The sequence below is a fragment of the Bacillus sp. Au-Bac7 genome (genome assembly GCF_021341655.1).
Classification (GTDB): Bacteria; Bacillota; Bacilli; order Bacillales; family Cytobacillaceae; genus Niallia.
In genome coordinates this window covers 55,254-112,924 of record NZ_JAJTTG010000005.1, presented here as the reverse complement: position 1 = coordinate 112,924, position 57,671 = coordinate 55,254, and the positions used below count along the sequence as shown (strand labels likewise).

58 protein-coding genes, 1 pseudogene and 1 riboswitch (2 of these 60 cut by a window edge) are annotated in these 57,671 nt (G+C 39.0%); of the genes and pseudogenes, 47 read left to right on the top strand and 12 right to left on the bottom strand.

Translation table 11 applies throughout. The features are described 5' to 3' along the window. Positions 1-335, bottom strand: the 5' portion of a protein-coding gene (hxlB, locus tag LXM54_RS17480) for a 6-phospho-3-hexuloisomerase (protein ID WP_233316537.1). Its footprint begins 223 nt before the window's first position; 335 of the gene's 558 nt are visible here — the first part of the coding sequence; the start codon lies at positions 333-335; its stop codon lies beyond the left edge, outside the window. A 6-nt stretch (positions 336-341) separates the two neighbouring features. Next, the gene (gene hxlA / locus LXM54_RS17475) at positions 342-974 is read right to left on the bottom strand and encodes a 3-hexulose-6-phosphate synthase (protein ID WP_233316536.1); all 633 of its coding nucleotides are present in this window, start codon (positions 972-974) and stop codon (positions 342-344) included. Between the two features lie 180 nt (positions 975-1,154). On the opposite strand from hxlA, the gene LXM54_RS17470 reads away from it, so the two are divergent. Then, complete coding sequence (locus tag LXM54_RS17470; RefSeq protein WP_233316535.1) at positions 1,155-1,523, top strand: winged helix-turn-helix transcriptional regulator; 369 nt, start codon at positions 1,155-1,157, stop codon at positions 1,521-1,523. Between the two features lie 39 nt (positions 1,524-1,562). Here the strand turns inward: LXM54_RS17470 and LXM54_RS17465 are convergent, their stop codons facing one another. Next, the gene (locus tag LXM54_RS17465; protein ID WP_396953776.1) at positions 1,563-1,958 is read right to left on the bottom strand and encodes a hotdog fold thioesterase; all 396 of its coding nucleotides are present in this window, start codon (positions 1,956-1,958) and stop codon (positions 1,563-1,565) included. Positions 1,959-2,087: 129 nt separating this feature from the next. Here LXM54_RS17465 and LXM54_RS17460 point away from each other — a divergent pair, with 129 nt between their 5' ends. Beyond that, positions 2,088-2,582 carry a MarR family winged helix-turn-helix transcriptional regulator gene (locus LXM54_RS17460; protein ID WP_233316533.1) on the top strand — a complete coding sequence of 165 codons (495 nt, stop codon included), beginning with the start codon at positions 2,088-2,090 and terminating at the stop codon, positions 2,580-2,582. Then, positions 2,579-5,707 carry an MMPL family transporter gene (locus LXM54_RS17455; RefSeq protein WP_233316532.1) on the top strand — a complete coding sequence of 1,043 codons (3,129 nt, stop codon included), beginning with the start codon at positions 2,579-2,581 and terminating at the stop codon, positions 5,705-5,707. The genes LXM54_RS17460 and LXM54_RS17455 overlap by 4 nt, the downstream gene beginning before the upstream one ends. Before the next feature lie 36 nt (positions 5,708-5,743). On the opposite strand, the gene LXM54_RS17450 is transcribed toward LXM54_RS17455, so the two are convergent. Beyond that, entirely contained in the window at positions 5,744-7,129 is a 1,386-nt protein-coding gene (locus tag LXM54_RS17450; protein WP_233316531.1) for an amino acid permease, read from the bottom strand. A gap of 397 nt (positions 7,130-7,526) precedes the next feature. Between LXM54_RS17450 and LXM54_RS17445 the strand changes: the two genes are divergently transcribed. Then, positions 7,527-8,534 carry an AI-2E family transporter gene (locus LXM54_RS17445; RefSeq protein WP_233316530.1) on the top strand — a complete coding sequence of 336 codons (1,008 nt, stop codon included), beginning with the start codon at positions 7,527-7,529 and terminating at the stop codon, positions 8,532-8,534. 41 nt (positions 8,535-8,575) lie between these two features. Here LXM54_RS17445 and LXM54_RS17440 read toward each other — a convergent pair whose 3' ends face one another. Further along, entirely contained in the window at positions 8,576-8,764 is a 189-nt protein-coding gene (locus LXM54_RS17440) for an aspartyl-phosphate phosphatase Spo0E family protein (protein ID WP_233316529.1), read from the bottom strand. A gap of 164 nt (positions 8,765-8,928) precedes the next feature. Then, positions 8,929-9,765 (bottom strand): undecaprenyl-diphosphate phosphatase, encoded by an 837-nt coding sequence (locus LXM54_RS17435; protein WP_233316528.1) that lies wholly within the window; start codon positions 9,763-9,765, stop codon positions 8,929-8,931. Positions 9,766-10,016: 251 nt separating this feature from the next. Here LXM54_RS17435 and LXM54_RS17430 point away from each other — a divergent pair, with 251 nt between their 5' ends. The 9 genes from LXM54_RS17430 to LXM54_RS17390 all read left to right on the top strand — a co-directional run bounded on the left by LXM54_RS17430 (position 10,017) and on the right by LXM54_RS17390 (position 21,438). Beyond that, positions 10,017-10,988, top strand: coding sequence for a carbohydrate kinase family protein (locus LXM54_RS17430; RefSeq protein ID WP_233316527.1), 972 nt, complete (start codon positions 10,017-10,019; stop codon positions 10,986-10,988). A gap of 111 nt (positions 10,989-11,099) precedes the next feature. Continuing rightward, on the top strand, positions 11,100-12,047 hold the full coding sequence (locus LXM54_RS17425) for a phosphoglycerate dehydrogenase (protein WP_233316526.1): 948 nt from the start codon (positions 11,100-11,102) through the stop codon (positions 12,045-12,047). Positions 12,048-12,161: 114 nt separating this feature from the next. Then, positions 12,162-14,249 (top strand): methyl-accepting chemotaxis protein, encoded by a 2,088-nt coding sequence (locus tag LXM54_RS17420; protein WP_233316525.1) that lies wholly within the window; start codon positions 12,162-12,164, stop codon positions 14,247-14,249. Between the two features lie 318 nt (positions 14,250-14,567). Continuing rightward, complete coding sequence (locus tag LXM54_RS17415) at positions 14,568-16,292, top strand: ABC transporter ATP-binding protein (RefSeq protein ID WP_233316524.1); 1,725 nt, start codon at positions 14,568-14,570, stop codon at positions 16,290-16,292. After that, on the top strand, positions 16,289-18,151 hold the full coding sequence (locus tag LXM54_RS17410) for an ABC transporter ATP-binding protein (RefSeq protein ID WP_442780503.1): 1,863 nt from the start codon (positions 16,289-16,291) through the stop codon (positions 18,149-18,151). The genes LXM54_RS17415 and LXM54_RS17410 overlap by 4 nt, the downstream gene beginning before the upstream one ends. Before the next feature lie 255 nt (positions 18,152-18,406). Beyond that, complete coding sequence (locus tag LXM54_RS17405) at positions 18,407-18,952, top strand: hypothetical protein (protein ID WP_233316523.1); 546 nt, start codon at positions 18,407-18,409, stop codon at positions 18,950-18,952. 208 nt (positions 18,953-19,160) lie between these two features. Beyond that, entirely contained in the window at positions 19,161-19,973 is an 813-nt protein-coding gene (locus LXM54_RS17400) for an amino acid ABC transporter substrate-binding protein (RefSeq protein WP_233316522.1), read from the top strand. Beyond that, on the top strand, positions 19,960-20,670 hold the full coding sequence (locus LXM54_RS17395) for an amino acid ABC transporter permease (RefSeq protein WP_233316521.1): 711 nt from the start codon (positions 19,960-19,962) through the stop codon (positions 20,668-20,670). Before LXM54_RS17400 ends, LXM54_RS17395 begins: the two co-directional genes overlap by 14 nt. A 33-nt stretch (positions 20,671-20,703) precedes the next feature. After that, positions 20,704-21,438 carry an amino acid ABC transporter ATP-binding protein gene (locus tag LXM54_RS17390; protein WP_233316520.1) on the top strand — a complete coding sequence of 245 codons (735 nt, stop codon included), beginning with the start codon at positions 20,704-20,706 and terminating at the stop codon, positions 21,436-21,438. A gap of 134 nt (positions 21,439-21,572) precedes the next feature. On the opposite strand, the gene LXM54_RS17385 is transcribed toward LXM54_RS17390, so the two are convergent. Then, positions 21,573-21,761 carry a hypothetical protein gene (locus tag LXM54_RS17385; protein ID WP_233316519.1) on the bottom strand — a complete coding sequence of 63 codons (189 nt, stop codon included), beginning with the start codon at positions 21,759-21,761 and terminating at the stop codon, positions 21,573-21,575. Between the two features lie 443 nt (positions 21,762-22,204). Here LXM54_RS17385 and LXM54_RS28550 point away from each other — a divergent pair. The 4 genes and pseudogenes from LXM54_RS28550 to LXM54_RS17370 all read left to right on the top strand — a co-directional run. After that, positions 22,205-22,543 (top strand): annotated as a pseudogene (locus LXM54_RS28550) (HAMP domain-containing protein); the annotation flags it as partial. Next, positions 22,538-23,485, top strand: coding sequence for a methyl-accepting chemotaxis protein (locus LXM54_RS17380; RefSeq protein WP_442780505.1), 948 nt, complete (start codon positions 22,538-22,540; stop codon positions 23,483-23,485). The pseudogene LXM54_RS28550 and the gene LXM54_RS17380, both read left to right, overlap by 6 nt. A 358-nt stretch (positions 23,486-23,843) precedes the next feature. After that, positions 23,844-24,992, top strand: coding sequence for an FtsW/RodA/SpoVE family cell cycle protein (locus LXM54_RS17375; RefSeq protein ID WP_233316517.1), 1,149 nt, complete (start codon positions 23,844-23,846; stop codon positions 24,990-24,992). Positions 24,993-25,236: 244 nt separating this feature from the next. Continuing rightward, entirely contained in the window at positions 25,237-25,485 is a 249-nt protein-coding gene (locus LXM54_RS17370; RefSeq protein WP_233316516.1) for a DUF2573 family protein, read from the top strand. 61 nt (positions 25,486-25,546) lie between these two features. On the opposite strand, the gene LXM54_RS17365 is transcribed toward LXM54_RS17370, so the two are convergent. The 3 genes from LXM54_RS17365 to LXM54_RS17355 are packed head-to-tail and all read right to left on the bottom strand — an operon-like array spanning position 25,547 to position 26,359. After that, complete coding sequence (locus LXM54_RS17365; RefSeq protein ID WP_233316515.1) at positions 25,547-25,879, bottom strand: spore coat protein; 333 nt, start codon at positions 25,877-25,879, stop codon at positions 25,547-25,549. 13 nt (positions 25,880-25,892) lie between these two features. Then, on the bottom strand, positions 25,893-26,174 hold the full coding sequence (locus tag LXM54_RS17360; protein WP_233316514.1) for a hypothetical protein: 282 nt from the start codon (positions 26,172-26,174) through the stop codon (positions 25,893-25,895). 53 nt (positions 26,175-26,227) lie between these two features. After that, positions 26,228-26,359, bottom strand: coding sequence for a YuzL family protein (locus tag LXM54_RS17355; protein WP_233316513.1), 132 nt, complete (start codon positions 26,357-26,359; stop codon positions 26,228-26,230). Between the two features lie 183 nt (positions 26,360-26,542). On the opposite strand from LXM54_RS17355, the gene LXM54_RS17350 reads away from it, so the two are divergent. From LXM54_RS17350 to yunB, 21 genes are all read left to right on the top strand, one after another. After that, positions 26,543-28,906: a 3-hydroxyacyl-CoA dehydrogenase/enoyl-CoA hydratase family protein gene (locus LXM54_RS17350; RefSeq protein ID WP_233316512.1), complete on the top strand. Its 2,364-nt coding sequence runs from the start codon at positions 26,543-26,545 to the stop codon at positions 28,904-28,906. Between the two features lie 25 nt (positions 28,907-28,931). Beyond that, complete coding sequence (locus tag LXM54_RS17345) at positions 28,932-30,686, top strand: acyl-CoA dehydrogenase family protein (RefSeq protein ID WP_396953780.1); 1,755 nt, start codon at positions 28,932-28,934, stop codon at positions 30,684-30,686. A gap of 158 nt (positions 30,687-30,844) precedes the next feature. Beyond that, positions 30,845-31,201 carry an arsenate reductase family protein gene (locus LXM54_RS17340; RefSeq protein ID WP_233316510.1) on the top strand — a complete coding sequence of 119 codons (357 nt, stop codon included), beginning with the start codon at positions 30,845-30,847 and terminating at the stop codon, positions 31,199-31,201. A gap of 43 nt (positions 31,202-31,244) precedes the next feature. Beyond that, complete coding sequence (gene gcvH / locus LXM54_RS17335; protein ID WP_233316509.1) at positions 31,245-31,628, top strand: glycine cleavage system protein GcvH; 384 nt, start codon at positions 31,245-31,247, stop codon at positions 31,626-31,628. 146 nt (positions 31,629-31,774) lie between these two features. Then, positions 31,775-32,122, top strand: coding sequence for a toprim domain-containing protein (locus tag LXM54_RS17330; RefSeq protein WP_233316508.1), 348 nt, complete (start codon positions 31,775-31,777; stop codon positions 32,120-32,122). Positions 32,123-32,124: 2 nt separating this feature from the next. After that, complete coding sequence (locus LXM54_RS17325) at positions 32,125-32,433, top strand: thioredoxin family protein (protein WP_233316507.1); 309 nt, start codon at positions 32,125-32,127, stop codon at positions 32,431-32,433. A 139-nt stretch (positions 32,434-32,572) separates the two neighbouring features. Then, the gene (locus LXM54_RS17320) at positions 32,573-32,926 is read left to right on the top strand and encodes a hypothetical protein (RefSeq protein WP_233316506.1); all 354 of its coding nucleotides are present in this window, start codon (positions 32,573-32,575) and stop codon (positions 32,924-32,926) included. A 292-nt stretch (positions 32,927-33,218) separates the two neighbouring features. Beyond that, positions 33,219-33,322: riboswitch (SAM riboswitch) on the top strand. A gap of 153 nt (positions 33,323-33,475) precedes the next feature. Then, positions 33,476-34,498: a methionine ABC transporter ATP-binding protein gene (locus LXM54_RS17315; RefSeq protein WP_233316505.1), complete on the top strand. Its 1,023-nt coding sequence runs from the start codon at positions 33,476-33,478 to the stop codon at positions 34,496-34,498. Next, complete coding sequence (locus LXM54_RS17310) at positions 34,495-35,160, top strand: methionine ABC transporter permease (RefSeq protein ID WP_233316504.1); 666 nt, start codon at positions 34,495-34,497, stop codon at positions 35,158-35,160. The genes LXM54_RS17315 and LXM54_RS17310 overlap by 4 nt, the downstream gene beginning before the upstream one ends. Before the next feature lie 87 nt (positions 35,161-35,247). After that, entirely contained in the window at positions 35,248-36,084 is an 837-nt protein-coding gene (metQ, locus tag LXM54_RS17305) for a methionine ABC transporter substrate-binding lipoprotein MetQ (RefSeq protein ID WP_233316503.1), read from the top strand. A 134-nt stretch (positions 36,085-36,218) separates the two neighbouring features. After that, on the top strand, positions 36,219-36,584 hold the full coding sequence (locus LXM54_RS17300; RefSeq protein WP_233316625.1) for a carboxymuconolactone decarboxylase family protein: 366 nt from the start codon (positions 36,219-36,221) through the stop codon (positions 36,582-36,584). 360 nt (positions 36,585-36,944) lie between these two features. Then, entirely contained in the window at positions 36,945-37,730 is a 786-nt protein-coding gene (gene sufC / locus LXM54_RS17295) for a Fe-S cluster assembly ATPase SufC (RefSeq protein WP_233316502.1), read from the top strand. Between the two features lie 19 nt (positions 37,731-37,749). Further along, positions 37,750-39,057 carry a Fe-S cluster assembly protein SufD gene (sufD, locus tag LXM54_RS17290; RefSeq protein WP_233316501.1) on the top strand — a complete coding sequence of 436 codons (1,308 nt, stop codon included), beginning with the start codon at positions 37,750-37,752 and terminating at the stop codon, positions 39,055-39,057. Continuing rightward, positions 39,057-40,286 (top strand): cysteine desulfurase, encoded by a 1,230-nt coding sequence (locus tag LXM54_RS17285; RefSeq protein WP_233316500.1) that lies wholly within the window; start codon positions 39,057-39,059, stop codon positions 40,284-40,286. Before sufD ends, LXM54_RS17285 begins: the two co-directional genes overlap by 1 nt. Continuing rightward, complete coding sequence (sufU, locus tag LXM54_RS17280) at positions 40,276-40,710, top strand: Fe-S cluster assembly sulfur transfer protein SufU (protein ID WP_233316499.1); 435 nt, start codon at positions 40,276-40,278, stop codon at positions 40,708-40,710. Before LXM54_RS17285 ends, sufU begins: the two co-directional genes overlap by 11 nt. Positions 40,711-40,764: 54 nt before the next feature. Then, on the top strand, positions 40,765-42,162 hold the full coding sequence (gene sufB, locus LXM54_RS17275) for a Fe-S cluster assembly protein SufB (RefSeq protein WP_233316498.1): 1,398 nt from the start codon (positions 40,765-40,767) through the stop codon (positions 42,160-42,162). 182 nt (positions 42,163-42,344) lie between these two features. Next, positions 42,345-43,190: a DUF72 domain-containing protein gene (locus LXM54_RS17270; RefSeq protein WP_233316497.1), complete on the top strand. Its 846-nt coding sequence runs from the start codon at positions 42,345-42,347 to the stop codon at positions 43,188-43,190. A 44-nt stretch (positions 43,191-43,234) separates the two neighbouring features. Continuing rightward, positions 43,235-44,593, top strand: coding sequence for a bifunctional metallophosphatase/5'-nucleotidase (locus LXM54_RS17265; RefSeq protein ID WP_233316496.1), 1,359 nt, complete (start codon positions 43,235-43,237; stop codon positions 44,591-44,593). An 82-nt stretch (positions 44,594-44,675) separates the two neighbouring features. Continuing rightward, the gene (locus LXM54_RS17260) at positions 44,676-44,978 is read left to right on the top strand and encodes a YunC family protein (protein WP_233316495.1); all 303 of its coding nucleotides are present in this window, start codon (positions 44,676-44,678) and stop codon (positions 44,976-44,978) included. 124 nt (positions 44,979-45,102) lie between these two features. Next, on the top strand, positions 45,103-46,188 hold the full coding sequence (locus LXM54_RS17255) for an HD-GYP domain-containing protein (RefSeq protein ID WP_233316494.1): 1,086 nt from the start codon (positions 45,103-45,105) through the stop codon (positions 46,186-46,188). Positions 46,189-46,276: 88 nt separating this feature from the next. After that, positions 46,277-47,023: a sporulation protein YunB gene (yunB, locus tag LXM54_RS17250; protein ID WP_233316493.1), complete on the top strand. Its 747-nt coding sequence runs from the start codon at positions 46,277-46,279 to the stop codon at positions 47,021-47,023. A 50-nt stretch (positions 47,024-47,073) separates the two neighbouring features. Here the strand turns inward: yunB and LXM54_RS17245 are convergent, their stop codons facing one another. Beyond that, positions 47,074-48,075 (bottom strand): M23 family metallopeptidase, encoded by a 1,002-nt coding sequence (locus tag LXM54_RS17245; RefSeq protein ID WP_233316492.1) that lies wholly within the window; start codon positions 48,073-48,075, stop codon positions 47,074-47,076. A gap of 323 nt (positions 48,076-48,398) precedes the next feature. On the opposite strand from LXM54_RS17245, the gene lipA reads away from it, so the two are divergent. From lipA to LXM54_RS17220, 5 genes are all read left to right on the top strand, one after another. After that, positions 48,399-49,313 carry a lipoyl synthase gene (lipA, locus tag LXM54_RS17240; protein ID WP_233316491.1) on the top strand — a complete coding sequence of 305 codons (915 nt, stop codon included), beginning with the start codon at positions 48,399-48,401 and terminating at the stop codon, positions 49,311-49,313. Positions 49,314-49,613: 300 nt separating this feature from the next. Continuing rightward, the gene (locus LXM54_RS17235; RefSeq protein ID WP_233316490.1) at positions 49,614-49,892 is read left to right on the top strand and encodes a YutD family protein; all 279 of its coding nucleotides are present in this window, start codon (positions 49,614-49,616) and stop codon (positions 49,890-49,892) included. A 117-nt stretch (positions 49,893-50,009) separates the two neighbouring features. Further along, positions 50,010-51,338: an EAL domain-containing protein gene (locus LXM54_RS17230; RefSeq protein WP_233316489.1), complete on the top strand. Its 1,329-nt coding sequence runs from the start codon at positions 50,010-50,012 to the stop codon at positions 51,336-51,338. Positions 51,339-51,378: 40 nt separating this feature from the next. Next, entirely contained in the window at positions 51,379-51,816 is a 438-nt protein-coding gene (gene hepT / locus LXM54_RS17225; protein ID WP_233316488.1) for a type VII toxin-antitoxin system HepT family RNase toxin, read from the top strand. Positions 51,817-51,850: 34 nt separating this feature from the next. Beyond that, a complete protein-coding gene (locus LXM54_RS17220) occupies positions 51,851-52,618 on the top strand; it encodes a TIGR01457 family HAD-type hydrolase (RefSeq protein ID WP_233316487.1) in 768 nt (255 codons plus the stop codon). Between the two features lie 47 nt (positions 52,619-52,665). Here the strand turns inward: LXM54_RS17220 and LXM54_RS17215 are convergent, their stop codons facing one another. After that, a complete protein-coding gene (locus LXM54_RS17215; RefSeq protein WP_233316486.1) occupies positions 52,666-53,151 on the bottom strand; it encodes a phosphatidylglycerophosphatase A family protein in 486 nt (161 codons plus the stop codon). Between the two features lie 284 nt (positions 53,152-53,435). Between LXM54_RS17215 and yutH the strand changes: the two genes are divergently transcribed. The 4 genes from yutH to thrB all read left to right on the top strand — a co-directional run. Then, positions 53,436-54,443, top strand: coding sequence for a spore coat putative kinase YutH (yutH, locus tag LXM54_RS17210; protein WP_311315875.1), 1,008 nt, complete (start codon positions 53,436-53,438; stop codon positions 54,441-54,443). 251 nt (positions 54,444-54,694) lie between these two features. Next, positions 54,695-55,990 carry a homoserine dehydrogenase gene (locus LXM54_RS17205; protein WP_233316485.1) on the top strand — a complete coding sequence of 432 codons (1,296 nt, stop codon included), beginning with the start codon at positions 54,695-54,697 and terminating at the stop codon, positions 55,988-55,990. Then, a complete protein-coding gene (gene thrC / locus LXM54_RS17200; protein WP_233316484.1) occupies positions 55,990-57,051 on the top strand; it encodes a threonine synthase in 1,062 nt (353 codons plus the stop codon). Before LXM54_RS17205 ends, thrC begins: the two co-directional genes overlap by 1 nt. Beyond that, positions 57,048-57,671, top strand: the 5' portion of a protein-coding gene (thrB, locus tag LXM54_RS17195; protein WP_233316483.1) for a homoserine kinase. 294 nt of this gene lie beyond the right edge of the window; only the first 624 of its 918 coding nucleotides appear in the window; it begins with the start codon at positions 57,048-57,050; its stop codon lies off the right edge, out of view. Before thrC ends, thrB begins: the two co-directional genes overlap by 4 nt.

The window sequence follows — 57,671 nt, the reverse complement described above, 5'->3', positions numbered from 1 at the left end:
GTCACAGCGATGACATTGCCGCCAATACTTTTCGCTTTTTCAGCAATCGAAATAAGGCCCTTCGTTTCACCTGATCCAGTGCCGATAATCAACAAGTCTTCCTTTTCGAAGTTGGCAGTTACAGTTTCACCGACTACATATGCATCAATGCCCATATGCATCATTCGCATTGCAAAGGATTTAAGCATAAAACCAGAGCGGCCTGCTCCTGCAACAAATACCTTTTTGGCTGACAAAATTGCCTCAACTAGAGAGTCAGTCTGCTCAGTGGAAACATGTGTGGAGGCTTCTTTCAGCTCAGCTAAAACAGCCTCCAAGTATCCGCTTGTGTTCATAGTCTGTTACCCTTGAAGGATCAATTCTTTAAACTTAGCAGCAGTCTCTTGTAAGTTATCTTGGCCTGTGATGCCGCCGCCGACAATAATTAAATCAGGCTGTGCTGCAATAACCTCAGGAAGAGTATCTAACTTAATTCCGCCTGCAACAGCTGTTTTTGCATTTTTTACGACACTTTTAATTGCTTTCAAGTCTTCAAAAGAGTTTTTGCCGACTGCTTGCAAATCATAGCCAGTGTGTACACAAATATAGTCTACACCGAGCTCATCTAGTTCTTTAGCACGTGCTTTAATATCTTTTACAGCAATCATATCAACGAGGATTTGTTTGTTTTGCTTTTTCGCTTCAGCTACAGCACCCTTGATGGATTCATCTTCTGCAACGGCAAGAATTGTTACGATGTCAGCTCCTGCAGCAGCAGCTTGACTTACTTCATAACCAGCAGCGTCCATGATTTTTAAATCAGCAAGAACTGTCACGTTTGGGAATGCATCTTTCAGTTCTTTAACAGCGCGAAGACCTTCGTTTATAACAACCGGTGTTCCGATTTCAACAACGTCAACATGATCTGCTACTTGAGATACTACTTCAATTGCTTGCGGGATATTTACTAAATCTAATGCTAATTGTAATTTCATTTTAAACACTCCTTTTTTGATTGGGGCTTTTTATTATTTGCCTAACAAAGCCGCCTTGATTCCTATTTCTTGTACAATGTCGATTATACGGCTTATAATTTTAATACGTAAGTACGCACTTTATTTATATATAGTGTCTAAAAGTATACTAAGTATGGGAAAAGGAATGGAGGAGTGTCTATGAGCCGCATGGAAGATAAGGTCTTCAATTGTGAGAAAGAGCTGACTTTAGGTATTATCGGCGGAAAGTGGAAAATGCTGATTTTATGGCATCTCGGCAAAGAGGGGACGAAAAGATTTGGTGAGTTAAAGGCATTAATGCCAGGTATTACACAAAGAATGCTTGTAAACCAGCTTCGTGAACTAGAGGAAGATCTTATTGTAAAAAGAGTCGTTTATCCAGTCGTTCCGCCGAAGGTTGAATATTCCCTTACGAAAGAAGGGGAAAGCTTAATGCCTATCCTCGACAGCATGTACAATTGGGGTAAAAATTATATAGAAACTGTTCTGGACAGTCCGCCTGAAATCAGGGATATAAGTACAAACTAATTCATATAAAGAAAGGGTGCATCTTATGGATGCACCCTTTTATTTACGCTTATTCACGACTGCAATCGTGCAGCGGGAAATCGATATGAGTTTGCCTTCTTCATCCTGAATTTTTATTTCATATACCATGCTGCTTTTTCCTTGATGGATGACAGATGCGATTGCTGTAACGATTCCGTCTTTTTTGGAGCGGATATGATTAGCATTAATTTCCTGGCCAAAGACAGCTGTGCTTTCTAAATCGACAAGACTTGCAGCACCTAAGCTTGCAACCGTTTCTGCTAAGGCAACAGAAGCGCCGCCGTGCAAGTAGCCAAAAGGCTGTCTTGTTCTTTCATCAACAGGCATTGTGGCAATGCATGTTCCATCTTCTTTTACTTCTGTTATTTCAATTCCCAGTCTTTCCATAAGTGTGTTTTCATTAGTGAATTTCATATGCATTAGCCCCTTCATTTTGAGGTCATTATAGCATAGTCTCTATGCAATGAGAAAAAATAAAAGAATAAAAAGAAACTGATTGACATAAAAACAAGGAGAAAGTTAAAATGTTTAATAGTTAAGTAGTTGAACTATTATTTGGGGGTGAAAGCAATCAGCAGCAAAAAAATTAAAGATGTCGTCGATAGGTATGTGGACATCAATTTCTCTGTAAACCGGAAATTGGATAATCTCATTAGAATGGAAATCGGAGATGTTCTCACTTGTGAACAGCACTACACAATGCGCCACATTAACCAAGTGAAGGTTTGTACATCTTCTGAACTGGCTGCAGTGTTCGGTGTTAATAAAAGTGCGATTACATCTATTATTAATAGACTTTTTGAAAAAGAATGGATCGAACGCACAAGGGATGAAAAAGATCGAAGAGTCATTTATTTGACATTAACAGAAAAAGGCAATGCGATTTTTACGAAAATGGAAGAAAGAATACATCGCTTAGTGGAGAGTCTTATCAATAAATTTGATGATCAGGAAATTTCAGGCTTTTTAGCAACGTTTGAAAAGCTGGACAAATTAATAGAAGAAAATAAAGATACGAAGACGGAGGTCAAAGAGTGAATAGCATTCTCAAAGGAAAATGGATTGTTCTTGTTCTGTGGATAGCAGCTATTGTCGGGCTGTTTATGATTGCTCCGAATATGGGGGATCTTGTCAGAGAGAAAGGGCAGGTAAGTGTGCCAGATACTTTTTCCTCTGCAAAAGCAACAGAAATCATGGATGAGATTCAAAGCCAAGAGAACCAAGGTGATCAGTCGTCAGTTGCACTTGTTTTTCATAGCAGCAAGAAATTGACTGCAGAGGAAAAGGCAGAAACTGAGAAGGCTGTTAAAAAGCTAGAAGCAGACAAGGAAAAGCTTGGCATCACAGAAATTCTCTCCTCTTTCACAGATGAAAGTCTTAAAGACCAGCTCGTCTCTGACGATGGCAAAACCATTCTTGTATCACTAAAGGTCAGCTGGAATGACAGAGAAGCAGAAGAAGTCAGTAAGGCATTATATGACGAATTAGAAGAGTTTAAAGTAGATCATTATTATACAAGTAATTGGATGATTGACCAAGACTTAACAACAAGCTCAGAAGAAGGCTTAAAAAAGACAGAAGGTATAACGGTCGTATTTATACTTGCTGTACTTTTAATAGTATTCCGTTCGGTTATAGCGCCGTTCATACCGCTTATAACAGTCGGATTGAGCTATTTGGCTTCCCAGTCAATCGTATCTATCCTTGTTGATAAATTCGATTTCCCTATCTCTAATTACACACAAATCTTCCTTGTTGCCGTTCTATTTGGTATCGGTACAGATTACTGCATTCTTTTATTAAGCAGATTTAAGGAAGAGATGATGCATAGCGAAAGTATTGCAGAAGCTATTGTTGAGACATATCGAAATGCAGGAAGAACAGTGCTGTTCAGCGGAATAGCAGTTATGATCGGGTTTGCTGCTATCGGTTTCTCTCAGTTTAAGCTGTATCAATCAGCATCAGCAGTTGCTGTTGGTGTAGCATTATTATTAGTAGCGTTATTTACAGTCGTACCTGCCATTATGGTGCTGCTCGGGAAGAAGATCTTTTGGCCTTCAAAAGGCAGTGCAGAGCATGGTGACAGTAAAATCTGGGAGATTGCCGGCCGCTTCTCCATCAAGCGCCCTATTATTGCACTTGCCATTGTTGCTGCAATCACTGTTCCATTCCTTGTTACATATGATGGAACACTTTCCTTTAACTCATTGGATGAAATCGGCGACGATGCACCGTCCATCAAAGCTTTCAACGCAATTGCTGACAGCTTTGGTCCAGGTGAATCGATGACAACAACCATTACCATTAAAAATGATGAAGAAATGGATTCTATTGAATATCTAGGCTTGGCAGAAAACATCAGCAAGGAATTAGAGAAAGTAGACCTTGTTAAAGATGTCCGCTCTGTCACAAGACCTACAGGAGAACCAATCGAAGATTTGTATATTTCCAAGCAGGCTGAAACATTAGAAGAAGGCCTTGGCGAAGGAAAGGACGGCATTGATCAAATCAGCGATGGCTTGCATGAAGCAGGCGATCAGCTGTCAAAATCAGGACCGCAGCTAAGCACTGCTACAAGCGGCATTAATGATTTGATTAAAGGTACTGATGAAATTAAAACCAACTTAGGTACCATACAGACCAACCTAGCTAAAATTGAGGATGGCATTCGTCAAGGTACTGCTGGGTCTGATGATATTAAGGCAGGTCTGGAGGCAGCGAAGTCTGGAGCGGAACAGCTGCTGGCTGGACAAAAGAGCCTTCTGAATGGATATAAGGATGTTGGTACGAACCTTGGAAATATCCTTACAGGTTATGGTGAAATCGGAGATAATCTAGAAGTGTTTTCAAGTGACTTAGGTAAGGTAAATGACACAACATTTACAGAACTAGAAAAAGAATACCAAGGTATTAACTCAAATACTAACTATACTAGTATTAAAACTGAATTGTTAAAGGCACAGCAGACAGCTCCAGCTTTATTAAGTGGAATAACTGAAATAAATGGTCATTTATCAGACCTGCAAAAAGGAGTAAATGATGCTTACAGTGAGGTTGAAAATGCCATCAATGGTCAGCCGAGTTTAACCACAGGACTAGAACAGCTCATCGCAGCCATCGAACAACAACAAGCCGGCTTAAACCAATTAGCTGACGGGCAAGGCCAAATCGTCGACAATATGCCGAAGCTGACAGGCGGGTTAACAAGCATTAATGACGGACAGAAGCAGCTGCTTGATGGATTTGGTGACATTAACGGACAGCTTGGCGATTTGACTGAGGGCTTGAATCAAAGTGCTGACGGGCTTGATCAAGTGTCAGACGGCTTGAACTCAGCAACAGATTATTTATCTGGTTTATCCAAAAATGACCAAAATCAATTTTATTTGCCTGAGGAGGTGCTAGAAAGTGATGACTTCCAAGGGGCTTTAGATGCTTACTTATCTAAAAATAATAAAATTATGACAATGGATGTAGTCTTTTCAGCGAACCCTTATTCTAATGAAGCAATCAACCAAATTGACGACATAAAGGATACGGTGGAAAGAGCAACTACGGGAACGAAATTAGAAAATGCGGAAGTGGCAGTTGGCGGAATTACCAGCACCAATGCGGATTTGCGCACAATGTCTAATCAGGATTACTCGAAAACGGTGCTGTGGATGCTTGTAGGAATTGGAATCGTCCTCATTTTCTTATTCCGTTCCATCATCATGCCGGCATATATTATCGGTTCACTTATTTTGACATTCTATACAGCGATGGGAATCAATGAAGCGATTTACGTCAATCTGTTAGGATACACGGGAATAAGCTGGGCTGTTCCGTTCTTCGGATTTGTTATTCTTGTCGCACTTGGAGTGGACTATAGTATCTTCTTAATGGATCGCTTCAATGAATACAGAGATTTATCGATTGGAGAAGCAATGCTTGAAGCAATGAAGAAAATGGGGACTGTCATTATCTCAGCAGCAGTCATTTTAGGTGGGACGTTTGCAGCGATGATGCCATCTGGCATGCTGTCACTGCTGCAAATAGCAAGCATTGTATTAGTTGGCTTGTTCCTGTATGCATTGATTATCCTGCCGCTATTTATCCCTGTTATGGTCAAGAATTTCGGTGAAGCAAACTGGTGGCCATTTAAACGGCCAAATAATGAGTAAAAAAAACGGGAATCATCTGATTCCCGTTTTTTTTTATTAGGATGATGCTTTATTTGCGTTAAGCTTGCTGTTTCTGTAGCCGTATCCGATATAGATAACTAGTCCGATTGTCAGCCATACAGCAAATCCTTTCCATGTAAATGAGCTTAGTTGAAGCATAAGGTATACACAGAAAACAATGGCCAAGCCTGGGATAAGCGGAACAAACGGTGTTCTAAAGCCTCTCTTTAAATCAGGCTGTTTGACTCTCAATACGATGACTCCTAGTGAAACTGCTGAAAATGCGAATAATGTACCGATATTTGTAAGCTCTGCTAGCTGGTTAAGTGGGACAAGCCCTGCGAAAATAGCAACTAAAGCAGAAGTGACCCATGTGCTGACAATTGGCACTTGGCTCTTTGGGCTGACTTTTTGCAAAGGTTTCGGTAATAGACCGTCTTTGCTGATTGCATAGAACAAACGAGTTTGCCCAAACATCATAACCATTAAAACGGTTGTAATACCAATGATGGCACCTAGTGAAATGAGACCGGCAGCCCAGTTTTGATTTATAAAAGCCAATGCGAATGCTACTGGATCTTTAACGTCAAGCTGTGCGAAAGGCACAATTCCAGTCAAAATAAGGGATACAATAATATATAGAACTGTACAGATAGCCAATGCAGATATGATTCCGATCGGCAAGTTCCGCTGCGGATTCTTTACTTCTTCAGCTGCTGTGGAAACTGCGTCAAAACCGAAGTATGCAAACACAACAACTGCTGCACCTGTGGCGACACCTTGGAAACCGAATGGCATAAACGGTGCCCAGTTATCTGGTTTTACGTACCAAACCCCAACTGCGATAAATAATAGAACAACAGCAATCTTGATGACAACCATCACGATGTTCAGCTTCGATGATTCTTTAATCCCTCTCGTTAATACGAGTGTAATAATAAATACGATTACTATGGCAGGGATATCAATATACGTGCCTGCTGCAGGATTATAAGCACTTGTCATGAAGGTCGGCAAATGGATGCCAAATCCTGCAAGCAAGCCTTGGAAATATCCGGACCATCCGCTTGCAACCGCAGCCGATGCGAGTCCGTATTCTAGCACTAAGTCCCAGCCGAGTATCCATGCGATAACCTCTCCAAAAGCTACATAACTATATGTGTATGCACTGCCTGATTCTGGTATCATCGATGCAAACTCAGAGTAGCACAAAGCTGCGAATGTACATGCAAGCCCAGCGATAATAAATGAAAGTATAAGTGCAGGTCCGGCATACTTTGCTGCTGCTACACCTGTCAGAACAAATATCCCTGTTCCAACAATTGCGCCGACACCTAGCATGGTTAAGTCAAATGCGCCAAGTATACGATTTAACGAAGTAGCTGAGCTAGTGGAAACAGCTTTTTTACGAAAAATGTTCATAAGAACCTCCTGATGTCGAAATAGATCGAAAATTATCTAAAGTTGAAACTTTTGTCCAGTTTACTAGGATTTTAATAAACTGTAAAGAAGAAATTTTCAAAAAAATATAAACATTATTGCTTGAAAATGCTGAGTTTGACAGCTTTGTGAAAAAACAACCACTATTTACCAAACAGTAGGAGAAAAGGACAAGTGTTGAAAGAGGGTTGTCCTGATGAATGATTCGAATTTCCTCCCATCCTTAATAAATTACACTTGTTATTTTGTGCAACTAAATTGATAATAAGATATAGGAAAGTTTTTAAAGTTAAAAAATTTTCGGATAACGCTGGAAGAAATTTCATGTTTGAAGTGATTAACTTGAATCGCTTATTTTATTGGTGTCAGGAGTCTTTTTATGGGTGAGTACAAAAATATCTTTGCTAACAAGGATATAAAGAGATTCTTTATTCTTGTTTTGTTTGCTGTCATCCTCTATGCAGTGAGCAGTATGATTAACTTAATATTATTTACGTTCATCTTTGCTTTTTTGATGGATCGATTTGTCGAGTTATTTTCCAAAAGACTTCCTATAAAGCGGAGCATTATTGCCATCGCATTATATATCATTGTCATAGGTGCGCTAGTGTACGGAATTTCCGCCTATTTGCCAGTCTTTATTGAAGAAATTAAACAATTGGTGCGCAATATAATCCGTTTTTACATGAGACCGAATGATAATCCGGTTATCAACTACATGATAGAGACAATTAGCCGTTATCAGGTCCTTAATTATTTAGAGCAGGGCTTTTCCTTCGTTCTCGGTTATTTTACGAATATCGGTAAACTTGGTCTGCAGCTGTTTTTGGCTATTATTTTAAGCTTGTTTTACTTATTGGAGAAAGACCGGCTCAAGCAGTTTTCTCATAAGTTCAATGAAAGCAAGATTGCTCCGATTTATCGTGAATTGAGTTATTTTGGGAGTAAATTTGCTGGAACCTTTGGCAAGGTAATTGAGGCACAATTCATTATTGCTTTAGTAAACTGTGGCTTGACGACGATTTCCTTATACTTTCTAGGTTTCCCGCAGCTGTTTGGCATTGCCATGATGATCTTCATATTAGGGCTTATTCCTGTTGCGGGCGTCATTATTTCGTTGATTCCATTATGTATCATTGCGTTTTCGATAGGCGGTATTGCGAAGGTAGTAACAGTCATTATTATTGTAATGGTAGTGCATGCAATTGAAGCATATATACTTAATCCGAAGCTTATGTCCTCAAAAACAGACTTACCTGTATTTTTTACCTTTATTGTCCTGATTTTTTCAGAGCATTTCTTTGGGGTATGGGGACTGATTGTAGGTATCCCAATTTTTATTTTCTTATTGGATATTTTAGAGGTTAAGGATAAAAATAGGATTTAATATAAGGACAGGTGCATTTATTGCACTTGTTTTTTTGTAGTTTAATCTTTCTTTTTTTTGCACATTCGTTGGTACTTAACTAGATAGGAATCAAGCAGCTGGCTTGTCCTGATTGTATTTGGACTTGAAAAGCCTTCGCTTGAAGCAATTTGGACCAACTCATCCCTTAAATGGTCTATCATTCGCAGCAATTCCTTGATGTCTTCCGTTTCCTTCGAAATGTTTGGCATTTTTGGCAGGCTCCTTGGATTTGAACTTACTTTTTGCATGTTAACAAAATAAGGGAGAAATAAAAAGTATTTTCCTGCCAGTATTCCATAAAATGAAGGAAATTAGTTCTTTTATACTGATTGGTTTTCATATGAAAAAAGAGAAAGCTTAAAAGCTTTCTCTTTTAGAAGAATACAAGAATGATGATAACCGCTATAAGGATGCGGTAAATGGCAAATGGCACCAATTTAACTCTGTTTATTAATTTTAAGAAGAATCTAATGGAAATCAATGCGAATATAAATGCGCTGATAAAGCCTGCGATGAAAAACGGCAGAACATCCCCAGTTATGTATTCCCAGTTCTTCAATAGTGATAAAAAGCTTGCTCCTGCCATGATTGGAACTGCCATGATGAAGGTGAAGTCTGCTGCAGCGCGGTGGCTTAAGCCCATCAGCACTCCCCCTGATATAGTAGATCCAGAGCGGGAAAAACCAGGCCATAAAGCGATACACTGGAACAAGCCGATGAAGAATGCCTGTTTATTAGTGATTTGATCGACAGTTTCTGCTGTGATTTTTTTCTTTTTTTGTACATAATCAGCAATAATCATTAAAACAGCTCCAGCAATCAATGCGTAAACGACTGTGCGAATGCCAAAGAGCTTCGAATCGATATAGTCTTCAAAAAGGAAGCCAAGAACTGCAGCAGGCAGTAAACCGATAATAATTTGTACAAGACTTAATTTAGGTCCTTCGATTTTTTTGCCGTTAATATCTTTTTTCAGGCCAAGTAAATTCATAAAACGACCCCAGAAAAGAATGACAACAGCTAAAATAGACCCTAATTGAATAACCACCTTGAAAGTATTGGCAACCTGAGGGTTAAACAATTCTCCAGATTTAAGCAGCAAATCATCCACGATGATCATATGACCTGTTGAGGAAACAGGTGCAAATTCTGTTAGTCCTTCCACAATCCCTAAGATGATGGCGACAACTATTTCCCATAAAACGTCCAAACTATCCACTCCTAATGCTTTATATGTAATTAATAATCTATTGATTTTATGCGCATGTCCTATCTATCATAACAAATTTATTTGAAAAGAAAAACTCCCATTTCTATAGGCATCTACCCTCTTTTCCATAAGCCATAGGAACTAAACTAAGTCCACCAATATATTAACGGGAAAAAAACCAAAAGGGTTTCACAATATTTGGTTTTTACAATAAAATAGGAGAATATGAACAGATAGAGAGGAATAAGAAGATGAGAATAGTACATCAAGGGGCAATTGCTATCGGTGATGCTTTTATAGATTATTTGTCTATTAATGAGAACAATGACAATTATGAAAAGCGGCTTGGAGGAGCTTCTGTGAACCTGGCAGTCCATTTAAGCAGATTCGGTATTCCAAGCTTTTATGTGACAAAGCTCGGAAATGAACAAGATAGCCAGTTTGTACAGGAACAATTGGCTAAGGAAAATATTAAGCTTGATTATAGTGTGCTGTCGAACGGAAAGCTGCTTCCAAGTGTCTACATTCATTTAGATCAAAATGGGGACAGGCATTTCCACTCCTATGAAAATAAGACACCTGATGATGTCCTGTCAGTTGATGATATTAAAGAGGAAGCCTTCTTGAATAAATTGCTGTTCTATTTTGGCTCGGGAACCTTATTTCATGAAGCGGCAAAGGAGGCAACAGTAAAAGCAATTATGACAGCAAAAAACCATGGTGCTTACATTAGCTTTGATGCCAATATCCGCTTGAAAAGATGGGAGAGCGAAGAGCATTGCCGAAGCACTATTCTGTCTTTACTGCCGATTGCTGACATTGTTAAGTTTTCAGAGGAAGAGCTTCTTTTCTTACTAGAGGAAAAAAGTCTTGATGCGGCATTGAGTAGAGTAAAAGAAATGAATATTCCCCTTTTATTTGTGACAGCAGGAAAAGCCGGGTCATATGCTGTTTTTCAAGGGCAAGTGCAGCATGTTAAGAGCAAAACAGTACAGGCAGTTGATACGACAGGGGCAGGAGATGCCTTTATGGGGGCAGTGTTATACTGTATTTATACAGATGGTTTTCCTGCCAACATTCAAAAGGCTGCTGATTATGCCTGCAATGGGAACATAATGGGTGCATTAATTGCCAAAGAACCAGGAGCATTGCCTAACATTGGAGGCTACAGCAATATTGCCGAAAAATTTTTTACTAATCCTCATAAAAACCAGCTCTTCTAATAAAGAGCTGGTTTTTTATGTTAGAAATTATTCCGTTGAATGTGAAATTAGTTAGAAGATTTTGTATAATACAACTATTATGTGAGCAGTTATTTAATGGGGGGAAGAATCATGACAAATATTTTACTGTCTTTAAGTGAGGGTTTTACGAAAGAGAAGCGAAAGCTCGAGGAGGAATTAGGCAAGCTTGGTGTTTCGGTAACAAGTATTACAACAAAAAAGGAAAGTATAACAGATTACCTGCATGATGCAGAAATTATTGTGACTGGGGTAGAGCGGATTGATCGAGACACGATAGCAAATGCTCCAAATCTCAAATATATTTCCAAGTTTGGGACTGGTGTTGATAATATTGACCTGGCTGCTGCATCAGAACGAGACATTATGGTTACAAATACTCCCGGCCAAAATGCATCTTCTGTTGCAGACCTTGCAATAGGTTTGATGCTGTCTGTTTCAAGGAATTTAACAAAATCAAATGAAATAGTTAAAAACGGCAATTGGCTGCTGCATATGGGCAATGAAATTGAAGGAAAGCGGCTTGGAATCATTGGATTTGGAGAAATTGGCAAAAAAGTTGCCAAGCGGGCAACAGGTTTCGATATGGATATAGTCGCATTTGCAAATTACCAAGATGAAAAAGAAGCACAAAGGCTTGGTGTGCAATTTGTCAGTCTGGAAGAACTGCTAGTCACATCTGATTATGTAGTAATCAGCACTAGTCTAAAAAAATCAACTTATCATTTAATAAATGAAACGAGACTTTCCTTAATGAAAAGCTCTGCTTATTTAATCAATATTGCTAGAGGAGATTTAATCGATGAAAAGGCGCTTATCGCCTGTTTAAAAGCTAACAAGATAAAAGGAGCTGCATTAGATGTTTTTAGCAAGGAACCGCCTGTGCTTGAATTAGTTGAGCTTGATAATGTTATCTGTTCTAGTCATATAGGCGGGGCTACAGAGGAATGTTCAGCGAGAATAGGAGATATGGTGCTAGGAAATATTAAAAGCTACTTACGAAAAGGAGAAATACAACATAAAGTGACAATAAACGACTAAAAAGAATATTTTTTATAAATAATTTATTCAGAAAAATTTAGTTTTTTGCTATAATGAATAGGTAATTTGATTTATATGAATATTTTCATAAATAGCCCAAAAGGAGTAGTATTCATGAAAAGCAAAAAGTCTAAATTTTTCAAAAAGAAAGAAGGTGGCACTAAAGTAACAGCTAGCATACGAAACTGGAAAAAAGGAATTAATACTGTGTTTGCAAGACTGGGGAACAATAGAAAGACAAAGACTAAGTTCGTATCTATACGAAAAAAGCTTATATTCTCCTTTCTCACTATTCTCCTAGTTCCCAGCTTAATTATTTCCATTGTTTCCTATGTAATAGCAAAAGATAAAATTGAACAAAATCTAATTGTTTCCTCACATGAAAGTGTCAAGTTTATTCATAATGAAATTGCATCTATAACAACTAAGAAAGAGCAGGATGCAACCTTTATGGCGAATGTAATTGATGATTCAATGCTCGACGGAGACAGAAATGAAATAAGAAGAATATTCACCCAATACTTAGGACAGAACCAAGATGTTCTTAATGTTTACTATGTTAGGGAAGATGGCGAAGTATACATAAATGCAAATCAGGAAGTGCCAGATGGAATAGATTTTCTCGATCAAACCTGGTATAAGGAAGCTGTTAATTCAGACGGGAATGTTGTGATGCTCCAGCCGAGGGAGGATGAGCGAACAGGGAATTCGATTGTTACGTTCTCTAAGGTCACGTATGACAAGAAAGGTGCCATTGCAATCGATTTAAAGATCAGTTCTTTAAAGGATATGATCAGAGGCTCGAAAATCGGTGAACAAGGATATATGCTGCTCCTGGATGCACAAGGAAACTATATTTATCATCCTAATTCAAATACTGGTGCAAAGGATAATTCACAGTGGATTCAGGAAATGTATAAAGAGAAGGAAGGCGAAGTGGCCTTTACTGACGAACAGCAGGAGAGGTTAGCAATTTATGAGTCTGATGAAAAAACAGGCTGGAAGATTGCTGGCGTTATGGATCAATCGGAGATAGGAAAGGCGTCTTCGACTATTTTTTCAACAACAACGATTGTGCTGATTGCGGCAATTATAATTGGCGGCGCACTTATTTTCTATATTATCCGCTCTATTATTATGCCATTGAAGCTGTTGGCTAAAAGTGCAGAACGAATTTCCGCCGGTGATTTAACAGAAGATATTTCGATTAAAGCAAAGGACGAAATTGGTTTGCTTGCCAAAGGCTTTACAAGCATGCAGAGTCACTTGCGAGATGTTGTTACAAGTCTGAATCATTCGATGGAGCAGGTGACTGCCTCTTCTGAACAATTGGTGGCAAGTGCTGGTCAAACGACAGCTGCTTCTAATCAGGTGACTACATCTGTGCAGCAAATTGCTCATGATGCAGAGAACATTACGACAAGTATTGGGCAAAACTCTACTTCGTTAGAGGAAGTTCTTCAAGATGTAATGAAGATTGCAGATAAATCAACTGCTGTCGCAGCTCTTTCCAAGGATGCACATCATTTGGCTGAAGAAGGCGGAGCATTTGTTGAGAAAAACTTGAAACAAATGCAGTTTATTCACCAGTCTATTAAGCAATCAAATAAAGTGATTGAGGAATTAAATAACCGCTCCAAGGAAATCGGCAAAATCATTCAAGTTATTGGCTCCATTGCTGATCAAACTAATTTACTGGCTTTAAATGCGGCCATTGAATCAGCAAGAGCCGGAGAGCACGGCAAAGGTTTCTCCGTTGTTGCCAATGAAGTTCGCAAGCTTGCAGAACAATCGCAGGAGTCTGCTAAGCTTATCTCTGCCCTTATTGCTGACATTCAAAAAGATACAGATCAATCGGTTGTCATCATGGGAGAAGTATCAAAAAATGCTGAAGCAGGATTATCCATCTCAGAAGCTACATCTGACAAGTTTGCCCAAATTATACAAAGCACAAAAGAAATGGGTCCGGAAATGGAAGACGTATCTGGGGCTGCACAGCAAATGTCTGCAGGCCTACAAGAGGTTTCCTCCTCAGCCAATGATATTGCCACAATTGCACTTGGCAATGCAGCAGGTGCCCAAGAGGTGGCAGCCGCTTCAGAAGAGCAGCTTGCCAGCATGGAAGAAATTAATTCCTCTGCTAAAGCTTTGACAAAAATGGCAGAAGAGCTGCTTGTGATTGTTAATAAATTTAAAGTGTAAGACAAAAACCCGCCGGCAAAGCGGGTTTTTTTGTGCAAGATTGCTGTTCTTCTATATTAATTGACATCAAAAATACCCTTTCCTATAATTAGTTAGCCTGCCTAATGAAAGGAAGAATTGTCGCTTTGTTTATAAATAGGAACAGACAGGTTGAAAGGTTTTCTTTAAAAGATAAAGGAAATGATAGTACAAAGTAAATGTATGAAAAGAGCAAGAGATATAGCAGTTAATAATAAGTTTATTGAGTTGCTAAATGAGGTATACAGTGAAGCTGTCGAGAGATTATAGCAACAATGAAGGAAGATTGGAGGGAAATGGATGAAGAAGCTGCTGCTAGGATTAAAACCGTATAAGATAGGGGTTGCGATCGTACTGTTATTAACACTGTTCAGAGTACTGGCAGAACTGTTTTTGCCGACAATTATGGCTGATATAGTCGATAATGGAATTGTAAAGGACAACCGCCCTCTAATGCTGCAACTAGGCGGATTGATGATTGCAGTCGCTGCCTTTGGTACGGTATGTGCTTGTTTTTCAAGCTATTACTCCTCTAAAGTTGGATCATCTTTTGCAAAGGACTTAAGAAGAAAGATGTTTTATAAGGTAGAGAGCTTCGGAATAGAGGAAGCAAATCAAGTAGGAATTTCCTCGCTAATCAACAGAACAACAAACGACGTAAGTCAAGTGCAGCAAGTAACGATGATGATATTAAGAATGGTTGTGTTAGCGCCAATGATGTGTATCGGCGGGATTGTAATGGCAATATCAAAAAATGCGAAGCTGTCCTTGATATTCCTAGTGGCCATCCCGGTACTCGCACTTACTATCTATCTTGTTATAAAAAAGGGCATCCCATTATTTAAGGTGATGCAAAACAAGCTTGATAACCTTAATGGTGTGCTTCGAGAAAATTTGACTGGTGTTCGTGTAATTCGCTCCTTTAATAAAGAGGAGTTTGAACAGAAACGTTTTCGTCATGCTAACGAAGATTTGACCACTACTGCTTTAAAGGTCAATAAAATTATGGCGATTACCATGCCGATTATGATGATTGTTCTTAATTTATCTACAGTTGCTATTATTTGGTTCGGTTCTATTCAGGTAGACCAAGGAAATATGCAGGTCGGTGACATCATGGCGTTTGTCCAATATGGAATGCAAATTATGTTTTCTCTTATGATGGTCAGCATGATATTTGTAATGATGCCTCGTGCTTCTGCTTCTGCAGAGCGTATCAATGAGGTACTTGAAATTTCGCCAGTAATGAAGGATAACGAAACAAACAGTCAAATGCTACGCAGAGGAGATGTAGAATTTCGGAATGTGAGTTTCTCTTATCCCTTGGCAGAAAAGCCAGTGCTTGAGCATCTTTCGTTTCAAATGAGACCTGGAACGACAACTGCCATTATTGGCGGGACAGGCTCAGGGAAATCCACAATCCTTCATTTAATAGCAAGATTTTACGATGTGAATAAAGGTGAAATACTTGTAGATGGAATGAATATAAAGGAGTATGCTCAAGGCAATCTGCGCCAGCTAATCGGTTATGTGCCGCAAAAAGCTGTCCTTTTTACAGGGACAATTGCCGATAATATCCGATTTGGAAAGGAAGATGCTACAGAGGCAGAAATACGGAAAGCTTTGGAGATTTCCCAATCGAAGGAGTTTGTCGATGAGCTGGAGAAGGGCATCTATTCAGAACTTTCACAAGGAGGCGCAAATCTTTCAGGCGGACAAAAGCAGCGTCTGTCCATTGCGAGAGCACTTGTAAGAAAGCCGCGCATTTACTTGTTTGATGACAGCTTTTCCGCCCTTGATTATCGAACAGATGCTAATTTAAGAAAAGCGTTGAATAAGGAAATTACGGATGCAAATGTTGTAATCGTTGCACAAAGGGTCAGCACCATTAAAGATGCAGATACTATTATCGTCTTAGACGAAGGAAAGATTGCAGGGATTGGCACACATGAGCAATTACTGGCAAGCTGCAGTGTGTATCAAGAAATCGTGAAGTCACAAGGTGTAGTGGAGGAGACAGTATGAGTGGACATAATAATCAAAGCAAGCATCCTTCACCTATTCCCTCAAGAGGACATGGTGGCCCAAGAATGCCTGTTCAAAAAGCTAAGGATGAAAAAGGGACGCTAAAACGGCTTGCTCGTTATCTTGGTACCTATAAAATCCAGCTTTTATTTGTGATTGCCGCTGCGATCCTAAGCACTGTTTTTTCCATTTTCAGCCCGAAAATATTAGCTGAAGCAATTGATACGCTTTTTAATGGGCTGATGAATAAAATGAACGGTGTGCCAGGGGCAGAAATAGATTTTGCTGCAATCGGACAGGTCCTTGTCTGGCTTATTCTTTTATATATTATAAGTGCGTTGTTTATGTATATACAGCAGATCATTATGGTTAATATTTCGCAAAAGACAATCTTCCAGCTTCGCCAAGAGGTGCACGAAAAGCTGGAAAGACTTCCGCTTAAATATTTTGACAGAACACCACATGGTGAAACATTGAGCCGAGCCATTAATGATATTGATAATATTAATAATACGCTGCAGCAAAGTGTCACTCAATTGATTACATCTGTCATTACATTTGTCGGTGTTATTATTATGATGCTTACGATCAGTCCTGTTCTTGCCATTGTATGCTTTTTAACTATTCCCTTAAGCATACTAGCGACAGTAAAAATCGCTAAGCGCTCACAAGTGCAATTTCGGAGCCAGCAAGCAACACTCGGTGCGTTAAATGGGCATATCGAGGAGATGTTTACCGGGCATCAGATTGTTAAGGCATTCGGCCATGAGGAAAAAGCGATGGAGGAATTCGACAGCATTAATGACAGGCTGTATGAATCCAGCTGGAGATCTCAGTTTATTTCTGGGCTTATTATGCCATTGATGCAATTCATCAATAATTTAGGCTATGTATTTGTTGTTGTTATCGGGGCGATTTTTGTTTCGGCAGGCAGAATTACTGTCGGGGACGTGCAAGCATTTATTCAATATGCAAGACAATTTTCACAGCCGATTCAGCAGCTTTCTAATATTTCAAATATCATTCAATCGACGATTGCTTCTGCTGAGAGGGTGTTTGAGCTGCTCGATGAAGAAGAGGAGCCGAAAGATACCAGCAGAGTGAAGGTTATAGAGCAGCCGCAGGGCGCAGTAGACTTCGATGCAGTTTACTTCAGCTATAAAGAAGATGAGGAGCTTATTAAAGATTTAACGATTCAAATTAAACCGGGTCAGAAAGTGGCAATTGTTGGTCCGACAGGTGCTGGAAAAACTACATTGATTAACTTGCTGATGAGATTTTATGATATTGACAGCGGGGTTATTAAGATTGATGGTGTTGATATCTCAACAATGGATCGAGGAGCTTTACGAAGTATGTTTGGCATGGTTTTGCAAGACACATGGCTGTTTAAAGGGACGATTCGCGACAATATAGCGTATGGTAAGCAAGGTGCGACAGATGAGGAAATAACAAGAGCTGCAATGCTTGCAAATGCCGAGCATTTCATCCGCACATTGCCTGAAGGCTATGACACAGTCATTAATGAAGATGGTTCGAATATTTCCGGGGGACAAAAGCAGCTGCTTACAATTGCAAGGGCACTGCTGGCAAACCCAAGCCTGCTGATTCTAGATGAGGCAACGAGCAGTGTTGACACTCGAACGGAAGCACAAATTCAAGAGGCAATGGCAGAGCTAATGAAAAATCGAACCAGCTTCGTCATTGCACACAGGCTTTCAACAATTAAGGATGCAGACATCATCCTTGTCATGAAACACGGGCAAGTGATTGAACAGGGCAATCATGAAGAATTACTTCAGCAAAAAGGTTTTTATGCAGATTTGTATTACAGTCAATTTTCAGAAGCGACTGCTTAATGTCAGCAAGAAAAAGAGCGGAGAACTGTCCGCTCTTTTTTTGTGTTAATCCCACTCTAAGACTTTAGTCCGAGCAAAGATAATACTAAAGATTGTTCACCAAAAAGCTGTTAGTATATATGATAAAGATAGGAAAATGCTTCATTTATTGGATATATGCCTATTGATATAAATGAACCATTTTTTCAATAAATGGAAACTTTTTGCATATGTTAGTCGTTATACAATAAAACGGTTTTTTGGTGGAGGTAAAGAATGGATGAGCATATTGTTTATTTAATACTAAGTGATACTGGCACCTTGTTTACACGGTGCATTAAGCTTTTTACAAAAAAACCGCATAACCATGCCTCTATTTCTTTTGACTCCCAGTTGATTGAGGTTTACAGCTTTGGACGAAAGAAGCCGAATAATCCGTTTATAGGCGGATTTGTCAGAGAAGATATAAGGGATGACTTCTTTAGAAATGCGTGTTGCGCGATTTACAGCATTCGCGTCACAAAAGAGCAGCTTGATAAGATGAAGGAGATTATTCAGCAGATTGAAAAAGAAAAGCATTGTTACCGCTACAATTTGCTCGGTTTATTCTTTATTATGTTAAACATTCCTTTTCCGCGTAAAAACGCGTATTTTTGCTCACAGTTTGTTGCTTCCGTTCTTCATGAAAGCGGAGCTTTGTATTGGAATAAGCACCCATCATTAGTAACGCCGTATGACTTGCTTGATGATTATAAAATGGAGCATATATATGAAGGGAAACTGCAACATTATTTTCATTTGCAGCCTATCTCTTCCTTTTAAGTTATTTTCATTTTTCTTTTGCACTTATTCATATTTCCTAGCCATCAAATGATGGTTATTTTTTTGCTCTCTTTTATAAAAATGCGGTTAACAAGCAGACTTTTGGTGAAAATATAGTTGAAAGTAAATATGTTTTGACAAATAACTTCACGATATAATATGATAGCTTTTGTCTGACAAGACATATCGGAATTAGGAGGATTTTTGCATGAAGAAATTTAGTTTACTGCTATGCTTATTATTAAGTTTAACTATAGCATTGGCTGCATGTGGCAGCAATGCAGAAAAAGAAGATTCAAATGCTGACAGCAGCAGTGAGGATCTTCTTGAAAAAGTGAAAAGTGATGGAAAGCTTGTCGTTGGTACAGAAGGTACATATGCTCCGTTTACTTTTCATGATGAAAAAACAGGCGACTTAACTGGATTTGACGTGGAGATTGCCAAAGAAGTGGGCAAGCGTCTTGGTGTCGACGTAGAATTTAAAGAAACACAATGGGATGCAATCTTTGCAGGTCTTGATGCAAAACGCTTTGATATGATTGCAAACCAAGTTGGGATTAATGATGAGAGAAAAGAAAAATACCTATTCTCTGATCCATATATTTCTTCAACTGCTGTTTTAGTTACAAAGTCTGATTCAGACATTAAGAGTTTTGAGGATCTTAAAGGGAAGAAATCAGCTCAGTCCTTAACAAGCAACTATGCGAAAACAGCAGAGTCATACGGTGCTGAACTTGTCGGTATTGATGGCTTTAACCAAGCGGTTGAATTGCTAAACTCTAACCGTGTTGATGCAACAGTTAATGATAAGCTATCCTTCTTAGATTACAAAAAACAAAAGCCTGATGTAGATATCGTGATTGCTGATACAGCAGATGATGTTGCACAAAGTGGCTTAATGTTCAGAAAAGGCAGCGATTCTTTAGTAGATGAAGTCAATAAAGCACTTCAAGATATGATCGATGATGGCACATACACAAAAATATCTGAGAAATGGTTCGGGGAAGATGTTCTTAAATAATATCTTCACAGATCCGGAGCAGCTCCAACGATATACGGATATAGCAACAAGTTCCCTTCTGCCTTTGCTGAAGGGGGCCTTTTTGTATTCGTTGCCTTTAGCCATTGTGTCATTCATCATCGGTCTTATACTCGCAGTAGTAACCGCGTTAGCACGGTTATCAAGCATAAAGATTTTTCAAATTATTGCACGTATATATGTTTCCATCATTAGAGGGACGCCATTATTAGTACAGCTGTTTATCATTTTTTACGGACTTCCAAATATAAGTACTGAACACCTTACAATCGATCCGGTGCCGGCAGCAATTATCGGCTTTTCTTTGAATGTCGGGGCTTATGCGTCAGAAATTGTCCGTGCCTCCATTTCCAGCATTCCTAAAGGGCAATGGGAAGCAGGCTACTCGATTGGGATGACATATACACAAAATTTAAAAAGAGTTATCCTTCCACAAGCAGCACGAGTATCACTGCCGCCGTTATCTAATACTTTCATCAGCTTGGTGAAGGATACATCGCTTGCTGCCCTAATTCTAGTGACAGAAATGTTCCGGAAAGCACAGGAGATTGCAAGCACCAACTACGAGTTTTTATTATTGTATTCAGAAGTAGCTCTGCTTTATTGGTTGATATGTTTCCCATTATCCATCGTTCAGCAAAGGCTGGAAGATCGATTCAGCAGGCATTTACTTAAATAGGCACGCACTTTTGCGCAGGAAGGAGGATGCCATATGATTAACATTAAAGGTTTGTCCAAAAGCTTTGGAGAGCTGGAAGTTTTGAAGGATATCAACTTGGATGTTGATAAAGGGAAAGTAATTGTTGTAATCGGACCATCAGGATCAGGGAAAACGACAATGCTTCGCTGTTTAAATTTGCTTGAAACACCTTCAGGAGGAACGATTGGCATCAGTAATAAAAGCATCGATTTTTCTCAAAAGGTTTCCAAAAGAGAAGTGACAGAGTTTCGAAAATTAACAGGCATGGTCTTTCAAGGCTATAACTTATTCCCGCATAAGACTGCATTGCAAAATGTGATGGAAGGACCTGTTATCGTCAAAAAAGAAGACAAAGAAAAAGCAAGGAAGAAAGCGGAACTGCTTCTTGCTAAAGTTGGCTTGGCTGATAAGCTTGATTTTTATCCATTTCAGCTGTCTGGAGGACAGCAGCAGCGTGTCGGCATCGCAAGAGCGCTGGCAATGGAGCCGGAAGTAATGCTCTTTGACGAGCCAACATCAGCACTTGACCCAGAGCTTGTCGGTGAGGTTTTAAAGGTAATGAAGGATCTTGCCAAAGAAGGGATGACGATGATTGTCGTCACACATGAAATGAAATTTGCCAGAGAAGCAGCAGACGAAGTCCTGTTTATGGACGGCGGTTATATTGTGGAAAAAGGAACTCCAGAGGAGTTTTTCTCTGCTCCTAAGGAAGCAAGGACGAAAAAATTTCTGCAGTTGCTGCAATAAAAAAAAGAGGTATTCGGCTAAAAAATCCTTAGGGGGGATGATGGCCTAATACCTCTTTAACAAAAGGGGGAATTACACTTTGTAATAACATTGTGGTCCCTTTTTTTTGTTTTTATACATGAAATTAAAAAAAATTAATCTCCACGTATTTTTTGATGGATGACCTCATCTTCCAGCAGGTTGATGAAGGAAAGTACAATTCCTGCAATTAGTGCAGCGACCGTGTACACGGAGATATCTGTTGCAGCATAGAAGATCAGCGTGCTGATAAATGTCCAAAGCATGCAATATTGAACACTAGTGAGTCTTTTTAGTTTTTCCAAAGAGTAACCTCCTTACATACAGCTCCCTAAGTAAATACAATCTGTATAATATATGGCTTGACTTGTATGTTTAGAAGCGGAGACAGGACAAACCTTATAAAGGAAAAGGTAAGATGCTTGCCCTTTTTCAGCTGAAAAGGGGATAAGCCCTCACTTTTCGTCAGAAAAAGCATATCTAATAAGTATAAAGAATAGCTTGTATCATCTTTTCCGAAAGAAATACAGCGCTTTTCTTTATACCGTAACCCCATAACCTCCTCTCACTTTTGACCATTATGTGCAATGCACATAATGGTCCTTTTTTTATAGGTTATAGTATAAAAGTTTTGAATTATTTCAAAGGAAAAGCAAAAAGGATGACTGTTATACTAATTTCGTGCTATATTTACCTGAAATAATTAGGTATAATATCCTATAAAAACAAATAGTTAGGGCGGTTGTATATGAAAAAGAAAAATTTGTTTCATAGTTTACGAACAAAAATAGCTTTCATTATAGTGTTGGCTACAATAATAAGCACGCCTATTTCCATACAATTAAATGAAATGCTTAGAGAGGCAGGAATCTTTGCGCCAGAATTAGGCATGATTATTAATACAATTATTAACTTAGTATTCACTACGTTAATTGCTTCTTTCTTTACGCGAAGAATTATTATTAAGCCTATTAAAAGTTTGCTTGCTGCGACTAAGGAAATACGCCAAGGACATCTTGATAATACTCTGCAAAAAAAATCTAATGATGAAATCGGCCAGCTTACAGATGAATTTGTCTTAATGAAGGACTCTATTAAGGCAATGGTTGATAAGGTAAATGAAACAGCAGACATGGTTAATTCCTCTGCAGAAATATTGACTGCTAATGCAGTTGAAACAAGCCATGTATCGGAACAAATTTCTGCAGCGATTCAAAGTGTTGCAGTTGGATCAGAGGAACAGACAAGGGGAATGGAGAGTGTAGCAGACGCTGTCGCTGTTGTTAACAATGAAATAAGAGATATCGCAAAAAACACAGAAGCGATGGTTACATCTACTAATGAAACAGTGCAGGGGGCTAAAGAAGGACAAGCCGTTGTGGATAGCACCGTTCAGCAAATGAGTTTAATACAAAATTCAGTGAAAGAGTCGAACACAACCATTGAACTTCTGCAGGAACGTTCCCAAGAAATTGGCCAATTCTTGAAGGTCATCACAGAAATTGCTGATCAGACAAATTTGCTTGCTCTTAATGCTGCTATTGAGGCAGCAAGAGCAGGAGAAGCTGGAAAAGGCTTTGCCGTTGTTGCAGAAGAGGTCAGAAAGCTTGCAGAACAATCAAATCAGTCAGCTAAACAAATTGCTGTATTAGTTAATGAAATTCAAAAAGATACTCTCACATCTGTGAAAACAATGAGAAGAGTGACAGATGAAGTTAAAGACGGAATCAATATTACCAACAACACGAAGGAAAAATTCAATATGATTTCAAGCAGCATGGAGAATATGAGTGCACAGATGGAAAATATCCTTGATGCAGCGAAAAACATCAATGCCAGCATTGTTGAAGTCGCAGGTTCTGTCGATCAAGTTACTAGCATTGCCAAAGAAAACAGCCAAAACTCCATGAATGTATCCGCATCATCACAAGAACAGCTGGCTGCAATTGAAGAAATTACAGTGTCCACTCAATCACTTGCAAAAATTGCAGATGAATTAGTGGAAGTGACGCAAATATATCGTAAGTAACTCTCTTTATTTGTTGGTGAAAAGGAGCAGTTAGTTTAATTGGGGTAACTTCTACTTCAATTAGTGAGACTGGGTCTCACACAAGCAGCGAGTGATTTCTGTTGCTCATAAGCGAGATATCTACTACTTTAAAGGTGTTTGCCAACAGCCTCTGTAAGAAGCTTTTTATAAGCTTCTTTTTTTATTGGAAAGATTTTTTGGGGTAACAAACATTAAATTTTGATTAAATGCTTGTCGAAAGTTGTTATTTGCTGCAATTACAAATATAATGAAGAATTGTACAAACTATTAATGAGCTTATCTTGTTTTTTGACATTTTAAAACCTTAAAGTTTCACATATTCGAGGAGTAATGAAATATGACCCCAAACAGAAATACTTCAAAAATAGATTTTACACTTGTACTTATATTAATGTTGTTAAGCTTGGCAAGTCTTATTGCCATATACAGTGCTGATTCAAGTTTTGTAATTAAACAGGTTGTCTTTTATGTTATTGGAACTGGAATTATCGCTGGGATTATGCAGCTGGATTCTGATCAGCTTAAGAAACTATCCTGGTATTTGTATGGCATTGGAATTGTCTTATTATTGCTGCTGATTGTTGCGCCAAGCAGTATTGCCCGTGAAATAAACGGGGCAAAAAGCTGGTTCACGCTTCCGGGCTTTTCCTTGCAGCCATCAGAGTTTGTTAAAGTATTTTTAATCCTGATTTTATCGAAAGTTATTGTAGACCATCAGGAAAAGCATCTGGTAAAAACTTTGCAGACGGATTTCTTATTGCTGTTGAAAATAGGTGGTATTACGTTTGCTCCATTGCTGCTCGTCATGCAGCAGCCGGATTTAGGTACGTCTCTTGTACTTATTGCTATTATGGTTGGGATGATTTTCATTTCAGGCATCACATGGAAGATAATAGCTCCCATTTTTATTGGCGGAGTAACGCTTGCTACATCGATTTTATATATGGTTATATGGCATCCTGAGTGGCTGGAGAAATACTTAGGAGTGAAGGAGTATCAGTTTGGACGGATATACTCTTGGATTGATCCTTATAACTACCAAAGTTCAACAGGTTATCATTTAACCCAATCCTTGCTTGCGATCGGATCAGGTCAAACAACAGGAAAGGGAATAGGTACAAATGAAGTAGTGCTTCCCGAAAACCACACTGATTTTATCTTTAGTGTAGTCGGAGAAGAATTTGGCTTTATTGGCGCAAGCATTATCATCAGCTTGTTTTTCCTGCTCATTTACCATATTACGAAGGTTGCACTTGAAACAAAAAATTCCTTTTATACATGCATATGTGTTGGGGTTATCAGCATGGTGACATTCCACGTGTTCCAAAATATCGGGATGACTGTTGGTGTTTTGCCAATCACAGGTATTCCTTTGCCGTTCATCAGCTACGGAGGAAGTTCTTTGCTTGGAAATATGCTAGCAATCGGGCTAATTTTCTCCATTCGATACCATTATAAAAAATATATGTTTTCAAGTGATGAATAACGTCATTAAAAAAAGATGTCCTTTGATAAGCAGCGCTCCTGATCCATGGGAGCTTGCTAATCTTAGGACATCTTTTTTTCTAGTACAGACTCAGGTTCTATTATTTTTTTATGAGGGGGAAAAATAATAGTGAGCTGCTAGTGCGGTTTAATCAAGATTGATAATCATTATCAATTGATTTAAATTTATAATAAAATATAATGAACATAATGTCAAATCAAAAAATGGGGAGGGAGCAATAATAGTGGATAAGGAATTTCTCGAGAAATTTGATTCATTACTGTCAAAATACACCGAGCTGCTTTTGGGAGAGGGAAATGACCACTTAAAGAAAGAAGTGGAAATTTGGATGCTTTACAACCAGATGGCGAAATCAATGCCGAGTTTAGTGAAGCATTGGAATGGTCAATTTCCTGAGGCGAAACAGCAGGTGGTCGATATCATTAGTGAAATAAAAAATTTAAATGATAATCAAAAGCAAAATAAAAATTAAATCATATGATGCTAGTAGGAGGACAACTATTCCTAGTCCTGTGCCTACTAGCATTTTTTTATTATTGCAAACTGCTGCCATAAGGAAATTGTGACTCATATCCTTTAAACTGCTGATAAGCTTGCTGCAATTTTTGCTGATCGGCTGATTCCAGCTTATACCAGCCTTCACGAAACATGAGATTATACAGCTCTCTCTGCATGTTTTGCGTTTCAGTGAAAATGCTGAGCAAATCATCGTACAGTTTCTCATTGCTTGCCTCATTAAGCGCTGTAGAATAGGATGCAGTCATGTATTTTTCGGTTGCCAGCAAATCATTGATGAAATCCCTGTCATTCATTTGTGGAGTTTTGGCTACTTGTGTTTCTGGATTTTGGACTTTTTGCTGATTCATGCTCTACCTCCGTTCACTGCTGTTGCAGTCCTTGTAGACTGCTTTGGTTAGATTCATTTAAATGAGCTAAGATTTTCTCATAATGCTGTTGATGCATTTGCCCGCATTTTTCTGCCTGTAACTTAATGTTTTGATCCTGGATATTTTGAGCAAAGAAATGGGCCTTTTTCATCGCAAGGAGATTCCAGGAAAGCATATCTGCCAAGTACAAGGAATCTTTAACTGTCACCATTTCCGGCGGCTCCATCATAACCCCTTGATTTTGGCTCATGCTGCTCATTGATTGCTGTTGCATGATAAAACCTCCAATATCTTGTAAAAGTTTATATAAAGAATGAAAGCTAGTTGTTATTTTTTATACTGATTGTTTTGACTGTTCCTTTTGCCGCCGCCGTCATTTTCTACTGTTGGGCCAGCATCTCCCTTTACACTAGCTGCACTAACTCCGCCTTTAGAAGGGTTTTTTTTCATCTTAGCCATAATTGTCACCTCCTTGCTAATATCCTTAGGATGGCCTATTTGAACAGAATTAAAGGTTAAACTTTTTTCCTGTAAGCTAATTTCCGCATATGGTTATTGTGAAGTTTATCATTGTTTTTTATTGTAGATAGGAAGGGATTTACTAAATTTGCATATGAATATAAATAAAAGGAGGAAAAATGAATGTACAGTATAAAGAAAGCGGCTGTCATTGGCTCCGGAATCATGGGGTCGGCTATTGCTGCGCATTTGGCTAATGTCGGGATCTCTACATTGCTCCTTGATAAGGTCCCGGATAGCCTGTTGGATGAAGAAAAAACGGCTGATTTGTCTCTTGCTGACAAGAAGGTTCGCAACCGTTTAGCTGCACAAGCGCTTGAACGGATCCGTTTAAGCAAACCGAGCATGCTTACTTCGGCATCTAACGAGCAGCTTTTAGAAATTGGCAATATGGAAGATGATTTCGAAGCCCTGAAAGAGGCTGATTGGATTATTGAGGCAATCACAGAAGACATAAATGCTAAGAAATCCCTTTTCTGCAAAGTAGATGCAGTGAGAAGACAGGGAGCAATCATTAGCAGTAATACATCAGGAATTTCGATTACTGAGATGAAAGAAGGCTTATCAGAGGATTTCCAAACACATTTTTTAGGAACCCATTTTTTCAACCCGCCCCGGTATATATTGCTGCTTGAATTTATTCCAACAAATAAAACCTCCTCTGAAGTAATTTCCTATATGAAAACATTTGCTGAAACTGTCTTAGGAAGAGTAGTTGTTGAAGCAAAGGACACACCTAATTTTATTGCAAACCGCATTGGGGCACATGCTTTTCTTACAACATTAGATGCTATGGTTCAAATGGATTTGACCATAAGTGAAGTGGATAGGCTGACAGGGCCATTTATTGGCAGGACAAAAAGCGCCACTTTCCAAACACTCGATATGGTCGGATTAGATACTTTTTTCCATACTGTTAAAAATGTGCGGAACAGGACAGAAGACACGATGGAAAAAGAGCAGTATAAGGTTCCTGTCTTCTTGCTGGAGATGCTTAACCACAAGATGCTTGGTAGGAAAACAAAGCAAGGCTTTTATAAAAAAACAAAAGAAAAAATGCTCGTGCTTGATTATCATACAATGCAATATGTAGAGGAACAAATCCCAAGACGAAGCAAAAGCCGCGAAAAGCTGAAAGAGCTTATTTATGACAGCAGCCCAACAGGCGTTTTTTTATGGAAAACTGTTATGCCGTATCTGCTTTATTCTGGTGAGCATGCACTGGAGATTGCGGAAAACATTTTTCAAATTGATTTAGCAATTAAAACAGGCTTCAATTTCAAACAAGGTCCTTTTGAAACATGGGATGAGATTGGCTTAACGGAATCCCTCGAAAAACTTAAGGGTGAGAACCAAAAGCTGCCAGAATGGATAGAAGACATGATTAAAAATGGGTTTACAAGCTTTTATAAGAGTGTCGATGGGAAGCGCTCCTACTACCATAATGGCAAATATGAACCAATACCGCTGACAAACGATCAATATCGGCTAGAGCATAAAAGGCAAAGCGGAAAAGTGATAGCAGGTAATAAAGCAGCAAGCATAGTTAATATGGACGATGGTGTCCTGCTATTGGAAATGCACAGTCAAAATAATATTATCGGTATGGATATGATAAAGATGCTAAATAAGGCTGTAACGATTGCAGAGAGCACAGACAGCATAAAAGGTCTTGTAATTGGAAGCAGCGGAAAGAACTTCAGTGCAGGAGCAAATTTGGCTATGATGCTGCTTGAAGGGCAAAATCAGGATTATTTAGAATTAGAAATTGTGGTGAAAGAGTTTCAGGAAGCTCTAAAGCGTATCAAATACTGTAAGAAGCCAGTTGTTGCAGCGAGCCATCGCAAAACATTAGGGGGCGGTGCGGAAATCTGTCTTGCTGCTGCCAAAATTCATGCATCGATTGAAACATATATCGGTCTTGTTGAAATAAGCGCAGGGCTGATTCCAGGCGGAGGAGGCACAAAGGAGCTGTACTTGAACTTGCTGGATGAACAAGATGGTATCGATCACAGTCATTTAATCACAGCTGCAGCGAAGGCTTTTGAAGCAATATTGACTAGCAATGTATCCACTTCAGCAGAGGAAGGGAAAACAATTGGCTTTTTAAGCAGCCAAGATAGTATTACTTTTAACAGTCTTAATGTTATGGAGGAAGCTAAGCAAACAGTAATCAAACTGTTTGAGACAGGTTATGAACCACCTGTTGTTAAGAAAATACCAGTGGCCGGCAAGGAGGGCTTCCACCTTTTGCAAAAGAAGGTGCAGGATTTTGCTAGCAAAGGCGCTATCACAAAGCATGGGGAAATTATTGCAGCTAAACTTGCTTATGTCCTGACTGGAGGCGATGTGCCTATTCAGACAGAAGTGGAGGAAGATTATTTGCTTGGTTTGGAAAGGCAGGCATTCATTGACTTACTGAAGGAGAGGGAGACACTTCGCAGAATGCTGTACTTATTGACTGCAGGCAAACCGCTGCCATTGTGACTAAGAAAGAAGGAGTGGAGAAATGATGAAAAAAGGCGCAAGTTTTCTTCTTGAAGATACGAGCTGGAAAGATGTATACACACCAGAGGATTTTTCGGAAGAACATGAACTTGTTGGAGAAATGACGAGTGATTTTGTCCGAAATGCTGTTATGCCACATCTTGACAGTATGGAGAAACATGATTTTAAAAAGGTGCTTGAATTGATGAAGGAAGCTGGCGAACTAGGTTTGTTAGGAGCTGATGTTCCTGAGATGTTTGGCGGTTCAGGTCTTGATAAGATTAGCTCTGCCATTATTTCCGAGAAAATGTCCATAGCCGGCGGTTTTTCCATTACACATGGAGCTCATGTCGGAATCGGATCTTTGCCCCTGATTTTATTCGGAAATGTTCAGCAAAAGCAGAAATATTTGCCTTCCTTAGCTACAGGCGAAAAAATTGCGTCCTATTGCTTAACAGAACCAACTGCCGGTTCTGATGCCCTCGGAATAAAAACAACTGCCGTATTGAATGAAGAAGGCACGCACTATATATTAAAAGGTCAGAAACAATGGATTACTAATGCCGGGATTGCAGACATCTTTACTGTGTATGCCAAGGTAGATGGCAAAGACTATTCAGCTTTTATTGTGGAACGTGAATTTCCTGGTGTATCTATTGGACAGGAAGAAAATAAACTAGGCATTAGAAGCTCCTCTACTTGTTCTGTCATCCTCGATAATGTCCTTGTACCTAAGGAGAATCTGCTCGGGGAAAAAGGCAAGGGTCATTTAATTGCCCTTAATGTTTTGAATCTTGGCAGATTTAAACTAGGTATGGGAGCAATTGGCGCAAGTAAGGAAGCATTGAAAGTAACTATACCTTATATTAATAATCGTCAGCAATTTCAAACCCCCATTTCACGTTTTCCCTTAACAAAAGCAAAAGTTGCTACAATGGCAGCACTCCTTTATGCTTCTGAAAGCTCTGTTTACCGGACTGCTGGTTTATTGTCTGAAGCTCTTGATCCATTGGAGGGGACAGAAGATTGGAAAATCCCCGCCAAGCTTGTCAATGAATACAGTATGGAATGCAGCCTCAATAAAATCTTTGCGTCTGAAGCTTTGGATAAAATCGTTGATGAATGTCTGCAGCTTCATGGCGGTAACGGGTTTATGGAGGAGTATGCGATATCAAGAATGTATCGTGATTCCAGGATAAACCGCATTTTTGAAGGAACAAATGAAATTAACCTGTTGGCAGTGACAGGTAACTATTTAAGAAGAGCACTGAAAGGGGAAGTTCCGTTAATAGCTGCTGCAAAAGCAGTTGAAAAGGAAATGTTCACCTTTATCCCAAGTGAGCCTGATGACAGCCTTCTTTCCCAGGAAAAACTGCTTGTGACAAATGGTAAAAAAGCAGTGAGCATGCTGTTAGGCTTACTGGCGAAAAAATTTATGATGGAAGCAGACCAGCAGCAAGAGGTGCTTGCTCATATTGCGACAATGATTTCCCACTTATATGCAATGGAATCCTGTATTTTACGGACCGAGAAGGCTATAGCCAAATCAAATACAGAAGAAAAACAAAAGGTTCTATATACAGAAATATATTGCCAGGAGGCTTTCCAAATCATTCATAATGAAGCAACTAATACTCTTTCATATATGGAGTCTGGTGATGATTTGCGCTTTGCGTTATCGATCTTAAAAAAATATACTAGATTCCTGCCGAAGCCGCTGATTGCGTTAAAGCGTGAAGCTGCCGAAAGTGTTATTAAAGCCAATGAGTACGTCGTATAAGTTCGAGAAAGAGGAGAAACCTGAATTGCGGCAGGTTTTTCCTCTTTTTTACTTTATAATAAAGATATATTTATTAGACATTGTTATGAATTTGTCCTAATTTATGATAATATTCAATTATATGTTCAAAAAAATACATAAGTAAGTAAGGTGATCATATGGAACTTACATATTATTGGTATCCTAAATGCAGTACTTGCCGCAAGGCCAAAAAATGGCTGGATGATAACGGGGTAAGTTACAAAGACGTACATATAGTTGAAAATCCTCCTTCACGCTCTACGCTTGAAGACCTATATAAAAACAGCGGTTTGGAATTAAAGAAATTCTTTAATACTAGCGGACAGCGTTATCGCGATCTTGGCTTGAAGGATAAAATGAAGGATATGTCAGATTCAGAGCTTTTAGATATACTGGCTTCTGATGGCATGCTGATCAAACGTCCTCTCACAACTGATGGAAAAAAGGTTACGTTAGGGTTTAAGGAAGAGGATTTTAAAGAAAGCTGGACATAATTGTGCCGCTTGAAGGATATTAATCTATTTGGAGGGATATTGCATGAGTGCACCGAAAGATTTGCGTTATTCAGAAGAACATGAATGGGTAAAAGTTGAAGGAGAAAATGTGCGTATTGGAATTACACATTTTGCTCAATCAGAATTGGGAGATATCGTGTTTGTTGAGCTTCCAGAAGTTGGAGACGAAGTAACAAAGAACGAGCCTTTCGGCAGCGTAGAATCTGTTAAGACAGTTTCTGAACTATATGCGCCAATCAGCGGCAAAGTAGTAGAAGTAAACGAAGATTTAAGTGATAATCCTGAATACGTAAATGAATCTCCATATGAAAAAGCTTGGATGGTTATTATTGAGCCGTCTAATATTGCCGATGCAGAGCAATTAATGACAGCAGAACAATATGATAAAATGACAAACGAAGATTGATGTTAAAGAAGCACCGTTTTGGTGCTTCTTTTCGTTTCAAATGCCGATAACTTTCACTCCAATTAGCAATATGTTAAAGTATTACATAATATAACTTGCAAGATGCGGGGATACTAGCTGCAAAAATAATACTTCAGGTGATTATAATGGAAAAAATTATTATTGTCGAAGGTACATCAGATAAGCGGAAAGTAAAGGATATTGTAAGAGAACCAGTAGATATTATTTGTACGAATGGCACAATCGGGATTTCGAAATTAGATGATCTTATTGAAGACTTATTTGACAAGGATGTTTATATTCTTGTTGATGCAGATGCATCTGGAGAAAAAATCAGAAAGCTCTTCAGAAAGGAATTGCCAGAAGCAGAGCATATATATATTGATAAAATGTATCGGGAAGTTGCAAGTGCGCCTGAACATCATATTGCGGCTGCATTGCTGCAGGCGAATATAGATATCTACCCTAAATTTTTAGATATGAGGATGAGATAGTCATGATTGAATGCACAGAAGACGGACTGCGGTCTGCTTTAAAGGAGCGGGAAAGGGAGCCGTTCTTTCTTTACTTATACACACCGATGTGCGGAACATGCATGGTGGCGAGCAAAATGCTTACTGTTGTTGAAGCAATGCACAATAATGTATCGATAGGGAAAATGGATTTGAACTATGCACCTCAGTTAGCAGAGGAGTATAAAATAGAAAGTGTACCCTGCCTGTTAATTTTTCAGGAGGGACAATTAACAGAAAAAATCTACCGTTTCGAATCAGTGCCACATTTATTAGAGAAAATGTCTTCCTAACAAGTATTCCATTCGACAAGATTTTTTGTATTTCCCGGGAAATGGTGAAACATGTCTAAAAGTATTTAGGTGTTTTTAGAGGGAATAATGGGAGAAAACAGAATTACCTACTATATGAAAATATAGAGGGTGTGAAGCAATGGGGCATATTTTCAATCAGTTAGTGAAAAATTTGAATCAAAGTCATGTCATAAAACCGCTGCTTAGAAGAGAAGCTTTTATTATTAAGGTTGAAAGCGGAGAAAGCAGCTTTTATTTAGAATTAAAGAATGGTGTTTTTACCGTACTGCCTACTGCTGATAACCACACTATTTTATTAAAAGGCAGCCGAAACTCCATTGAAGACGTTTTTGAAGGCAGAGTGCTGCTCCGACGTGCGAAGAAAGAGCAGGATGTGGAAGTTCATTCATCCTTGAGAAAACTGTTGCTATTAGAATCACTGTTTCACCTAGTGAATGTTAATGAACAAGCTTGGTGTAAAAGCTGCTCTTAACCAAAAACTTCCTTAATTTAAAGGAAGTTTTTATTTTGAAATAATGTTAATTAATTGTAAGTGTTTCCGAGGATTATCGTCGAGTAAGTCTTTTGAGTGGGATATTGACAGTATTTTTAGAAAAGTTAACCATATATATTATTGTTAGAAAATATTACAATAAATAAACAAATAATTCAGAAAAAACACTATATTAGGAACTTAAAAAAATGATTGACACCTTCTGTTTTCCCATGTTACATTACGACTATCAAATTTATTCAGCAAACTTATTATAACTATATATTCTATACTCTTATCGAGAGAGGTGGAGGGATGTGCCCTATGAAGCCCGGCAACCGTCAAAGTATGACATGGTGCCAATTCACACAAAGCAATTGCTTTGACAGATGAGAGGAAGGTTAAATCATAATGCCTTTCTGCTCATTTTATATAAGCAGGAAGGCTTTTTTTGTACCCAAAGTATGGATTAGACAATTCCGTAAAACACTATTTACGATAATAAGTAGATGGAACTTTTGATAAGACAGCAAAGTAGGTGAGTAAGACATGATTAATATTCAAAAGGTCAAAAAAATATATCCTTCGAAAAAAGGAAAAGTGACTGCAGTAGACAGTGTAGACTTAACGATAGATAAAGGAGAAATCTTTGGAGTTATCGGTTACAGCGGCGCAGGAAAAAGTACATTAATCCGCATGCTTAACGGTCTTGAAATTCCTTCAGAGGGCACAGTTTCTGTTGCAGGATATGAGGTTTCCAAAATAAAGGGCAGCAAGCTGAGACAGGCTCGTCAGGAAATCAGCATGATATTCCAACATTTTAATCTCCTCTGGTCCCGTACAGTTAAACAGAATATCAGCTTTCCGTTAGAAATTGCTGGTGTAGGAAAAGCAGAGCGTGAGAAAAAGGTATTGGAGCTGATTAAGCTTGTCGGTCTTGAAGGCAGAGAGGATGCTTATCCATCCCAATTGAGCGGTGGGCAAAAGCAGCGTGTCGGCATTGCGAGAGCACTTGCAAGTGATCCGAAGGTTCTGCTTTGTGATGAAGCAACATCCGCTCTTGATCCGCAAACGACAGATGCGATCTTGGATTTGCTTGTAGATATCAATAAACGATTAGGTCTTACGATTGTGCTGATTACGCATGAAATGCATGTTATCCGCAAAATTTGTCATCGTGTCGCAGTGATGGAAGGCGGCCGAGTGGTAGAAACAGGACCTGTCATCGATGTGTTCAAGCAGCCGGAACAAAACATCACAAAAAGATTTGTACAGCAAGTAATCGAGCCGGATGATGCTAAAGATACTATCGAGCATCTTGTTGCGAACTATTCAACAGGCAAAATCATCATGCTTGGATTTGTTGGCGAAAGCGCAGAAAAGCCGATTATTACACAGCTGATTCGTTCATTTGAAATAACAGTAAACATCATTCAAGGAAAAATTTCACCAACTCAAAATGGTTCATACGGAACATTGTATATCCATTTGGATGGTCAAGAAGAAGAAGTTGGCAAAGCACTGCAATTTCTTCAATCACAAGAAATTAGTGTGGAGGTGATTGAAGGATGACACAATTATTTCCGAATGTAGATTGGGAGAAAATGTGGACAGCAACAGTAGAAACGCTCTACATGACTGGATACTCAATCGTTATCACATTTGTATTAGGGTTAGTTTTAGGGATTACATTGTTTTTGACAGCGAAAGGGAATATGTGGAGCAATGTGGTCATCAATAAAATCATCAGTGCTATCGTTAATATTTTTCGCTCTATTCCGTTCATCATTTTAATCGTTTTGCTTATTCCATTCACTAAGCTGCTAGTCGGCAGCATGATAGGAGCAGATGCTGCCCTGCCAGCATTGATTATCGGCGCAGCACCATTCTATGCAAGACTTGTTGAAATTGGTTTGAGAGAAGTGGACAAGGGTGTAATTGAAGCAGCTAAGGCTATGGGAGCAAAACCGATGACAATTATCGCAAAGGTCTTAATCCCAGAATCATTGCCAGCATTAGTTTCCGGGATTACTGTAACGGCCATTGCCCTTGTTGGTTCTACTGCAATGGCAGGTGTTATCGGTGCAGGCGGATTAGGAAATCTTGCTTATCTGGAAGGGTTCCAGCGAAGCAGATCTGATGTAACTTTGATTGCGACAATTATCATCTTGATTATCGTGTTCGTCATCCAATTTATTGGTGACATAATCACATCGAAAATTGATAAAAGATAATGTTATTTTCTTGATTTTCTTTCCTGCTGTATATGTGGGCGGAAATCATGCAAGATAAATAAAAAAACAAAAAGAGGGGTAAAACGCATGAAGAAATTATTATCATTACTATTTGCACTAGCTTTAGTGTTGGCTTTAGCGGCTTGCGGTTCATCTAAAGATGAAGATTCATCATCAGGCAGCGACGATAAAAAAGAATTAGTAGTTGGAGCTTCAAACGTTCCGCATGCTGAAATTTTGGAAAAAGCAAAACCAATCCTGGCTGACAAAGGTATTGACTTAAAAATTGAAGTATTCCAAGACTATATCTTGCCAAACAAAGCTTTAGAATCTAAAGAATTAGATGCAAACTATTTCCAACATATTCCTTACCTTGAAAATCAAATTAAAGAAAACGGCTATGACTTTGTCAGCGCTGGAGCAATCCACATTGAACCTATGGCTGTTTACTCTAAAAAATACAAAAGCTTAGATGAACTTCCAGATGGCGGAACAGTAATTTTCTCTAACTCTGTGGCAGAACAAGGCCGTGTGCTTTCACTATTGGAAAAAGGCGGTTTAATCAAGCTTAAAGATGGCGTAGATAAAGTAAGCGCAACGGTTGACGATATTGCAGAAAACCCAAAAAATATTAAATTCAAACCTGATTATGAGCCATCATTGTTGCCGCAAATCTTCAACAACAACGAAGGTGACGCTGTTGTAATCAATGCTAACTATGCATTGGACACTGGCCTAAACCCAGTTGAAGATTCCGTTGAAATTGAAGGCAGCGAGTCTCCATATGCAAACATCATCACAGTTCGCAAAGAAGACGAAAATAAAGAAGAAATTAAAACACTTGTTGAAGTATTACAATCTAAAGAAATTCAAGATTTCATCAACGAAGAATATAAAGGTGCAGTTATCCCTGTATCTGAATAATACGCAGAAACGCTCTTATCTCTAAAGAGCGTTTCTTTATTTTAAGGAATAAGAATTACTTCATTTATCAATACTAAGTTTGCGATTCACATTGCAATTTAGTGCTAACTTTTGAAAAATGGAGGCTATGATTGATGGATATGCAAACACATGGTTCAATAGGAAATGCAATTCACCACTATAAAGAAGGATTAGGAACATTTACGAAAAAAATGCCTGAGCTTGCTGAATTATTTAATGCATATACGGAGAAATGCTTCCAAGAAGGACATTTATCGCAAAAGGAAAAGCAGCTTATCGCATTAGGAATTAGCTTGTATTCTCAAGATGAATACTGCATTATCTATCACGTAAAAGGCTGCATCGACCAAGGCGCTACAGAAGCAGAAATCCTCGAAGCAATTGGTGTCACTGCTGCTTTCGGAGGCGGAGCTGTTATGAGTCAGGCTGTTACATTGGTGCAAGAAGCAATGGCAGAATTTACATCAATCCAGCAATAAGCATGAAGATACGCAGGAAGTAAGGAGCCGGGGGTTAGCGTTAAGCGTCTTCCGGCTCCTTCTTCATGATGTGTTTTTTTTGAATATATAATAAGGAAGGAAATTGTTTTTACTACTCAAGTTTGACAGTGAAAAAATGACAATAATTCCCTCTAGTGTACTACAGCAAAATGAAAAAATCGCCATATTTTAAAAAATACATAATATTTGGTATTATTATGTGTAATGAACAAATAAGTTTGGGGCTACAAAGGTTGCCATTAGATTTTATTTGTTATAAGATTAGAATGATAATAAATTGATAATGAAGTTTCGACAATTTTGTGAACAAAACTTCTTTTACTGTGGAGGTATTAAATAATGGGTCAATCTAAATTAGTAATTAATGACTTACATGTAGCAATTGATGAGAAAGAAATTATCAAGGGTTTAAACCTTGAGGTTAAAGGCGGAGAAATCCATGCAATCATGGGACCAAATGGTACAGGTAAATCAACTCTTTCTTCTGCAATCATGGGACATCCTAAGTATGAAGTAACAAGCGGAAGTGTTCAGCTTGATGACGAAGATGTATTGGAAATGGAAGTAGACGAACGCGCCCGTGCTGGCCTTTTCTTGGCAATGCAATACCCAAGTGAAATCAGCGGTGTCACAAATGCTGACTTCTTGCGTTCTGCCCTAAACAGCAGATTAGGAGAAGGAAACGAAATTTCATTGATGAAATTCATCCGTAAAATGGACAGCAATATGGAATTCTTGGAAATGGATCAAGATATGGCACAAAGATATTTGAATGAAGGTTTCTCTGGCGGTGAAAAGAAACGTAATGAGATTCTTCAATTGATGATGCTTGAGCCGAAAATTGCAATCTTGGATGAAATCGATTCTGGTTTGGATATCGATGCATTGAAAGTCGTTTCTAAAGGTATCAACCAAATGCGCGGCGAAGACTTCGGTTGCTTAATTATTACGCATTACCAAAGATTATTGAACTACATTACACCTGATTTTGTCCATGTTATGATGCAAGGCCGCATCGTTAAGTCTGGCGGACCTGAACTAGCTGCACGCCTTGAAGCAGAAGGTTACGATTGGATTAAGCAAGAGCTTGGCATTGAAGACGAAACAGTTGAACAAGAAGCGTAATAGTTAGGAGGATCCGACCATGACAACGGAAATTAAATTACCATTTGATCAGGAATACATCACTTCCTTTTCAAAAGATATGGGTGAACCAGCTTGGTTAACAGAATTGCGTGTGAAAGCATTGGAATTGGCTGAAGACTTGCCGATGCCAAAGCCGGACAAAACAAACATCAAGAACTGGAACTTCACTCAAATAGATAAACATATCGTGAGCAGCCAGGACTTCGACAGTGTAAACGACCTTCCAGAAGAAGCAAAAGCATTGATCGACCTGGAAAACAATAAAACTCTTTATATACAACGCAACAACCGCCCTACTTTTATAGCTGTTTCTAACGAGCTTAAGGAAAAAGGCGTAATCTTTACAGATATTTTCACAGCAGCTAGAGAACACGGTGACCTGTTGCAAAAATATTTCATGAAGGATGCAGTGAAGATTGATGAGCATAAATTAACTGCCTTGCATGCAGCATTGATGAACGGCGGAGTATTCCTGTATATTCCGAAAAATGTCGTGGTTGAAGAACCGATTCAATCAATCTTCCTTCATGATGATGAGGAAACAAACTTGTTTAACCATGTATTGGTTGTGGCAGAAGATAATAGCTCTGTTGTTTATGTGGAAAACTATCTTTCTGTTGCAGAGCCGAAAGAAGCAGTTTTCAACATCATTACAGAGGTTGTAGCAAATGCTAATTCAAGAGTGCAATACGGTGCTGTAGACAACTTGGCAACAGGTGTTACAACATATGTTAACAGACGTGGAGTAGCTAATCGTGATGCGAAGATTGAATGGGCATTAGGCTTCATGAACGATGGAAACACAATCAGTGAAAACACAACAAACCTAATGGGCGATGGTTCATTTGGTGATACGAAATCAGTTGTTGTTGGCCGCGGTGAGCAAAAGCAAAACTTTACAACGAAGGTTGTACACTTCGGTAAAAGCTCAGAAGGCTATATCTTAAAACATGGTGTTATGAAGGATAGTGCTTCTTCTATCTTCAACGGTATCGGAAAAATCGAGCATGGTGCTACAAAAGCTAATGCCGAGCAAGAATCACGTGTCCTTATGCTAAGTGAAAAGGCTCGTGGTGATGCAAACCCGATCCTGCTTATTGATGAAGATGATGTAACAGCAGGGCATGCTGCTTCTGTCGGAAGAGTAGATCCATTGCAGCTTTACTACTTGATGAGCCGCGGTATTCCAAAACATGAGGCAGAAAGACTTGTTATTCATGGCTTCTTGGCTCCTGTAGTGGAACAGCTTCCAATTGAAGGGGTTAAAAAGCAATTGGTTGAGGTAATTGAAAGGAAAGTAAAATAATGAATATCAAAGATGTTCGTCCATACTTCCCAATATTAAACCAAGAAGTCAACGGTCATCCTTTGGTGTATTTAGACAGTGCTGCAACCTCGCAAAAGCCGGTGCAAGTAATTGAAGCATTAGAAAAGTATTACAGAGAATATAATTCCAACGTCCATCGTGGTGTCCATACACTTGGGACAAGAGCTACTGATGGTTATGAAGGAGCAAGAGAAAAGGTCAAGAACTTTATCAATGCGACATCTACAGAGGAAATTATTTTCACGAGAGGTACGACTACTGCCCTTAATACGGTTGCACAAAGTTATGCGATGGAAAACCTAAAGGAGGGTGACGAAATTGTCATCTCTCCGATGGAGCATCACAGTAATATCATTCCATGGCAGCAAGTGGCCAAAAGAACAGGAGCTGTTCTGAAGTACTTGCCACTTCAAGCGGATGGCACGATCAGCTTAGCCGACGTGGAGGAAACAATTACAGATTCAACTAAGCTTGTTTCTGTGACATATGTGTCCAATGTTCTTGGCATCATCAACCCAGTGAAGGAAATAGGGGCAATTGCTCACAAGCATGGTGCTGTGCTTGTCGTAGATGCTGCTCAAGCTGCTCCTCACTTAAAGGTGGATGTTCAAGATATTGACTGTGACTTTCTCGGCTTCTCTGGCCATAAGATGTGCGGTCCGACAGGGATCGGTGTTTTATATGGCAAAAAGCATTTGCTTGAGAACATGGAACCAATCGAATTTGGCGGCGAGATGATTGATTTTGTCGGCTTGTATGAATCATCATGGAAGGAGCTTCCATGGAAGTTTGAAGCAGGCACGCCAATCATTGCTGGCGCTATTGGTCTAGGAGCAGCAATTGACTTTTTAGAAGAGATTGGTCTTGATAATATTACAGAGCATGAGCATAAACTTGCTGCATACGCAATGGAGAGAATGTCTACAGTAGAGGGTCTGACAATATACGGTCCAAAAAGTGCCGAAAACAGAGCAGGTGTCATTACATTTAATATTGAGGATGTCCATCCTCATGATGTGGCGACAGTGCTTGATGCAGAAGGTATTGCTGTAAGGGCAGGCCACCACTGTGCACAGCCGTTGATGAAATGGCTGAACGTTTCTGCAACAGCAAGGGCGAGCTTCTACCTCTATAATTCCGAAGATGATATTGATAAGTTTGTTGACGGAATTGTTAAAACAAAGGAGTATTTCAGCGATGTCTTTTAATAATTTAGATACACTTTACAGAAGTGTCATTATGGATCACTATAAAAATCCCCGGAATAAAGGGATTTTAGAAGGCAGTCTGACGGTTAACATGAATAATCCGACATGCGGTGACCGAATCCTGCTGACACTGCAAGTGGAGGACGGCATTGTTAAAGACGCAAAGTTTGATGGAGAAGGCTGTTCCATCAGCATGTCATCAGCTTCAATGATGACACAAGCGATTAAAGGAAAAAAAGTAGAAGAAGCATTTGAGCTTTCTAATACTTTCTCCGAAATGATGCAGGGAAAAGACTATAGTGAAGATATAGATTTAGGGGATATTGAAGCGCTTCAGGGCGTCTGCAAATTCCCGGCTAGGATTAAATGTGCAACACTGGCATGGAAAGCGATGGAAAAGGGCTTCAACGAAGGTCTTAACTAATTGCAGTCTTTTTAGTCCCATCTTAGGAGTTGCATTAGAATGGAGGAAAACGAAATGGCAAAAAAAGCACCCGATATTGGGGATTATAAATATGGATTTTCAGACAAAGACGTTTCCATCTTTCGTTCTAAGCGTGGATTAACGAAAGAAATCGTTGAAGAAATTTCAAAAATGAAGGAAGAGCCGCAGTGGATGCTTGACTTCCGCTTGAAGTCTCTAGAGCATTTCTACAATATGCCAATGCCTCAATGGGGCGGAGATTTGGCTTCATTGAATTTTGATGAAATCACTTATTACGTAAAACCATCTGAAAAGACAGAACGTTCCTGGGATGAAGTTCCAGAAGAAATCAAGCAAACTTTCGATAAGCTTGGTATTCCAGAAGCGGAACAGAAATATCTTGCAGGTGTTTCTGCTCAGTATGAATCTGAAGTTGTTTACCACAACATGCAAGAAGACTTGGAGAATATGGGAATTGTCTTTAAGGATACAGACTCAGCATTGAAAGAAAATGAAGATATCTTCCGTGAGCACTGGGCAACTGTAATTCCTCCAACTGACAATAAGTTTGCTGCATTGAATTCAGCTGTATGGTCTGGTGGTTCCTTCATCTATGTACCAAAAGGAATCAAAGTAGATACGCCGCTGCAAGCGTATTTCCGTATTAACTCAGAAAATATGGGTCAATTCGAAAGAACATTGATCATCGTTGATGAAGGGGCACATGTTCATTATGTAGAGGGCTGTACAGCTCCTGTATATACAACAAACTCTCTTCACAGTGCAGTAGTAGAAATAATCATCAAAAAAGATGCTTATTGCCGTTATACTACAATCCAAAACTGGGCAAACAACGTATACAACCTTGTTACAAAAAGAGCTGTATGTGATGCAAATGCTACAATGGAATGGATTGACGGTAACATCGGAAGTAAATTGACAATGAAATATCCTGCTGTCATCTTGAAAGGTGAAGGAGCAAGAGGAATGACATTGTCTATCGCACTTGCAGGTAAAGGTCAGCACCAAGATGCTGGTGCAAAAATGATTCACTTAGCACCAAACACTTCGTCAACAATTGTTTCAAAATCTATTTCGAAACAAGGCGGAAAAGTAACATACCGCGGTATTGTACACTTTGGCCGTAAAGCAGACGGAGCACGTGCTAATATCGAGTGTGACACATTAATAATGGATAATAAATCTACATCAGATACTATCCCTTACAATGAAATATTAAATGATAATATTTCACTTGAGCATGAAGCGAAGGTTTCTAAAGTTTCAGAAGAGCAGTTATTCTACTTGATGAGCAGAGGTATCTCAGAAGAGGAAGCTACTGAAATGATCGTAATGGGCTTCATTGAGCCATTCACTAAAGAGCTACCAATGGAATATGCCGTTGAGATGAACCGCCTAATCAAGTTTGAAATGGAAGGCTCCATCGGTTAATGTAAAAAAATTCGTATCTAGTTTAGATACGAATTTTTTTTATAAAAAGCAAAGTTACGATTGGGTATGTTAAGATAATAATATTAGAAACCTGTATAAACAGAAAATTAAAAGCGGTAAATAGGTCATTAGCTCTAGGAACTTTTACCGTTTTCGTACATAATGTTAGTAGAGGTGGTCATTTGATTCAGATTGGTTTAACTGGATGGGGCGACCATGATTCTTTGTATGGCTCCCATGTTTCTCCGCGAAATAAACTGCAGGAATATGCAAGCTATTTCCCGACAGTTGAAGTAGACTCTTCTTTTTATGCTATACAGCCAATAAAGAATGCGCAAAGATGGACAGCTACAACACCAGAGGCTTTTCAATTTATTGTAAAGGCATATCAGGGCATGACTGGCCATCAAAGAGGAGAGCTTCCATTTGCAACGAAGGAAGAAATGTTTGATGCGTTTATTGAATCTATTTCACCATATATTGAAAATAATAAGCTGAGTATGGTGCTTTTCCAATTTCCTCCATGGTTTGACTGCACAAAGGCGCATGTGGATTATTTAAGGGTATGCAAAGCGAAGATGAAGGACATTCCTTGTGCACTAGAATTTCGACATCAATCATGGTTTGATGAGAAATTTAGAGAGCAAACACTTGCCTTTATGCAGGAAGAAAATTGGATTCATAGCATCTGTGATGAACCCCAGGTAATGCCAGGATCCATTCCTGCTATCCTAGAAACTGTCCGAACCGATAAGGTGCTTATCCGTTTCCATGGCAGGAACTACTACGGCTGGGCACAAAAAAACAATCCAAACTGGAGAGAGGTTCGGTATCTTTACAGATATAATCAGAAGGAATTAGAGGAATGGGCAGAGAATATTAAACGATTACAGAAGCAATGTGAACATGTTTATGTTCTTTTCAACAATAATTCTGGCGGGGATGCTGCAGACAATGCACTGCAGTTAATGAAAATACTTGGCATTGAATATAGAAATCTTGCACCTAGACAACTGGATTTGTTTTAACATCTTAGTTCTAGAATCTTTTAATACGATAGGCAGGCGAAACAATGGAAAATATCCATATATATCATACTAATGATTTGCACAGTCATTTTGAGAACTGGCCTAGAATCAAGGAGCTTTTCCAAAAAAGAAAAAACTGGCATACAGAGGCAGGCGATTCTGTTTTCTTATTTGATATTGGTGACCATTTAGATTTATCTCATCCATACACTGAGGCAACACAAGGAAAAGCGAATGCTACACTGCTGGAGATAGAACAGTTCGATGCAGTAACAATCGGTAATAATGAAGGAATCACACTGCCCTATCATGCACTAGATCAACTTTATCAAGATGCTTCCTACGATGTGATTGTAGCCAATCTCTTTCATAAAAATGGGAGTAGGCCAGATTGGTGCATCCCACATAAGATATATGAAACGAATAAAGGGACACGCATCGGTGTTATTGGTTTGACTGCCTATTTTCACACTTTATATGAATTGCTTGACTGGAAGCTGACACTTCCTTTTCAGGCTTTAGAGGAACAGCTGGGTTTGTTAAAAGATAAAACAGACATCATTATCGTCTTGTCGCATTTAGGAATTAATGATGACGAGCAGATGGCTGAAAACTATCCGGAAATTGATATAATTTTAGGAGCACATACACACCATATCTTTCATCAAGGAAAACTCATTAATAACAGCCTGTTAGGAGCTGCTGGTAAATATGGACAATTTGCTGGACATATTGAAATAAAATATGATCCTCATGCAAAAAAAGTGCTGGCAAAACAGGCAGAGGTATATGAAACAAGCAAGCTGCCTCCAGCAGAAAACGAAGCGGAATATATTGAGAATCTTTATTTAGAAGGCAAAAAAGCACTTTCTGAGGAAGTGATCTCACTGTCTAAGCAGCTTACGAAACAGGAAACAGCGGGCCTTTTATGTGAGGCAGTGCTTGCATGGTGCAATGCAGATGTAGCTATCCTTAATGAAGGTTTGATTCTTGACGATCTAAACAAGGGCCCGGTCAGCTATTTTGACCTTTTAAGCATCTGTCCACATCCTATCAATCCTTGTAATGTTACTTTGTCAGGAGCAGAATTGAAAGAAGTACTCACAGATATGAAGCAGCCTTCATGGGAAACCCTTCATGTAAAAGGACTAGGGTTTAGAGGAACATTAATGGGCAAAATGATTTCAAGGGGTGTACAGACAAAAACCAATGGTGAAGTTATTACCTATTGGATAGGCGGCAAAGAACTTGATCCGAAAGCAGAATATATTGTAGCAATACCGGATATGTTCACATTCGGCGATTTCTTTCCATCTATATATCGCGCACCAGAAAAACAGTATTTTTTGCCTGAGTTTATGAGAAATATTTTGGCAGAAGCTTTGCAGAGAATGGCCGTTTAGCTGTTAAAAATGGACTTCTTGTAATACACGCCTCTTTCTTTCGCTGAATAGTATATAAGGAAAAAGAGAGGGGTGACATGTCATGGTGGAAGTTTATCCTATTGTGATAGAGGAGCAGACATTCATAGCAGTAAGCGTCCAGCTGCCCAAGACAAACCTGCTTGTAGTAAAAAATGATAAAGGGTATATCATGTGCGGAGCGTTGGATGTTGGTTTATTAAATGAAAAATTAAAGGATCGAAAAGTAATTGCCGGGAGGGCTGTCGGTGTAAAGACAATCGAGCAGCTGCTTGATGCCCCGCTGGAATCGATAACTTATGAAGCAGAAAACCTTGGTATTCATAAGGGTATGATAGGTAAGGAAGCATTACTAAAGATGGTGTAGCAGATTGTGCAAGCTTTTTATTAAATCTAAAAGGATGGGAAAACCATTCCCTCCTTTTTATGTCTTTTATGTAATCATGGCACATATTTTCTTATATCAAGTTGACAATAGGAGCTAGTATGGAATGAGATTAGTAAGTACAAAATACCTTTCAGAAGGAGCAATATTAGCGAAACCAATACATAATGAACAGGGAAATATTCTCGTCAACAACGGCGTGAGGCTTGATAAACAATTAATAGAACGATTAGTGCAGTTAGGCGTTGCTTATTTATATATAGATGATAAATTAACCGATGATATCTATCCGGTTGCTCCGATCTCTGATCGGTTAAAGAGAGAGGCAATGCAGACAATTGAAACAAGCTTTAAGGAACTGAAGGGTTCCAGCAGTAAGGAAAAATCCTTCATCATGGAAAAATCAGCTCCTGCTTTTAAGCAGCTTATTGACAAAGTCCTTGAGGAACTAAAAGGACATCAAGAACTGTTTTCTATTATGAGCGATGTGTTTTTGTATGACAATTATATTTTTTCACACAGCTTGAATGTCACTCTTTATTCTTTAGCGTTAGGAATGGAGTTAAAGCTGCCAAGGAAGCAGCTCGAGACTCTCGGTCTTGGTGCGATTCTGCATGATGTCGGCAAGATGGATATTCCATTGGAGATTTTGCTCAAACCTGGAAAGCTGACGTTAGATGAATTTACGGAAATTAAAAAGCATGCAAATGCTGGATTTGATATGCTTAGGAAAGTCCATAATATGCCTTTAATTGTAGCGCACTGTGCTTATCAACATCATGAAAGACTGAATGGATCAGGCTATCCGAGAGGAATTACAGGGGAAGAAATTCATCTGTTCGGCAAGGTCATTGCTGTTGCAGATGTTTTTGATGCGATAACTTCCAATCGTGTTTACAGACAGGCAATGCTTCCGCATGAGGCGTTGGAAGTGCTGTATACAGGGATCGATACACTCTTTGACGCGAAAATTGTCGAAGCATTCCGCAATGCCATCATTCTTTATCCAAATGGAGTAAGTGTTATGTTAAGCAGCGGGGAAAAAGGCATTGTTTCAAGGCAGAACAAAGGATTTAATGAACGTCCTGTCATCCGCGTTATTGAAAAGAATGGAACAGCAATACAACCATATGATCTTGATTTAAAGGAAAACCTTGCAATTACAATTATTGATTGTGAGGCTTTAGGGTAAGCAAAATATCGAATATTCACATGTGGTTTAGCCTTCTACATGTCCCTCTTTCTGCATATACATTAGCATGGGAAGGAGGGATATTTTTTTGCGGAAATTTTATTTTCGTCAAAGGATGACTCGGAAAAAACCGTTGACCTTTCAGCAGACTCTTGTAATTACAGCAGTGTTTTTTATCTTCTCCACCATATTGAGCCTCTGGATTATCAATAATGGCTTAAAGCCTACGCTGGCCTATTATGCACAGTCACAGACAAAGAAGCTGGCAACTTTGGTGATTAATGATGCACTTAAAAGCGAGACAGGAGAAGAAGAGAATAATTTAATGATAGATGGCAATAATTTTGTATTCAATACGGCACAAGTTGTAAAAAAACAACAAGAAATCACGAGCTTAGTACAGGACAACATAAACAGGATGGAAAAGGGCGATATTCCTGCAGCAGCAGAGTTAACGGATATTAAATTAGATAAAGATTTAACTGCAAGAGATGAAGGAATAGTTTATAATGTCCCGATCGGCCAAGCAACAAATAATGCACTGCTCGCAAATCTTGGTCCTGATGTACCAATTAAATTTAATGTTGTCGGCAGTGTTAAATCAGATTTAAAGACAGAGACAGAGAATGTCGGCATTAATTATGTTGTAGTAAAAGCATTCGTGGAGTTAAAGGTAGACATTCAAATTATTATCCCGTTTGCAACAGAGCTGACGACTGTCAAACAAGATATATTAATTGCGATGGCAGGATTTGAAGGAGATGTGCCTGAGTTTTATAATGGAAGCGGGAGCAGTATTCCTGCTGTAGAATTACCGGCAGATAATAAAGAATGAATATTGGCTCAAGGTCCTTTTAAAAGCAGCGGGACACATGAGCCAATATTCTATTTTTTTGCTTTTAATTTAATTCTTTCTTGCCTTTCCCACACTTTTAAATGGGAGAACGGGTCGTAAGACCATTCTGTCTTGCCGTTATCCTTATACATGCCATAGTGCAAATGAGGCGGGAACTTTCCAGAAGTTCCTGGAGGTCCATAGCCTGAACTGCCGACACCGCCGATAAGCATTCCCGGTTCGACAATCATGCCATTATGCACATCCTTCGCAAAACCGCTTAGATGGGCAAAATAATGATAATTGTTATTGATATCGCGGATTCCAATTCTCCAGCCGCCATATCTGTTCCAGCCCTTCATTTCTATGATGCCATAAGATGTTGCCCTGACAGGAACACTGTAGTCGGCAAAAATATCTGTTCCCTCATGTATTCGTTTTCCGCCCCATCCTCGTGCATCTCCCCAAGTACTCCGATAACTGTAATTACTTCTTAACGGAACTGGAAATGCATGATCGTCGAGGTTTAAGCGGCCGAAATGCCGGTAAATGGCAGCTTTACCCATAATAATGCTTACTGTTTTATCTCGTTTGTAATAATCCCAAAGTCCAATTCGGAAGTTATCTTCATCAACGCCAAATTTAAGAATATGATTGGCAAATGTAAATAGCACATCCTCGTCATTTAAAGAGTCTGCTTTTCCATCCCCATTGCCATCGACACCAAGTCCTCCGAAAAAAGCAATGCTTTTAGGATTTGTATCATCACTGTCTGGATTTATGATGCCAGCCCATGTTTCTTTTGGGAAATAGATGCCGGTCAAGCCGGTCGCTTTAGGAAGATCCCTACGTGAAGCTCGTATATTTCGTTCATATTGGTCAACTGCAGCTATATAATACCATGGCAGCTGTGTTACCGCTTCAATCTTTTCATACAGCTCCATCCTTTTATAATATGTATCATCAGCAGAGGATTTATTTTCCGCTGCATGAGATACAATATTAGGCGCCAAAAATGCAAGCAAGACAGCTAAGAAACATATTTTTCGCATCAAATCCCTCCTTCCTAAAACTAGTCGTTTTATTTTGTGTGCAACCAGCAAAATAAATGAATATCAATAAATGGTAATAACCAGCTTGTAGGTGAGATTTGGTTATGTTAAAGTGACATTGGAACAATAACAAGCCTAGTATTTGTGTATAAGATACATCTAAATCATTGTGACATGTGTTGTAGTATAGCTGAGCTTTGCAGCCTTTTTAAGCTTCTGGCGACACTTGTTTACAAACAGTTGTCTCTTTTTTCGAAATACAAAGAAAAGAGAGGACTAGAAGATACGAGTTCTAAAAAAGGATCACTAGGAGATGAATCGAAATGGCAGAAAGAAAAGACGAATACCTACGAAAACCTGAATGGCTGAAAATCAAACTTAACACGAATGAAAACTACACTGGTTTAAAAAAAATGATGCGAGAAAAAAAGCTGCATACAGTATGTGAAGAAGCAAGATGTCCGAATATTCATGAATGCTGGGCTGTGAGACGAACAGCTACCTTCATGATTTTAGGAGATATTTGTACAAGAGCATGCCGATTCTGTGCAGTTAAAACAGGCTTGCCGACAGAGCTTGACTGGCAAGAGCCGGAAAGAGTTGCTGATTCTGTTTTTAGTATGAACTTAAAGCACGTTGTTATCACAGCTGTCGCAAGAGACGATTTGAAGGATGGCGGTGCAGCTGTTTTTGCTGAAACGGTACGGGCAATCCGCAGGAAAAATCCATTTACTAGCATAGAGGTCCTTCCGTCTGATATGGGAGGAATAGAGGAGAATCTGCGCCAATTAATGGATGCGAAGCCTGATATTATGAACCATAATATTGAGACAGTAGAGCGCCTGACGCCAAGAGTACGTGCACGTGCTAAATATCAAAGATCGCTTGAGTTTTTGAGAAGAGCAAAAGAAATGTATCCTGAGATTCCTACAAAATCAAGCTTGATGATTGGATTAGGGGAAACGAAGGAAGAAATCATTCAAACGATGGATGATTTGCGAGCAAACAACGTTGATATCATGACAATAGGACAATACTTGCAGCCAACAGCAAAGCATCTTAAAGTACAAAAGTATTATCATCCAGATGAATTTAAGGAACTAAAGAAAATTGCTTTAAGCAAAGGCTTCAGTCACTGTGAAGCAGGTCCGCTTGTCCGTTCTTCGTATCATGCGGATGAACAAGTCAGTGAGGCAAAGAAAAACCAAATGCTTTCAGGACAAAAGAAAGAAGCATAATGTAAAGGAACAGAGTAAATCTTGCTGCTATTTAGGAAGCATAGTTTACTCTGTTTTTGTTTTTCCTGAATAATCAGTTATAAATGGAGGGCCTTTCCTATTTCTTGTCATAATTATTATAATTTTTCCTTGCCAGCACTATGTAAATTGTCTATTGTCGGGTTATAATGAAATGGTGAGATATAGTACCTATTAGGTTATATGCACGTTTATCTTAAATAGGACTTATTTAGGATTACATATAAAGTCATACATATATACATATGAAAAAGGAAGCTTCAAAAAAGTGGGGTGAAGGTTTTGGTTTGCATAAATAATCATTGTTATGAACTTATTGAAGAACGAAAAGAGGGCTTCAATGAGGAGGCATTTAAAGGAAGATACAGTGATATTTTAACAAAGTATGATTATATTGTCGGTGATTGGGGCTATGGTCAGCTTAGACTCAGAGGATTTTTTGATGACCAAAATCAGAAATCCAGCTTTGATACAAAAATCAGTACGTTAACAGAATATTTGTATGAATATTGCAATTTCGGATGTCCTTATTTTGTCGTTAAGAAAATAAAAAAACAATAATGTAAGTACAGTGCTGACTCTTTTTGCAGCACTTCTTCATAAATAAGGAAAACGTTTACTAATAAAAATAAATGTTTTTTTTAGAGCTGTTTTGCTATTACTTATCAGGTTTGCTGTATGAGAGGAAATGAAGAGATGGTCCATGTGTATGTCAACAAAATAAAAAGCTTAACGAACTGGGGGAAGATTATTTTTCCTGCCAGTAAATTAAAATATTATCCTCCTCAATTTATTTTGAGGGATCCTGTGGAGCAAAACGTAAGTGCGGCCCTTCATAAAGGAAATGAAGTGGCTGTAATTGTCTTTTCCATCCATAACTTGGCCATCTTAAAACGGGAAATGGACAGCGCAGCATCCCAAAGATTATGGGAGCAAGTGAGAGAAGCATTCCATACCGTTATTAGAGAAGAAATACCTTCTGACCAAATTGCAGCAGTCCGTGCTTATTATCAGGATGGAATTGCCTTATTCTTGAAGATTGATTACAAGATGGACACTGTTCCTAACATAGATTTTACGATCCAGTTAATATTGGAAAAGCTGCAAACAAAAGTTTGGAGATCTCTGCAGCAGTCGGTACAGCCGATTTTTTGCACAGGCTATATATTTATTGACAGGCAAATCGACCAATTAAGGGATGCTATTTATCTTGCTTATCAGCAGGCTTTATCAATGGCCCAAAAAGGCTTAACGTCCGAATTTAATGAAATGTCATTTGCGTTAGGGAAAATTGTAGCAAATAAAGATATTCGCTTGTTAGCACAGCCGATATTGGATGTGGAAACAAATAAGGTTAAAGCATGTGAAATGCTGACAAGAGGACCTGTCGGCACATCGCTTGAAAATCCCCTCCAACTGTTTTCTGTTGCACGGCAAACCAACCATCTTTATGACCTTGAAATGGTCGTATTGGAAAAAGCGCTTGAACAAATAAAATTAACTACCTGGAAGTTCGATATTTTTATTAATTTTACACCGTTAACATTAGGTAATCAGCATTTTGTGAAAGACTTGAAAAAGCTGATGAACAAATATAAAGAGATATCTCCAAACAGGATTACCATTGAGGTGACAGAACGGGATTCAATTGAGGGATTAGAATACTTCATTTCTAACTTGAAGCTTTTGCGCCTAATTGGATTCAGAGTGGCTATAGATGATACAGGAGCAGGCTATGCAAGCTTGAACTCGATAAGTGAAATCATGCCTGATATCATTAAAATAGACCGTTCTGTCATCCAGAATATTGACAAAAATTCTGTCAAAGAATCGATGCTTAAAGGCTTGCTGCTAATAGCTAAGGAAGTAGGTTCAATAGTTGTAGCAGAAGGGATTGAAAGTGCGGAAGAAGCGCTTGTTCTCTCAAGAAATAAGGTTGATTTGGCACAAGGCTATTTTTATGCGAGGCCGACAAGCTTAAGCAATAATCTGCAAACGATTGTGTGAGGTTTTGTCTATACTAAAAAAAATTGAAGGAGGCATTCAAATGTATTTTGTGGATCGGGAAAAAATCGGGCAGCAATTACAATATTTACAGCAATTGGTTCAGATGTTTAAAGAACAGGATTCGTTTGAATCCAAACTTGAGAAATTGGCATTAGAAAGACTTGCACATATGATGATTGAGGCAATGCTTGATGTCGGCAACAGTATGATTGACGGTTTTATCATGCGAGATCCAGGCAGCTATGAGGATATTATGGAAATTCTTACTGACGAAAAAGTACTTTCAGTTAGCGTTGCAGGTGAAATTAAAGAGCTGCTAGGTTTGAGAAAAACACTGGTGCATGATTATACGAATATCTCTCATGAGATTGTCAGGGAAGCATTGGAGAAGGGAATACCTTCTGTTGAATCCTTCTCGTTATCTGTTAAAAACTACTTGATTAATGAACTCGGTCCAGTTACTGCCTTCAAAAACTAGGATGATAAATGGAATAGAAAGGGCTTTTATATTCATGAAAAACTATAAAGGATACTTAATCGATCTAGATGGGACTATGTATAAAGGGACAGAAGTAATTCAAGAAGCGGCTGAATTTGTCAAACGCTTAATTGCCCTTGGTATCCCATATTTATATGTGACGAACAACTCGACAAAAACACCAGAGCAAGTAGCCCAAAAGTTAAGAGATTTCCACATACCTGCAAAAAAAGAGGAAGTGTTTACTTCCGCTATGGCTGCAGCTGGATATATATACGAACAGAACAAATCAGCAAGTGTTTATATGATAGGTGAAGAAGGCTTGCGCCATGCACTTACAGAAAAAGACATTCAAATACTGGCTAACCATGAAGAGGCTGATTATGTAGTAGCAGGCATGGACCAGCAAATCACGTATGAAAAGCTGGCGCAGGCATGTCTTGCTGTCCGCAGCGGAGCTAAATACATTATCACAAACGGTGATACAGCTTTGCCGACGGAGAGGGGACTTCTTCCTGGAAACGGTGCCCTTACATCAGTCATAACAGTTTCAACAAACACAGCCCCACTTAATATGGGCAAGCCAGAGGCAATCATCGTGGAACAAGCATTGAAACTGCTTGGCGTAAATAAGAATGAGGCTATTATGGTAGGCGATAATTATCATACCGATATATTAGCTGGGGTAAATGCAGGAATTGATACATTGTTAGTTCATTCTGGTGTCACAACAGCAGAGCATTTAGCCACTTATGAGCAAAAACCTACATATTCCGTTAACAGTCTTTCTGAGTGGGAATAACAAAAAAGGAAGAAGCACTTAGTGTGTTCTTCCTTTTTTATTTTCATCTATTTTTCACCCCTGACACTATGTGCCAGCCTGCTTGATGCTGCCGCAGCAATAGCACCAACTATATCATCTAAAAAAGTATGACATTTCCCTGTCGATTTATCATTAAGCTTCTTAAGGATGCCAGGTTTTAATTTATCTACATATCCGTAATTAGTAAAGCCGATTGAGCCATATACATTTACGATGGAAAAGCTCAGTACTTCGTCAACGCCGTAAAGACTTTCATCACTTTCGATAATGGCTTGAAGCGGTGCCTCGAGCATTTTCTTTTCTGCAAGCACATCTAATTGTATGCCAGTTAACAAGGCATTTTGTACTTCCCTTTTGGACAATACACGCTCTACATTATGGATACATTCAGCCATTTCTAAATTCTCGTGATATTTTTCCTGTAATAAATAAACTAGTTCTCCAATATCTTCTATGGTAACTCCGCGCTCGTGAAGCCATTTTCTCGCTGTTTTTTCTGTAATATCTGACATATTATCACCTTTTCTAATTGTATTCACTATCTAAACACAGTGGTCATCATTGCTTACTATGCCAATATTGGCTGTACGCTTTACCGAGCATTGCGTAAAAGGCAGGCTGTGATAATAGCTGTATACTTGTTAGTATATGTAGGACTTCTATAAAGGTATGTGTCATTCTTTACTGAAAATTTCTTTAGCAACAGGTTATAAAAGAAAAAACTCAAGATTATCACTTAACGACATATATTTTCTTATAAGGTGTTTTGCAGATTCGTTCTTTGAAAAGGAGGAGTATGATGATTCGGAAAATCTTACACAGTCATTATGGCGTAGAGGTCACAGATGAAATGAGGTTTGGTCACTATGAAGCCTGCAGAAAGGATGGCAAGCTGTATACGCTTATACCAGTAGACAACAAAGAGGATGAAGAGATATTAGAGCTTCATGAGCTTGTAAATCATATGACAAATTTGGGTGATTACAGAGTTGGGACATTTCTGGAATCAAAGGATGGCAATATTAGAGAAGAGGTGGAAGGACAGGCGTACTGTATTATGCTGAATGAGCATGTTCAGCCTTTTCAATCAAAGCAATTAGGAAGGAAATTAGGAAAGTTTCATTATCGGGGCAGATCGGTCCAATTTGGTGTCGAGAAAATTTCGCGAATGGGACAATGGAAAGGTTTGTGGGAAAAGAGGATTGACCAGATGGAGGCCTTTTGGAATACAAAGATGTACCAGGAACCTGAAAGCGAATTTGATAAATTGTTTCTCGAGGCATTTCCATATTATATGGGAGTTTCTGAAAATGCGATTCAGTATTTGGTCGATACAGAGCTTGATGATGAACCTTCACCGATTGACAGCGGGACGATTTGCCATAACCGTTTCATGAAATCAACATGGATGGGAGAGTATTATGTAAAGAATCCATTTGATTGGGTATTCGATCATTGCGGCAGAGATTTAGCAGAATGGACAAGAGAAAGATATTTTCTTAATATTAAAACCTATTATCGGGATGTTCGAAATTTTTACAATGACTATCAAAGCATTGCACCATTAAGCCCGTTTTCCTGGAGGCTGATCTATGCGAGATTGCTGTTTCCTCTTCATTTTGTGGAGTGTGTCGAAAATTATTATTCAAGCTCAAGTGAGGCACAACGGCATTATTTAGAGGATCAATTAAAGAAATATTTAAATCAGTCAAAGGATTCAGAGGAGTTCCTGCGCGTTTTTTTTGAGATGGTTGAAGCACCTGTCAAAAAATCAAAAATCCCCACATTAAGCTGGCTTTATTAACCTTCCTTTTTATACAATTACCCTTTCCCCGGCTCGCTTTCTAGCCGGGTATTCTTGTCCAAAATAGTTCCCCTTTTTCTTACAAATTACTTTATAATAGAAAAAACAGTAAAATGACAAAAATAAGAGTTGAATAAATTTTCAAAGAATATATAATTCACCTCTTGTAAAAAATCAGATCTAACACTATAATGTCTACTATACAAAGACAGTTGTTTTTTTAAAGAGAACATCTTAGGGGGAATAGCAAATTGGAGACAATATCAATTGGACTGCTTGGATTGGGCACTGTCGGCACAGGTGTTGTAAAAATCATAGAAAATCACCAAGATAAAATCATGCACCAAATCGGCTGTCCCGTCAAAGTAAAAAAGATACTTGTAAAAAATATAGATAAAGACCGGGATGTATCCATTGCAACTGACATGTTAACAACAAATCCAGATGAGATTCTGAATGATCCAGAAATAGATGTGATTATTGAAGTGATGGGCGGCGTAGAGGAGACAAAAGAAAGGCTGCTCCAAGCCCTTAAAAATCGCAAGCACGTTGTAACAGCTAACAAGGATTTAATGGCTGTTTACGGGGCGCGCCTCTTACAAGTTGCCTCAGAAAATAATTGTGATTTATTCTACGAAGCAAGCGTTGCTGGCGGGATTCCTATCATTCGAGGACTTGTCGATGGCCTAGCATCAGACCACATTACGAAACTGATGGGAATCGTGAATGGAACGACAAACTTTATTTTGACAAAAATGACTAAGCAAGGAAAAGCGTACGACGAAGTCTTGGAAGAAGCACAACGACTCGGATTCGCCGAAAGCGATCCGACATCTGACGTGGAAGGTCTTGATGCAGCTCGGAAAATGACGATATTGGCTACATTAGGCTTTTCTATGAACATCAGCCTTGAAGATGTGAAGGTTGAGGGGATTACTCAGGTCACGGAAGAAGACATTCAGTATGGCAAGCAGCTTGGCTATACGATGAAATTGATTGGTTTTGCCCATAGACAGGACGGAAAAGTAGAAGTGAGCGTACAGCCAGCCTTCTTAATTGACAGTCACCCGCTAGCGGCAGTCAACAATGAATTTAATGCTGTTTATGTATACGGTGAAGCAGTAGGAGAAACGATGTTTTACGGGCCTGGTGCCGGCAGCATGCCGACAGCAACTGCAGTCGTTTCTGATTTAGTGAATGTCCTAAAAAACATGAGATTGGGTGTAAACGGAAAAACCGCTATTACACCACAATTTAAAAAGAACTTGAAGAAACCGGACGAAATGTACTCCAAATACTTCCTTCGTCTGCAAGTAGAAGATGCAGTAGGTGTATTTGCTGAAATTACATCAATCTTCTCCAAAAATGGTGTGAGCTTTGAAAAGATTCTGCAATTGCCTGTAAAAGAAAAAGGCATGGCAGAAATAGTCTTAATTACGCATCATGCATCCTTGTTAAACTATGAAAATATACTAATTCAATTAAGAGACTTATCATCTGTCCGTACAGTAAAAAGCTCTTACCGTGTAGAAGGAGGAACTAAGTAATGAGATGGAAAGGCCTGCTTGAAGAATATAAAAATTATTTGCCAATTAACGATAACACACCAAGTCTGACTTTAAATGAGGGGAACACTCCTTTAATAAAGCTTGAACAGCTTTCAGAGGAATGGGGAGTAGAGCTGTATGTAAAAACAGAAGGTACAAACCCGACTGGTTCATTTAAAGACAGAGGCATGGTGATGGCTGTCGCTAAAGCTAAGGAGGAAGGCAATTCCACTGTTATTTGCGCCTCTACTGGAAATACATCGGCTGCAGCTGCAGCATATGCAGCTCGTGCAGGCATGCGCTGTATCGTTGTAATTCCAGAAGGTAAAATTGCGATGGGTAAACTAGCTCAAGCTGTTATGTACGGTGCTGAGATTATATCGATTGAAGGAAACTTTGACCAAGCATTGCAAATGGTTCGGAAAATCAGCGAAACAGAACCAGTTGCGCTAGTGAATTCTGTCAATCCATACAGATTAGAAGGCCAGAAAACAGCTGCATTTGAAGTTTGTGACCAGCTTGGCACAGCACCTGATATCTTGGCAATTCCAGTCGGAAATGCAGGCAATATTAGCGCCTACTGGAAAGGCTTTAAGGAATATAACGAAGCAAAACAAACAGGACTGCCAAAGATTCATGGATTTGAAGCAGCAGGAGCAGCAGCAATCGTCCATAATCGTGTGTTTGAAAATCCGGAAACAATCGCAACAGCAATTCGCATTGGAAATCCGGCGAGCTGGAAGCTGGCTGTACAAGCCCAGCAGGAATCAGAAGGTATTATTGATGAAGTAACAGATGAAGAAATCATCGCTGCTTACCGTACGATTGCAGCTAAAGAAGGCGTATTTGCAGAACCTGGTTCTTGTGCTTCTATCGCTGGAGTTTACAAGCATTTGCAAAGCGGTAAGATTGCTAAAGGCAGCAAGATCGTTGCTGTACTGACAGGAAATGGCTTAAAAGATCCGAACACAGCTATAGATGTAAGTCCAATTAAGCCTGTTGTTCTGCCGAACGATGAAAAGGCAGTGGCGGCTCATATTAAGGGAGTCGTTCATATATGATGGAAAGTGAGATGCTTCAAATCAAGGTTCCAGCAAGTACGGCAAATCTTGGACCGGGATTTGACAGCCTTGGCATGGCTCTGAGCCTATATTTGATTGTGGAAGCTTCTCCAGCAGAAAAATGGGAGGTAATACCGCTCTCAGAAAAATTGAAGACTTTTCCGTCAGATGAAAGCAACTTTATCATCGCAACAGCTATACAAGTAGCCAAAAGCTACAATAAAGAATTGCCGCCTTGCAGGGTAAGCGTTTCAAGCGAAATTCCGCTGGCTAGAGGTCTCGGTTCTAGTGCGTCGGCAATTGTTGCTGCAATAGAGCTTGCCGATTCCTTAGGTGAGCTTCAATTGACAGAGGAAGAGAAATTTACCATCGCAACCAATATGGAAGGGCATCCGGATAATGTCGGTGCAAGCATATTTGGCGGCCTTGTGGTTGGATGTCAGCTTGGAAGCGAGGCAGATGTGGAAGTAATCCATTCAGTAGAATTGGAATTGCTGGCCGTTATACCGAATGAAGAGCTTCTTACGAAATCAGCAAGAGATGTGCTCCCTAAATCGATGCCATTTGCAGAAGCAGTTGCAGCAGGTGCTGTTTCCAATCTTCTTGTGGCCGCATTGCTG

What these genes read in the sequence shown, in the direction of transcription:
- LXM54_RS17415 (WP_233316524.1), top strand. Translation starts at nt 14,568, where the DNA reads ATGAAGAAGCTGCTGCTAGGATTAAAACCGTATAAGATAGGGGTTGCG.
- metQ (WP_233316503.1), top strand. Translation starts at nt 35,248, where the DNA reads ATGAAGAAATTATTATCATTACTATTTGCACTAGCTTTAGTGTTGGCT.
- LXM54_RS17365 (WP_233316515.1), bottom strand. Translation starts at nt 25,879, where the DNA reads ATGAATCAGCAAAAAGTCCAAAATCCAGAAACACAAGTAGCCAAAACT.
- LXM54_RS17405 (WP_233316523.1), top strand. Translation starts at nt 18,407, where the DNA reads ATGGATGAGCATATTGTTTATTTAATACTAAGTGATACTGGCACCTTG.
- LXM54_RS17260 (WP_233316495.1), top strand. Translation starts at nt 44,676, where the DNA reads ATGGTGGAAGTTTATCCTATTGTGATAGAGGAGCAGACATTCATAGCA.
- LXM54_RS17410 (WP_442780503.1), top strand. Translation starts at nt 16,289, where the DNA reads ATGAGTGGACATAATAATCAAAGCAAGCATCCTTCACCTATTCCCTCA.
- sufC (WP_233316502.1), top strand. Translation starts at nt 36,945, where the DNA reads ATGGGTCAATCTAAATTAGTAATTAATGACTTACATGTAGCAATTGAT.
- LXM54_RS17245 (WP_233316492.1), bottom strand. Translation starts at nt 48,075, where the DNA reads ATGCGAAAAATATGTTTCTTAGCTGTCTTGCTTGCATTTTTGGCGCCT.
- sufD (WP_233316501.1), top strand. Translation starts at nt 37,750, where the DNA reads ATGACAACGGAAATTAAATTACCATTTGATCAGGAATACATCACTTCC.
- LXM54_RS17465 (WP_396953776.1), bottom strand. Translation starts at nt 1,958, where the DNA reads ATGAAATTCACTAATGAAAACACACTTATGGAAAGACTGGGAATTGAA.
- LXM54_RS17315 (WP_233316505.1), top strand. Translation starts at nt 33,476, where the DNA reads ATGATTAATATTCAAAAGGTCAAAAAAATATATCCTTCGAAAAAAGGA.
- LXM54_RS17255 (WP_233316494.1), top strand. Translation starts at nt 45,103, where the DNA reads ATGAGATTAGTAAGTACAAAATACCTTTCAGAAGGAGCAATATTAGCG.
- gcvH (WP_233316509.1), top strand. Translation starts at nt 31,245, where the DNA reads ATGAGTGCACCGAAAGATTTGCGTTATTCAGAAGAACATGAATGGGTA.
- LXM54_RS17355 (WP_233316513.1), bottom strand. Translation starts at nt 26,359, where the DNA reads ATGGCTAAGATGAAAAAAAACCCTTCTAAAGGCGGAGTTAGTGCAGCT.
- LXM54_RS17420 (WP_233316525.1), top strand. Translation starts at nt 12,162, where the DNA reads ATGAAAAGCAAAAAGTCTAAATTTTTCAAAAAGAAAGAAGGTGGCACT.
- LXM54_RS17350 (WP_233316512.1), top strand. Translation starts at nt 26,543, where the DNA reads ATGTACAGTATAAAGAAAGCGGCTGTCATTGGCTCCGGAATCATGGGG.
- LXM54_RS17380 (WP_442780505.1), top strand. Translation starts at nt 22,538, where the DNA reads ATGAAGGACTCTATTAAGGCAATGGTTGATAAGGTAAATGAAACAGCA.
- thrC (WP_233316484.1), top strand. Translation starts at nt 55,990, where the DNA reads ATGAGATGGAAAGGCCTGCTTGAAGAATATAAAAATTATTTGCCAATT.
- LXM54_RS17425 (WP_233316526.1), top strand. Translation starts at nt 11,100, where the DNA reads ATGACAAATATTTTACTGTCTTTAAGTGAGGGTTTTACGAAAGAGAAG.
- LXM54_RS17395 (WP_233316521.1), top strand. Translation starts at nt 19,960, where the DNA reads ATGTTCTTAAATAATATCTTCACAGATCCGGAGCAGCTCCAACGATAT.
- sufB (WP_233316498.1), top strand. Translation starts at nt 40,765, where the DNA reads ATGGCAAAAAAAGCACCCGATATTGGGGATTATAAATATGGATTTTCA.
- LXM54_RS17400 (WP_233316522.1), top strand. Translation starts at nt 19,161, where the DNA reads ATGAAGAAATTTAGTTTACTGCTATGCTTATTATTAAGTTTAACTATA.
- yutH (WP_311315875.1), top strand. Translation starts at nt 53,436, where the DNA reads ATGATGATTCGGAAAATCTTACACAGTCATTATGGCGTAGAGGTCACA.
- LXM54_RS17445 (WP_233316530.1), top strand. Translation starts at nt 7,527, where the DNA reads ATGGGTGAGTACAAAAATATCTTTGCTAACAAGGATATAAAGAGATTC.
- hxlA (WP_233316536.1), bottom strand. Translation starts at nt 974, where the DNA reads ATGAAATTACAATTAGCATTAGATTTAGTAAATATCCCGCAAGCAATT.
- LXM54_RS17325 (WP_233316507.1), top strand. Translation starts at nt 32,125, where the DNA reads ATGATTGAATGCACAGAAGACGGACTGCGGTCTGCTTTAAAGGAGCGG.
- hepT (WP_233316488.1), top strand. Translation starts at nt 51,379, where the DNA reads ATGTATTTTGTGGATCGGGAAAAAATCGGGCAGCAATTACAATATTTA.
- LXM54_RS17320 (WP_233316506.1), top strand. Translation starts at nt 32,573, where the DNA reads ATGGGGCATATTTTCAATCAGTTAGTGAAAAATTTGAATCAAAGTCAT.
- LXM54_RS17390 (WP_233316520.1), top strand. Translation starts at nt 20,704, where the DNA reads ATGATTAACATTAAAGGTTTGTCCAAAAGCTTTGGAGAGCTGGAAGTT.
- LXM54_RS17450 (WP_233316531.1), bottom strand. Translation starts at nt 7,129, where the DNA reads ATGAACATTTTTCGTAAAAAAGCTGTTTCCACTAGCTCAGCTACTTCG.
- LXM54_RS17220 (WP_233316487.1), top strand. Translation starts at nt 51,851, where the DNA reads ATGAAAAACTATAAAGGATACTTAATCGATCTAGATGGGACTATGTAT.
- LXM54_RS17300 (WP_233316625.1), top strand. Translation starts at nt 36,219, where the DNA reads ATGGATATGCAAACACATGGTTCAATAGGAAATGCAATTCACCACTAT.
- LXM54_RS17215 (WP_233316486.1), bottom strand. Translation starts at nt 53,151, where the DNA reads ATGTCAGATATTACAGAAAAAACAGCGAGAAAATGGCTTCACGAGCGC.
- LXM54_RS17360 (WP_233316514.1), bottom strand. Translation starts at nt 26,174, where the DNA reads ATGCAACAGCAATCAATGAGCAGCATGAGCCAAAATCAAGGGGTTATG.
- LXM54_RS17285 (WP_233316500.1), top strand. Translation starts at nt 39,057, where the DNA reads ATGAATATCAAAGATGTTCGTCCATACTTCCCAATATTAAACCAAGAA.
- LXM54_RS17430 (WP_233316527.1), top strand. Translation starts at nt 10,017, where the DNA reads ATGAGAATAGTACATCAAGGGGCAATTGCTATCGGTGATGCTTTTATA.
- LXM54_RS17340 (WP_233316510.1), top strand. Translation starts at nt 30,845, where the DNA reads ATGGAACTTACATATTATTGGTATCCTAAATGCAGTACTTGCCGCAAG.
- LXM54_RS17440 (WP_233316529.1), bottom strand. Translation starts at nt 8,764, where the DNA reads ATGCCAAACATTTCGAAGGAAACGGAAGACATCAAGGAATTGCTGCGA.
- LXM54_RS17310 (WP_233316504.1), top strand. Translation starts at nt 34,495, where the DNA reads ATGACACAATTATTTCCGAATGTAGATTGGGAGAAAATGTGGACAGCA.
- LXM54_RS17375 (WP_233316517.1), top strand. Translation starts at nt 23,844, where the DNA reads ATGACCCCAAACAGAAATACTTCAAAAATAGATTTTACACTTGTACTT.
- LXM54_RS17470 (WP_233316535.1), top strand. Translation starts at nt 1,155, where the DNA reads ATGAGCCGCATGGAAGATAAGGTCTTCAATTGTGAGAAAGAGCTGACT.
- LXM54_RS17230 (WP_233316489.1), top strand. Translation starts at nt 50,010, where the DNA reads ATGAGAGGAAATGAAGAGATGGTCCATGTGTATGTCAACAAAATAAAA.
- LXM54_RS17330 (WP_233316508.1), top strand. Translation starts at nt 31,775, where the DNA reads ATGGAAAAAATTATTATTGTCGAAGGTACATCAGATAAGCGGAAAGTA.
- lipA (WP_233316491.1), top strand. Translation starts at nt 48,399, where the DNA reads ATGGCAGAAAGAAAAGACGAATACCTACGAAAACCTGAATGGCTGAAA.
- LXM54_RS17265 (WP_233316496.1), top strand. Translation starts at nt 43,235, where the DNA reads ATGGAAAATATCCATATATATCATACTAATGATTTGCACAGTCATTTT.
- LXM54_RS17345 (WP_396953780.1), top strand. Translation starts at nt 28,932, where the DNA reads ATGAAAAAAGGCGCAAGTTTTCTTCTTGAAGATACGAGCTGGAAAGAT.
- sufU (WP_233316499.1), top strand. Translation starts at nt 40,276, where the DNA reads ATGTCTTTTAATAATTTAGATACACTTTACAGAAGTGTCATTATGGAT.